The 56,219-nt window shown below is 63.0% G+C and carries 57 protein-coding genes (1 of these 57 running past the window's edge); 44 read left to right on the top strand and 13 right to left on the bottom strand.

The genetic code is table 11. The features are described 5' to 3' along the window. Positions 1 to 146: 146 nt before the first annotated feature. Positions 147 to 1,127, bottom strand: coding sequence for an IS5 family transposase (locus RHOOR87_RS0112375; RefSeq protein WP_007509076.1), 981 nt, complete (start codon positions 1,125 to 1,127; stop codon positions 147 to 149). A gap of 78 nt (positions 1,128 to 1,205) precedes the next feature. Here RHOOR87_RS0112375 and RHOOR87_RS0112380 point away from each other — a divergent pair, with 78 nt between their 5' ends. Then, entirely contained in the window at positions 1,206 to 2,840 is a 1,635-nt protein-coding gene (locus RHOOR87_RS0112380; RefSeq protein WP_027485181.1) for a glycosyltransferase family 39 protein, read from the top strand. Positions 2,841 to 2,897: 57 nt separating this feature from the next. Here RHOOR87_RS0112380 and RHOOR87_RS19215 read toward each other — a convergent pair whose 3' ends face one another. Next, positions 2,898 to 3,206, bottom strand: a complete 309-nt coding sequence (locus RHOOR87_RS19215; RefSeq protein ID WP_043795550.1) for a hypothetical protein — start codon at positions 3,204 to 3,206, stop codon at positions 2,898 to 2,900. Continuing rightward, positions 3,203 to 4,366 (bottom strand): site-specific integrase, encoded by a 1,164-nt coding sequence (locus RHOOR87_RS0112385; protein ID WP_027485182.1) that lies wholly within the window; start codon positions 4,364 to 4,366, stop codon positions 3,203 to 3,205. The genes RHOOR87_RS19215 and RHOOR87_RS0112385 overlap by 4 nt, the downstream gene beginning before the upstream one ends. A gap of 167 nt (positions 4,367 to 4,533) precedes the next feature. Here RHOOR87_RS0112385 and RHOOR87_RS19220 point away from each other — a divergent pair, with 167 nt between their 5' ends. The 3 genes from RHOOR87_RS19220 (at position 4,534) to RHOOR87_RS0112400 (ending at position 8,718) form a co-directional block, all read left to right on the top strand. Next, positions 4,534 to 4,968, top strand: a complete 435-nt coding sequence (locus RHOOR87_RS19220; protein ID WP_231381786.1) for a DNA-binding protein — start codon at positions 4,534 to 4,536, stop codon at positions 4,966 to 4,968. Between the two features lie 141 nt (positions 4,969 to 5,109). Then, positions 5,110 to 8,043, top strand: a complete 2,934-nt coding sequence (locus tag RHOOR87_RS0112395; RefSeq protein ID WP_008209282.1) for a Tn3 family transposase — start codon at positions 5,110 to 5,112, stop codon at positions 8,041 to 8,043. 39 nt (positions 8,044 to 8,082) lie between these two features. Beyond that, positions 8,083 to 8,718 carry a hypothetical protein gene (locus RHOOR87_RS0112400; protein WP_008209284.1) on the top strand — a complete coding sequence of 212 codons (636 nt, stop codon included), beginning with the start codon at positions 8,083 to 8,085 and terminating at the stop codon, positions 8,716 to 8,718. 80 nt (positions 8,719 to 8,798) lie between these two features. On the opposite strand, the gene merR is transcribed toward RHOOR87_RS0112400, so the two are convergent. Beyond that, entirely contained in the window at positions 8,799 to 9,206 is a 408-nt protein-coding gene (gene merR / locus RHOOR87_RS0112405; protein ID WP_008209286.1) for an Hg(II)-responsive transcriptional regulator, read from the bottom strand. A gap of 65 nt (positions 9,207 to 9,271) precedes the next feature. Between merR and RHOOR87_RS0112410 the strand changes: the two genes are divergently transcribed. The 14 genes from RHOOR87_RS0112410 (at position 9,272) to RHOOR87_RS19230 (ending at position 19,027) form a co-directional block, all read left to right on the top strand. Then, the gene (locus RHOOR87_RS0112410; protein WP_153021737.1) at positions 9,272 to 9,865 is read left to right on the top strand and encodes a hypothetical protein; all 594 of its coding nucleotides are present in this window, start codon (positions 9,272 to 9,274) and stop codon (positions 9,863 to 9,865) included. 111 nt (positions 9,866 to 9,976) lie between these two features. After that, entirely contained in the window at positions 9,977 to 10,198 is a 222-nt protein-coding gene (locus RHOOR87_RS0112415) for a (2Fe-2S)-binding protein (RefSeq protein WP_015447712.1), read from the top strand. A 216-nt stretch (positions 10,199 to 10,414) separates the two neighbouring features. Continuing rightward, a complete protein-coding gene (locus RHOOR87_RS0112420) occupies positions 10,415 to 10,699 on the top strand; it encodes a DUF2282 domain-containing protein (protein WP_015447711.1) in 285 nt (94 codons plus the stop codon). 11 nt (positions 10,700 to 10,710) lie between these two features. Further along, the gene (locus RHOOR87_RS0112425) at positions 10,711 to 11,583 is read left to right on the top strand and encodes a DUF692 domain-containing protein (RefSeq protein WP_015447710.1); all 873 of its coding nucleotides are present in this window, start codon (positions 10,711 to 10,713) and stop codon (positions 11,581 to 11,583) included. After that, positions 11,558 to 12,307 (top strand): DNA-binding domain-containing protein, encoded by a 750-nt coding sequence (locus RHOOR87_RS0112430; RefSeq protein ID WP_015447709.1) that lies wholly within the window; start codon positions 11,558 to 11,560, stop codon positions 12,305 to 12,307. Before RHOOR87_RS0112425 ends, RHOOR87_RS0112430 begins: the two co-directional genes overlap by 26 nt. A gap of 85 nt (positions 12,308 to 12,392) precedes the next feature. Then, positions 12,393 to 12,755, top strand: a complete 363-nt coding sequence (merT, locus tag RHOOR87_RS0112435; protein ID WP_015447708.1) for a mercuric ion transporter MerT — start codon at positions 12,393 to 12,395, stop codon at positions 12,753 to 12,755. A gap of 19 nt (positions 12,756 to 12,774) precedes the next feature. Next, a complete protein-coding gene (gene merP / locus RHOOR87_RS0112440) occupies positions 12,775 to 13,053 on the top strand; it encodes a mercury resistance system periplasmic binding protein MerP (protein ID WP_015447707.1) in 279 nt (92 codons plus the stop codon). Positions 13,054 to 13,072: 19 nt separating this feature from the next. Beyond that, positions 13,073 to 13,480, top strand: coding sequence for an organomercurial transporter MerC (gene merC, locus RHOOR87_RS19225; protein WP_015447706.1), 408 nt, complete (start codon positions 13,073 to 13,075; stop codon positions 13,478 to 13,480). A gap of 298 nt (positions 13,481 to 13,778) precedes the next feature. Then, on the top strand, positions 13,779 to 15,503 hold the full coding sequence (gene merA, locus RHOOR87_RS0112455; RefSeq protein WP_015447704.1) for a mercury(II) reductase: 1,725 nt from the start codon (positions 13,779 to 13,781) through the stop codon (positions 15,501 to 15,503). Between the two features lie 16 nt (positions 15,504 to 15,519). Then, positions 15,520 to 15,885, top strand: a complete 366-nt coding sequence (gene merD, locus RHOOR87_RS0112460) for a mercuric resistance transcriptional repressor MerD (RefSeq protein ID WP_008214502.1) — start codon at positions 15,520 to 15,522, stop codon at positions 15,883 to 15,885. Continuing rightward, complete coding sequence (merE, locus tag RHOOR87_RS0112465) at positions 15,882 to 16,100, top strand: broad-spectrum mercury transporter MerE (protein ID WP_008214504.1); 219 nt, start codon at positions 15,882 to 15,884, stop codon at positions 16,098 to 16,100. Before merD ends, merE begins: the two co-directional genes overlap by 4 nt. A gap of 72 nt (positions 16,101 to 16,172) precedes the next feature. Then, positions 16,173 to 16,565, top strand: a complete 393-nt coding sequence (locus RHOOR87_RS0112470) for a group III truncated hemoglobin (protein WP_231381787.1) — start codon at positions 16,173 to 16,175, stop codon at positions 16,563 to 16,565. A gap of 11 nt (positions 16,566 to 16,576) precedes the next feature. Continuing rightward, on the top strand, positions 16,577 to 17,932 hold the full coding sequence (locus tag RHOOR87_RS0112475) for an NAD(P)/FAD-dependent oxidoreductase (protein WP_008214509.1): 1,356 nt from the start codon (positions 16,577 to 16,579) through the stop codon (positions 17,930 to 17,932). A 216-nt stretch (positions 17,933 to 18,148) separates the two neighbouring features. Beyond that, positions 18,149 to 19,027 (top strand): CBASS cGAMP-activated phospholipase, encoded by an 879-nt coding sequence (locus RHOOR87_RS19230; protein WP_231381788.1) that lies wholly within the window; start codon positions 18,149 to 18,151, stop codon positions 19,025 to 19,027. 42 nt (positions 19,028 to 19,069) lie between these two features. Here RHOOR87_RS19230 and RHOOR87_RS0112485 read toward each other — a convergent pair whose 3' ends face one another. Then, positions 19,070 to 20,077, bottom strand: a complete 1,008-nt coding sequence (locus tag RHOOR87_RS0112485; RefSeq protein ID WP_027485184.1) for a DNA-binding protein — start codon at positions 20,075 to 20,077, stop codon at positions 19,070 to 19,072. A gap of 168 nt (positions 20,078 to 20,245) precedes the next feature. On the opposite strand from RHOOR87_RS0112485, the gene RHOOR87_RS0112490 reads away from it, so the two are divergent. The 15 genes from RHOOR87_RS0112490 to RHOOR87_RS19240 all read left to right on the top strand — a co-directional run bounded on the left by RHOOR87_RS0112490 (position 20,246) and on the right by RHOOR87_RS19240 (position 38,069). Further along, on the top strand, positions 20,246 to 21,409 hold the full coding sequence (locus tag RHOOR87_RS0112490; RefSeq protein ID WP_027485185.1) for a site-specific integrase: 1,164 nt from the start codon (positions 20,246 to 20,248) through the stop codon (positions 21,407 to 21,409). Then, on the top strand, positions 21,406 to 21,714 hold the full coding sequence (locus RHOOR87_RS0112495) for a hypothetical protein (RefSeq protein WP_027485186.1): 309 nt from the start codon (positions 21,406 to 21,408) through the stop codon (positions 21,712 to 21,714). The genes RHOOR87_RS0112490 and RHOOR87_RS0112495 overlap by 4 nt, the downstream gene beginning before the upstream one ends. A gap of 112 nt (positions 21,715 to 21,826) precedes the next feature. Continuing rightward, positions 21,827 to 22,156 (top strand): hypothetical protein, encoded by a 330-nt coding sequence (locus RHOOR87_RS0112500; RefSeq protein WP_027485187.1) that lies wholly within the window; start codon positions 21,827 to 21,829, stop codon positions 22,154 to 22,156. Between the two features lie 577 nt (positions 22,157 to 22,733). Then, on the top strand, positions 22,734 to 24,521 hold the full coding sequence (locus tag RHOOR87_RS0112505; protein ID WP_027485188.1) for a copper resistance system multicopper oxidase: 1,788 nt from the start codon (positions 22,734 to 22,736) through the stop codon (positions 24,519 to 24,521). After that, positions 24,518 to 25,801 (top strand): copper resistance protein B, encoded by a 1,284-nt coding sequence (locus RHOOR87_RS20795; RefSeq protein ID WP_027485189.1) that lies wholly within the window; start codon positions 24,518 to 24,520, stop codon positions 25,799 to 25,801. Before RHOOR87_RS0112505 ends, RHOOR87_RS20795 begins: the two co-directional genes overlap by 4 nt. Before the next feature lie 11 nt (positions 25,802 to 25,812). Further along, entirely contained in the window at positions 25,813 to 26,922 is a 1,110-nt protein-coding gene (locus RHOOR87_RS0112515; protein ID WP_027485190.1) for a c-type cytochrome, read from the top strand. A gap of 182 nt (positions 26,923 to 27,104) precedes the next feature. Then, positions 27,105 to 27,476 carry a DUF411 domain-containing protein gene (locus RHOOR87_RS0112520; RefSeq protein ID WP_027485191.1) on the top strand — a complete coding sequence of 124 codons (372 nt, stop codon included), beginning with the start codon at positions 27,105 to 27,107 and terminating at the stop codon, positions 27,474 to 27,476. A gap of 45 nt (positions 27,477 to 27,521) precedes the next feature. Beyond that, entirely contained in the window at positions 27,522 to 29,870 is a 2,349-nt protein-coding gene (locus tag RHOOR87_RS0112525; RefSeq protein WP_081700006.1) for a heavy metal translocating P-type ATPase, read from the top strand. Between the two features lie 245 nt (positions 29,871 to 30,115). Beyond that, the gene (locus tag RHOOR87_RS0112530) at positions 30,116 to 30,529 is read left to right on the top strand and encodes a hypothetical protein (RefSeq protein ID WP_027485193.1); all 414 of its coding nucleotides are present in this window, start codon (positions 30,116 to 30,118) and stop codon (positions 30,527 to 30,529) included. 82 nt (positions 30,530 to 30,611) lie between these two features. Beyond that, positions 30,612 to 31,886, top strand: a complete 1,275-nt coding sequence (locus RHOOR87_RS0112535; RefSeq protein ID WP_027485194.1) for a TolC family protein — start codon at positions 30,612 to 30,614, stop codon at positions 31,884 to 31,886. An 11-nt stretch (positions 31,887 to 31,897) separates the two neighbouring features. Continuing rightward, positions 31,898 to 33,190: an efflux RND transporter periplasmic adaptor subunit gene (locus RHOOR87_RS0112540; protein WP_027485195.1), complete on the top strand. Its 1,293-nt coding sequence runs from the start codon at positions 31,898 to 31,900 to the stop codon at positions 33,188 to 33,190. Continuing rightward, positions 33,187 to 36,363 carry an efflux RND transporter permease subunit gene (locus tag RHOOR87_RS0112545; protein ID WP_027485196.1) on the top strand — a complete coding sequence of 1,059 codons (3,177 nt, stop codon included), beginning with the start codon at positions 33,187 to 33,189 and terminating at the stop codon, positions 36,361 to 36,363. Before RHOOR87_RS0112540 ends, RHOOR87_RS0112545 begins: the two co-directional genes overlap by 4 nt. 3 nt (positions 36,364 to 36,366) lie before the next feature. Continuing rightward, positions 36,367 to 36,717, top strand: coding sequence for a copper-binding protein (locus RHOOR87_RS0112550; protein WP_027485197.1), 351 nt, complete (start codon positions 36,367 to 36,369; stop codon positions 36,715 to 36,717). A 126-nt stretch (positions 36,718 to 36,843) separates the two neighbouring features. Continuing rightward, positions 36,844 to 37,185, top strand: coding sequence for a hypothetical protein (locus RHOOR87_RS20800; protein WP_168149676.1), 342 nt, complete (start codon positions 36,844 to 36,846; stop codon positions 37,183 to 37,185). Further along, on the top strand, positions 37,119 to 38,069 hold the full coding sequence (locus tag RHOOR87_RS19240; RefSeq protein WP_231381789.1) for an MFS transporter: 951 nt from the start codon (positions 37,119 to 37,121) through the stop codon (positions 38,067 to 38,069). Before RHOOR87_RS20800 ends, RHOOR87_RS19240 begins: the two co-directional genes overlap by 67 nt. Before the next feature lie 265 nt (positions 38,070 to 38,334). Here the strand turns inward: RHOOR87_RS19240 and RHOOR87_RS0112560 are convergent, their stop codons facing one another. Next, entirely contained in the window at positions 38,335 to 38,733 is a 399-nt protein-coding gene (locus RHOOR87_RS0112560) for a MerR family DNA-binding protein (protein ID WP_027485198.1), read from the bottom strand. Positions 38,734 to 38,773: 40 nt separating this feature from the next. Between RHOOR87_RS0112560 and RHOOR87_RS0112565 the strand changes: the two genes are divergently transcribed. From RHOOR87_RS0112565 to RHOOR87_RS19250, 10 genes are all read left to right on the top strand, one after another. After that, complete coding sequence (locus RHOOR87_RS0112565) at positions 38,774 to 39,130, top strand: mercuric transporter MerT family protein (RefSeq protein WP_027485199.1); 357 nt, start codon at positions 38,774 to 38,776, stop codon at positions 39,128 to 39,130. A gap of 10 nt (positions 39,131 to 39,140) precedes the next feature. Then, complete coding sequence (locus RHOOR87_RS0112570; RefSeq protein WP_027485200.1) at positions 39,141 to 39,428, top strand: heavy-metal-associated domain-containing protein; 288 nt, start codon at positions 39,141 to 39,143, stop codon at positions 39,426 to 39,428. Further along, positions 39,418 to 39,633 carry a GDCCVxC domain-containing (seleno)protein gene (locus RHOOR87_RS0112575; RefSeq protein WP_027485201.1) on the top strand — a complete coding sequence of 72 codons (216 nt, stop codon included), beginning with the start codon at positions 39,418 to 39,420 and terminating at the stop codon, positions 39,631 to 39,633. Before RHOOR87_RS0112570 ends, RHOOR87_RS0112575 begins: the two co-directional genes overlap by 11 nt. Positions 39,634 to 39,809: 176 nt before the next feature. Then, the gene (locus RHOOR87_RS19245; RefSeq protein ID WP_223250752.1) at positions 39,810 to 40,133 is read left to right on the top strand and encodes a hypothetical protein; all 324 of its coding nucleotides are present in this window, start codon (positions 39,810 to 39,812) and stop codon (positions 40,131 to 40,133) included. Between the two features lie 212 nt (positions 40,134 to 40,345). After that, positions 40,346 to 41,524 (top strand): TolC family protein, encoded by a 1,179-nt coding sequence (locus RHOOR87_RS0112585; RefSeq protein ID WP_043795569.1) that lies wholly within the window; start codon positions 40,346 to 40,348, stop codon positions 41,522 to 41,524. Then, on the top strand, positions 41,521 to 42,618 hold the full coding sequence (locus RHOOR87_RS0112590; RefSeq protein WP_027485203.1) for an efflux RND transporter periplasmic adaptor subunit: 1,098 nt from the start codon (positions 41,521 to 41,523) through the stop codon (positions 42,616 to 42,618). The genes RHOOR87_RS0112585 and RHOOR87_RS0112590 overlap by 4 nt, the downstream gene beginning before the upstream one ends. Continuing rightward, positions 42,618 to 45,752: a CusA/CzcA family heavy metal efflux RND transporter gene (locus RHOOR87_RS0112595; RefSeq protein WP_027485204.1), complete on the top strand. Its 3,135-nt coding sequence runs from the start codon at positions 42,618 to 42,620 to the stop codon at positions 45,750 to 45,752. The genes RHOOR87_RS0112590 and RHOOR87_RS0112595 overlap by 1 nt, the downstream gene beginning before the upstream one ends. Further along, positions 45,749 to 46,078 carry a P-II family nitrogen regulator gene (locus RHOOR87_RS0112600; protein WP_027485205.1) on the top strand — a complete coding sequence of 110 codons (330 nt, stop codon included), beginning with the start codon at positions 45,749 to 45,751 and terminating at the stop codon, positions 46,076 to 46,078. Before RHOOR87_RS0112595 ends, RHOOR87_RS0112600 begins: the two co-directional genes overlap by 4 nt. Before the next feature lie 133 nt (positions 46,079 to 46,211). Next, entirely contained in the window at positions 46,212 to 46,832 is a 621-nt protein-coding gene (locus tag RHOOR87_RS0112605) for a cation transporter (protein WP_027485206.1), read from the top strand. Beyond that, a complete protein-coding gene (locus RHOOR87_RS19250) occupies positions 46,832 to 47,737 on the top strand; it encodes a cation diffusion facilitator family transporter (protein WP_043795557.1) in 906 nt (301 codons plus the stop codon). The genes RHOOR87_RS0112605 and RHOOR87_RS19250 overlap by 1 nt, the downstream gene beginning before the upstream one ends. A gap of 210 nt (positions 47,738 to 47,947) precedes the next feature. Here the strand turns inward: RHOOR87_RS19250 and RHOOR87_RS19255 are convergent, their stop codons facing one another. From RHOOR87_RS19255 to RHOOR87_RS0112630, 4 genes are all read right to left on the bottom strand, one after another. After that, positions 47,948 to 48,517 carry a phosphatase PAP2 family protein gene (locus RHOOR87_RS19255; protein ID WP_027485207.1) on the bottom strand — a complete coding sequence of 190 codons (570 nt, stop codon included), beginning with the start codon at positions 48,515 to 48,517 and terminating at the stop codon, positions 47,948 to 47,950. After that, the gene (locus RHOOR87_RS0112620; RefSeq protein ID WP_027485208.1) at positions 48,514 to 49,137 is read right to left on the bottom strand and encodes a cation transporter; all 624 of its coding nucleotides are present in this window, start codon (positions 49,135 to 49,137) and stop codon (positions 48,514 to 48,516) included. Before RHOOR87_RS0112620 ends, RHOOR87_RS19255 begins: the two co-directional genes overlap by 4 nt. A gap of 12 nt (positions 49,138 to 49,149) precedes the next feature. Further along, positions 49,150 to 51,108, bottom strand: coding sequence for a cytochrome c/FTR1 family iron permease (locus RHOOR87_RS0112625; protein ID WP_240954413.1), 1,959 nt, complete (start codon positions 51,106 to 51,108; stop codon positions 49,150 to 49,152). A gap of 70 nt (positions 51,109 to 51,178) precedes the next feature. Further along, positions 51,179 to 51,808, bottom strand: a complete 630-nt coding sequence (locus RHOOR87_RS0112630; protein ID WP_027485210.1) for a cation transporter — start codon at positions 51,806 to 51,808, stop codon at positions 51,179 to 51,181. 65 nt (positions 51,809 to 51,873) lie between these two features. On the opposite strand from RHOOR87_RS0112630, the gene RHOOR87_RS0112635 reads away from it, so the two are divergent. Continuing rightward, positions 51,874 to 52,260: a helix-turn-helix domain-containing protein gene (locus RHOOR87_RS0112635; protein ID WP_027485211.1), complete on the top strand. Its 387-nt coding sequence runs from the start codon at positions 51,874 to 51,876 to the stop codon at positions 52,258 to 52,260. An 18-nt stretch (positions 52,261 to 52,278) separates the two neighbouring features. Here RHOOR87_RS0112635 and tnpC read toward each other — a convergent pair whose 3' ends face one another. The 3 genes from tnpC to RHOOR87_RS0112650 all read right to left on the bottom strand — a co-directional run. Then, on the bottom strand, positions 52,279 to 52,647 hold the full coding sequence (gene tnpC, locus RHOOR87_RS0112640) for a Tn3 family transposase post-transcriptional regulator TnpC (RefSeq protein WP_068205447.1): 369 nt from the start codon (positions 52,645 to 52,647) through the stop codon (positions 52,279 to 52,281). Further along, complete coding sequence (locus RHOOR87_RS0112645) at positions 52,628 to 55,648, bottom strand: Tn3 family transposase (RefSeq protein WP_027485213.1); 3,021 nt, start codon at positions 55,646 to 55,648, stop codon at positions 52,628 to 52,630. Before RHOOR87_RS0112645 ends, tnpC begins: the two co-directional genes overlap by 20 nt. Before the next feature lie 165 nt (positions 55,649 to 55,813). Next, positions 55,814 to 56,219: the 3' portion of a pirin family protein gene (locus RHOOR87_RS0112650; RefSeq protein ID WP_015447667.1), read on the bottom strand. Its footprint extends 296 nt past the window's final position; only the last 406 of its 702 coding nucleotides appear in the window; the start codon falls outside the window, past its right edge; the stop codon is at positions 55,814 to 55,816.

Genomic DNA, 56,219 nt, shown 5'->3' on the forward strand with positions numbered 1-56,219 from the left:
AGGGATGCTCTGATCAATGAAGTTCGAAACAGCCGTCCAGACGGCCGTGCCAAAACTTCCGGTCTTGTTACATAGAAAGATGACTTTTGAGCAGTTCCAGCACTGTCACGGTGCCGTTTTGCGCCGAATCACCATGATTGGGTGCCTCACGGGCGCACCTCCCCTACGGAAGTCAGCAACGTTCGCCGTGCCATCCAAAGATTTGAGAGTGCGAACAACGTCAGTACCTGCGCGGTGTTCTTGAATAGTCCCTTGAAACGCACTTTTTGATAGCCGAACTGGCGCTTCACCACCCGGAACGGGTGCTCTACCTTGGAACGAACCGCTGCCTTCATGTGTTCGGTGTGCTTCACCGCTTCCTTCAACTCACCTTCGGGCATCGCCTTGACGCTGCCGCGTTTGGCAGCGATGTACCAAGTGCGACCGCGCTTGGCTGCTCGCTTCTCGGCACCCTGGTAACCGGCATCGGCGTACACCGTCTTCTCTTTGCCGTGCAGCAGCTTGTCTACTTCCGTCACGTCACCCACGTTTGCTGGTGTGGTGGTCACCGTGTGCACCAAGCCCGATTCAACGTCCACTCCGATGTGCGCTTTCATGCCGAAGTACCACTGCTGGCCTTTCTTCGTCTGATGCATTTCGGGGTCGCGCTGCTTGTCGCGGTTCTTCGTCGACGACGGAGCCTGGATGATCGTGGCATCCACGATAGTGCCCTGACGCAAGAGCAAGCCCTGTTTACCGAGGTAGGAGTTCACCGTTTCGAGAATCCGAACCGCCAAGCCGTGCTGTTCCAGAAACCGGCGGAATTTGAGAATCGTTGTCTCATCCGGGATCGCCTCCTCGTTCAACTCCAACCCAGCGAAGCGCCGCATTGACTCGATCTCATACAGCGCGTCTTCCATCGCAGGATCGCTCAGCGCATACCATTGCTGCATGAAGTGGATGCGCAGCATGGTCGCTGCTGGCATGGGCGGTCGGCCACGTCGGCCAGACGTCGGATAGGCGGGTGCGATCAACGCCAACAGCGCTTCCCACGGCACCACCTTGTCCATCTCTCCAAGAAATTTCTCCCGCCGCGTCGGCTTCTTCTTGGACTCGAAACTGAGCGAGGCAAAGGAACGTTGCTTCATCGACGGGTGCTTCCTGAGGTCTGTCGCTATGATGCCGCAGATCGGGAATAAATCAGAGCATCCTTAGCTGGTTGTCTTATGTCATTCCGTTCAAACCGTTTCGACGCGCTGCGCATGCTGTGGCCCTGGCTCCCCCTGTGGATGGCTGTCGCGTTGGTCGCGATCTTCATGCACGGCCCGATGCCGATGTATTCCACCCGTACGCTCGCGGTGGCGTGGGACATGTGGCATCGGCACAGCTTCATCGTGCCATCCCTCAACGGCGCGCCTTACAGCGACAAACCGCCCATGCTGTTCTGGCTGATTCATGTGGGATGGGCTGTCGGAGGCGTGGGCGACGTCTGGCCCCGTGTGCTCGAAGTTTTGATGGGGGCTGTCGAGTTGGTGCTTGCCACCGTGCTCGCACATCGTTTGTTCCCCGAACGCGCGGCGGTCGCGCGAACGACTCCATGGGTGTTATTCGCCTTCAGCTATGCGTTCTTGTTCGGCCTGCAAACCATGTACGAAGTGCTGCTTGCCGCCAGTGTTCTTGGTGCCTTGGTCAGTCTTGCCCCGAGCTCGCGTCGTGAAGCGCCTTGTTTCATCGGATTCGCACTGGCGATCGGCGTGGGGTTGCTTACCAAAGGCCCGGTGATGCTGTTGCACGTCGCCTTTCCCTGGTTACTGGGTCCACTGTGGAATGACTGGGCGCGGCGTGAATCACGGCGGTGGTACGCCGGCGGTCTGCTCGCTGTACTGACCGGATGCGGCATGCTGCTAGCGTGGGCGCTCACGGCCGCCTCGATCGGTGGCCCCACCTATCGCGAGCAATTGCTGTTCCACCAGACGGCAGGGCGCGTGGTGGAAGCGTTCGCGCATGCGAAACCGCTCTGGTGGTACCTGCCGCTACTGCCGCTGTTGGTGTTTCCGTTCGCGCTATGGCCGAGGCTGTGGTTCGCACTAGGGGCCCTGCGGCGTCCGTTCGAACCAGGACTGCGTTTCGTGTTCGCTTGGCTGGGTCCGGTGTTACTGGTGTTCTCGCTGATCAGCGGCAAGCAGCCGTATTACCTGTTGCCGGAATGTGCGGGTTTCGCCTTGCTGTTCGCCGCCGCCGTGGCTCGGAAACATGCTCCTCCGGGAAGGAGCCGTTGGCTCGGTCCGTGGCCGTTGGCATTCTTGTCCGTGGGAGCTGGTCTGTCCCTGTTTGCACTTCCGCAGCTCATTGCGCGCGGGGTAGTCCGTGATCCGCAGCTCGCCACGCTGGGGGCTTTCAGCAGCGCGTTCGGCGTGTTCTATATTTTGCTCGGTGGCCTGCTTCTGCCAAGAAGGGGCGAGTTGCACCGCATTGCTTTGGTGGGCCTTGTGGGTGCCGTCGCCGCCAACGGTCTATTCACGCTCACCTGGTGGCCGGCTTTCGATCTCAAGCCGGCGGCGGTGTTACTGGCACGTGCCGAAGCTCAGGGCAGACCCATCGCCAATGTGGAAACGTACGACGGTCAGTTCGACTTTCTGGGCCGATTGACACGGCCCATGACGCAGCTGTCCGAAGGCGAGTCGGTGCAAGTGTGGGCAAAGGCACATCCCCGAGGATGGATCGTGAGCTACCCAGCCACGGTGACATCTCTCGATCGACGTATAGCTCTTTATGTACAGCCGTTTCGTGGCGTGTGGTTGACCATATGGCCAGCCAGCGAATTGGCCGCCGGCCGCGAAGGCCTGCCGAAGGCGAACTAAACAACCGCACCCTTTGGACGAATTTTCCAACTGAACCCGGTTGAAAAAAGCACGCTATCAAATTTTCAAATAATCATCACACGCGGTGATGAGTTCTCGCAGTGTCGGCTCATCCGCATCAGGACGGGCCGCCAGCAGGGCGCGAAGTTCCCCAATCTGTTTATTGTCTGGAATCAGTTCGGACGGACTTTCCCACATCCAGTCGATCACGATCGGCAAAAGTTGGGTGGCAGACAACGTGGCCACTTCATGCCGGGTGGGTACATACATGCCCGCCCGAAAAACGGGGCTATCCAGCCCATGACTTTCCCTGGCCGCCTTGAAAGCACTGGCGGGCATGCCGAAACGATCGTCGGGGTCAGTCATGGCAGGTCTCCTTCTCTTTGCTGCGAGGCGTCGGCTCGCGTTCTCGTTGTGCTTGCATGCCGTGAATCTTCTTCTGCGTGGAGGTAAATCGATGTCGTGCCGATCGAGCTGTGGCGAAGATTCTGCTGGATGTGGTGGATCGGTGTTCCGTCTTCGGCCTGATGCGTGGCGGCCGTATGCCGTAGCCAATGAGTCGACGCCCGCCGCACTCGGGAGGCTTTGGCGGCATCTTCCTTTTGGAGCGTATCCGCAACATGCCGGAAGGTGGCCTTGACGATCTGATAGATCGCCGTGGGAGTGAGCGCAGAAGCGCGGCCGGCGATCCCCAGAATGGCCGGTATCTTGCCATTGTCGGCCGGCGCGGGCGGCAACCCATGGAAGCCGCGATAGCGCGCGAAATCCTCCATGAGATGGTCGCTGAGGGGGATCTGACCCTCGACGCCGCCTTTGCCCACGACATGGAGCCACCACCGACCACGAACGCGCTGGAAATCGCTCTCGCAGGCCGCGGCGGCCTCGGAAGCCCGTAAAGCCGTTTCGTACAGGAAACGCAGTACCCAACGAGCGCGTTCGTAGCGTTGGCAATCCCGGTTCGTCGACCGTGGCCAACCGTCGATGCTGTGAAGCACGTCGTCCCAAAGGGATCGGTCCAGATAGCGCTCGATAGCACGGGGCATCCCGCGACGCGCCCGTCGCCGCTGCAGCACAAACGGACTGCCGGCGAGATAGCCGGCGCGTACGAGATAGTTGAACAGCCCTGCGAGGATGCCCAAGGCCTGACGTCGGCTGCGCTCGGCCAATGGTCCCGTGAACAGGCGCCGATGCTCACCACGACGGGCCAGACTGTCGTCGCACCAAGTGGCGGGCGGATGGCAGAGAAATGCTTCGTAGGCGATCACATCCTCGCGGGTGAGGCTCGACACCGGCTTGCCACGTATTTGCGTGGCCCAGAGCAGCAGCCGTTCTGCCTCCTTGCGGTAGCTGCGAAAGGTATGGGGCGAGTCGTGATATTCCGCCAGCCACAGGCCGATCGCCGCCACGTCGTCATTGGCCGCAATCTGTCGGGCCACGTTCGCCGGAGCACGGTTGGTTCCGGCGCATCCCGACAGGACAGGAGGCAGGGCCTGGGGTACGGCGAGGCTCAAAGGATGTTCAGTCATGCTTTCCGATGTCCAATGCCGCGGGACCACCAGCGTACTGCTGAATTACTTTCGATTATAGGGATTATCATAACTTTCTTGATTTAATCATTACACATATAACGTAATACTATGATATACATGATTCATATCCTGCGAAATTGACCCGCCAGCAACTGAGAATGCCCATGAGCCGTGTCAGTGATACCCGCCAACGTACCCGCGAAGCCGCTGCCCAGCTCGTTGTCGGCGGCAAACGACCCCACGAAATCACGGTCGACCAGATCTATACGGCCATCCAGCAGGGCAGCCGCACGACGATCAATGACGAGTTGAAGCTGTGGAAGGACGAACGTACAAAAGCGGACGCCCTCGGCGCCGATCTCCCGGCCGCTGTGGCCGATGCGATGCGCACCCTGTGGGTGTCCGCTGTCGAGCAGGGCGAAGCGGTATTTGCCGAACAGCGGGGCGCCTTGGAGACCGCTTTGGCGGAGGCCGAGCAGCAGCGGAATGCAGCCCTGCAAACGCGCGCCGATGCCATGGAGATGGCGACAGCACTGACCGAACAGTGCGAAACACTTCGACATGAAGTTGCCGCGCAGCAAGGTGTCACCTTGTTTTAGGTGCAAATAGTAACGCTTAGCCTCGTCAAGCAACTCTTTGATTTGACGGGGAATAATGTAGGCGCCCGGGAAGCAATCTTCATAAAATCAACAGTTTGCTGTTAGCCTCAGATCTTCTCCACGGAAAGGCCGGAGGTAGGCATGCAGTACTGGCAGGCGCCGTATCTTGGGCTGCGCACCATTCCCAAGGAGCTCAATCAGTTCGAGCTCCATGCCTTCTTCACTTACTCGGCCAAGGAACGGCGCGTCATTCTCGCCAAGCGCGACGCGCTGCACCGGCTGGGCCTGGCGTTGCAGATCGGCTTCATCCGGATGACTGGCAGCGTGCTTGCGGCCGTCAAAGTAGTCCCTGCCGAGCTATGGGCACATCTAGGCAAAACGCTGGAGATCACGACGCCGGATATTGCCTCGCTCCGCTCGCTATATCGCCGCCGGCCGACCTTGTTCGCGCACCAGAACGCCGCCATGGAAACGTTGGGTTTTGGTCGCATGTCCGAACACCAGCGCCGTGCCCTGGTGCGCTACCTGCGTGTCGAGGTGCTGTCCGAGTTCGATCGTCATCGTTTGAAAACACACGTCAAAACGTGGCTGTACGAGCACGGCATCCTCATTGAGGGCGAGCGCCCACTGAAGAGCGCCATCGATGTCGCGCTAAAGCTGGCCGAGGATGAACTCGGCACCGTGCTGCAGAAGGACGCCCCTTTCACTGTCCTCGATGCGTGGGTGCGGGCCTGCGACGAACCCCATCGCTCTGGTCTTTCCTTTCAGGAATGGCTTGCGCAAGCACCACGCCGGCAGTCGCTCCCCCAGATTCGCGAACAGTTCGAGCGGATCCAATACCTGACCCAACTCGGTGTGGCCGCACACCCCATGCCTTCCGTGTCGGATCACATCAAGCGCCATTACGCCCAGGCGATGGCAGATCGGCCACCCGCGGCGAGTAAGCGTATTGCGGCAACGCGCCGGACCATCGAGGTCGCCTGTTACCTGCAGACGGCGCTGTGCACCGCCACGGACCGGGTGCTGGCCATGACGCGCCAACACGTAGCCGATCTTTGGGGCAACGGGATGCGCGCCGTGGTCCAATCCGCCGAGGCGCGTGCGCGCACGCTGACCACCTTTGCGAAGGAAGTCCGCGAGCTGGCCCTCGATCGCTCCCTTCGCGAAGAGGATCTGCGTGCGGCGATTCTGCGTGCGGTGGAACAGGTCGGCGGCGGCAAGAAACTCAGCCGAGCGCACCTGACCCGTGAACAACTCCTCCTCAAAAACAACCGCCACTCGCGCTCGCTGTTGAAAATGCTGTGTGCGCTTCCCTTTGAGAGCGTGGCGCCGCACCCGGTTCGTCAGGCGCTGGACGCCTTGCGCGAGATCTATCTGCAGCGCAAACCAGCACTGCCCGAGGCGATACCGGTTCACCTCGGCAAAGTGTGGGACGACATGCTGGCAAATCCCGACCGGCAACGTGCCCTGCAGGCCTTCGAGGTGGCGACGCTGCTGGCGTTACGCCGTGCCCTGAAGAACGGCAGCGTGTATGTCGCGCACAGTTTCAGCTTCCGCAGTCGCGAAAGCATGCTGATTCCGTCCGCGGAATGGACCAAGAGCAAGACGCATCATTACGCGCGCTTGAAGCTGCCCCGCGACGCGAAGGAATTCACCGGTCCGCTGGTCGAGGAAGTGTCCAAGCAGCTCCAGCACCTGAGTGAAGCCGCGCAGGCTGGCGACGTCACCGTGGACAGAGACGGTGTGCACTTGCCCAAACTCCCGGCGGAGGACGTGCCGGAAGCCGTGATGGTGCTTCGGGATGCCCTGATGGAGCGCATGGGAGCGGAAGAGCTGCCGGGCGTCATGATGGAAGTGGACAGCCACACCCGCTTCAGCTGGACGCTGCTGGGCCGCGAGCCGCGCTCGATCGATGAGTTGCGCTTGGTGTATGCCGGTCTTCTTGCGCACGGCACGGCATTGTCCGCCGCCGATACGGCGCGCATGATGCCGGGCCTCTCCGCGGATGCCGTCAATCAGAGCATGCGTTGGATCGCCCAAGAAAAGCGCTTACGGGAAGCCAATACCGCCGTCTTCGAGTACATGCACAGCCACCCCATTGCCGAATCCTGGGGACGCGCCGATCTGGCGTCCGCGGACATGATGAGTCGTGAAACCGTCAAGAGCAGCCCCCTGGCACGTCGCGACCCGCGCACGAAGAAGAAGTCGATTGGCATCTACACGCACATCCATGACCGCTGGGGCATCTTTCACGACCAGCCCGTCGTGCTCGGCGAACGGCAACAGGGTGTGGCCTTGGAAGGGGTCCTTCGCCAAAGCACGGTCACGATCAACCAATTGGCGGTGGATACGCACGGTCAAACCGAATTCGGCATGTTCTTGGCGAAAACGGTGGGAAAGGATATGTGCCCACGGCTGCGTGATGCCAGCGCACACAAGCTGTATGTGACCCCGGCGATGACGGTGCCCGAGGGGCTGCGCAGCGTGATCGCCAAGAACCGAGCGCATCCTGAGAAGGTGGAGCCCGTATGGGATGAATGGGTCCGCATGGCGGCCTCCACCCATGTCGGCAAAGCGAGCGCGGTCGACATCCTGTCCCGCTTCGGCTCCGCCGCGGCCGGTGAGCAGTTGTACGACGCGGGCGTCCAGATCGGCCGATTGCTACTCACGCTCTATCTGTGCCGCTGGTTCACGCTACCCGACTTCCGCCGGGAAATCCTGCGCACCCTCAATCACGGGGAACGTGTCCATGTGCTGGAGCATGCGCTGGAAACGGGCAAGGTGCCGCGGCATCAGATGAGCCACAACGCGCGCCTCCGAAGTGTCTCCTCCGCCATCACGCTGTTGAGCAACATCGTCATGGCGTGGACCACGGCGCGCATGCAGCAATCGCTCGCGACCTTGCCCGCCGACATCGCAGCCCTCGCGGTGCCCGAGAACCTGCGCCATATCGCGCCGATCCAGGAGCGTCTCGTGAATTTTCGCGGGCTGTTCCTGTTCCCGGTCGAGCGGTACATGGCGCGGTTGCTGCCCACCCTGCAGCCGGTCAGGCCGGTGCTGCGGAACATGCGTTAACGTCGTTGGAAGCCGCCACGCGTTCGCACGGAATCCCGCATGACCTCCCAACGCAAATCGCCCGCCGAAGCGGCTGCCGGATTAAAGCTGCCACCGGATGTGTCCTTTCACCGCGACCCTTTGCCGGACGGTATCGCCTACGTCTTTCGGCACGCCGAACTGGGGGAGTTGGGACGCCTGCGCGTCACAGGTACCGCGTCCGGCGAAACCTGCGTGGTCACCGACATCGCCGGCGACGAACGGGAGGCGATGTTTGCCCAGCGGCGCGCGATATTGGAACCCCTGTCGCACCAGATCGTGACGGCGCTGGAGTCCATTCGCGGTCCGAGCAGTACGCCACCACCACCCTTGGCGGCAAAGCACTCGCTGCCCGGCGGCACCATCCCCGTCGAAGAAGTGCGTTGCGACCGCTGCGGTGCATGGGTGGCTTTGCTGGTGTTTGCCGAAGGCGCCACCGATCATGGTCGGTTCGAAGACGTCGCGCGGCAGATGTACCCGCACTACGCGGTCACCACGGTGCCGACCTACATCATTGGTCCCGAGCAAGGCAGCACGCCCGCCAATTTCCGAGCCGCCATCCTGAAGGTATGGCCGCAGCGCGAACCGATCACGACGTTGACCCCTGACCAGTTTCGGTCGCGCATCACGCGGCTGCTGACGGGGCATTGCCGATAAGCCGGCGAACAGCTTGCCTTCATGTCCGGCTGATCCACCAAAGAGTGCGCCAGGCTGTCAGGCGTCGCCGGCAGGACGTCTCAACGGCCATGCAGGGAGGCGATGAGGGGGCAGGTAATGGTGCCGCGATGCGAATGACATTGCGCGACCAATCGAGCCAGTACGGTTTCCATGCGCTTGAGGTCTTTCAGGCGTCCCCGCACGTCGGCCAGGTGCTGCGCGGCGAATTGTGCCGCCTCACTGCAATGGGTGCCGTCCTCCAGGGCGAGCAACTGTGCGACTTCGTCGAGGCTGAAGCCCAAACGCTGCGCTGACTTGATGAATTTCACACGAGCGACATCGGTATCACCATAGCGGCGGATGCTGCCATAGGGTTTGTCCGGTTCCGGAAGCAGCCCCTTGCGCTGATAAAACCGGATGGTTTCCAGGTTGACCCCCGCGGCTTTGGCAAACGCACCGATGGTCAGTTGTTCCGATGGCTTCCCCATACCCATTGACTCCGTACATGACTACGGACATAGCGTACACCCACCTCACCCCCTGGGAGACGTTCGTGTTCATTCACTTCTACACGGTGCCGCTCGTGTGCGAGGCGGTGCCGCAGATCGGTTGCGGGTGCCTTGCCAAACCCGTTTTGGCACGCCTGGAGGTTCATCCTGATATTGCAGAGGTTTGGCTGCACCATCGCGGTGACGTGATCGCGATCAAATGGCTGCGTGAGCTTCGGGTCGACCAGCAGGTCGGCCTCCTGCGTGCTGCCCTCGGCGGTGACAGCCAGGTTGCTTTGGTAGCTGCCACGACGGCGTCGGCGTTGCTTGCCACATTTCCGAACCCTTCATACTGGTACCGGCGCGAGACGGTCGATCAGCTCAGTCAGGAGGAGGCGCACACCATGGCCGCCCGTCTCGTCCAGCGGCTGTCGCAAGCACGCGTTCCGTTGCCCGATGGGGCCGCGCTGCAATGCGATCTCGCGTGTGCGCTGCTAGAGGTTCTTGTGGCAGACGAGGCCTTGCCTATCGAAGCTCGACTTGCCCGGCTACTCGGGGTGGCGCGAAACACATTCCAGCAGCATCTCGGACCGAACGCGCTGCCGCAGCTGGAGGCGTGGTTGACGCCCGCTGCGCTCCTGCCCGAGGCCGCGGGTTGACGTGCCGACTTCGCGTCAGATCGTGGGTACGACTCCGTGCTTCAGGACCGACATCTGCGATCCGCCGCGTCTCAGGCTACGACAGGACGGCTCCGCCACGCGAGTTGGATCATGACTGACGTTTGCGTGTGCCACAGCGTGACCGAGGAGGACATTCGCCACGCGGTGGTGGCCGGGGTGCGCAGTTTCGAAGCATTGCAGTGGCTCACCGGCTGCTCGGGTGGCTGCGGAGGCTGCGAGCAGGAAGCACGCCAGCTGCTAAGCGACATCATCACGGAAATCGCATGCGCACATCCGACCTTCCATCTCAGGCCGAGCCACGATGGGCAGTAGGACGTCGGTCAAGGCTCCCGCGGTCTTGGCAATCCACGCTTGATGTCGTACCGAAGTACGGCAGTAGGCTCTGCGCCATGGGCGGAGATTGACCGGACGCGCGGTTCGAAGATGAGGATGGCTGCTGGTCGACACGGGAAAGTTTCTGCATGGGTTACCGATTGTCATTTTCAAAGAAGGCCAGAGTGTTTCTGGCCACGTACTGGAGAGTTGAGAATGAATACCGCATCGATTCTGAAATCCGTTCTGGCGGGAGGACTCACGTTGGGTCTGACCACAGTCGCAGCGGCCGCAGGCATGCAGAGCAAACCGATGTCAATGAGTCATATGGAGAAGTGTTACGGCATCAACGCTGCGCAGAAGAACGACTGCAAAGCAGCAGGCCACTCCTGCGCCAGCCAGGACACCAAGGCCCGCGATCCAAACTCTTTCGTCGCGGTGCCCAAGGGCTTGTGCGAGAAGATCGACGGCGGCAAACTCGAACCGGCACAGAAGGGCTGAGCAACACCACGATGCACGACGCGAGCACGCTCGCGGCGCCACCGATCTCGGCTCCTTCTGGAGTCGGGATCGGTCTGCGTGCGCCACACATGCAGCGGGTGTTGAGCGAACGTCCGCGCGTGGCGTGGTTCGAGGTGCACAGTGAGAATTTGTTTGCCGACGGCGGAGCACTGCATGCGGCGATCGAGCATGTGCGCGCCGACTATCCGCTGAGCCTGCACGGTGTCGGCCTCTCGCTGGGATCAGCCGACACATTCGACGACGAGCATCTGGCGACGCTGTGTGCGCTGGTGCAACGCTTCGAACCGGGGCTGGTCTCCGATCACATTTGCTGGGGCGCGATCGGCGGCATCCACCTCAACGACCTGCTGCCGCTACCGTTCACCCGGGAGGCGCTGGACCTGATAGTGACGCGCGTGCAGCAGGTGCAGGACGCGCTGGGCCGCGAGTTCCTGGTCGAGAACGTTTCCAGCTATCTCACGTTCCAACACGCCGAGATGAGCGAGTGGGAGTTCGTCGCCGAATTGATACGTCGCAGTGGCTGCGGCCTGTTGCTCGACGTCAACAATGTCTACGTCAACAGCGTCAATCACGGCTTCGACGCGCATGCCTATCTGCGTGCGATGCCGCGCGCGGCGGTGCGCGAGATCCACTTGGGTGGATTTATTCGCAAGACCGATCTCGCGGTACCGCTATTGATCGACAGCCACAGCCGGCCGGTGGATGCCGAAGTCTGGGCGCTTTATGCCGGGGCACTGGATCTGTTCGGCCCCGTACCCACCCTGATTGAGTGGGATCAGGACATCCCCGAACTTGAGGTGTTGCTGGCGGAAGCCGGCCGCGCGGAGGCCCTGCTCAATGGTCACCGCACCCACATTGCTTGAGTTGCAACGCGGTTTCGCCAACGCCGTGCTCGATCGCGGCAGTGACCTCGCGCAGTGGGTTGTCGGTGCCGGCCTCGCCCCCGCTGCACGGTTGCAGGTGTACGGCAACGCCATCGCCAGTACGCAGATCGAAACGCTGCGCGCCACGTACCCCGCGGTGCAAGCGCTGGTCGGCGAGGCCTTCTTCGAGGCCGCAGCGACGCGCTATCGCCTGCATCATCCGTCGACGCGCGGCAACCTGCAGGCGTTCGGCGGCGCCTTCGCCGCGTTTCTGGCCACGATGCCCGAAGCGGCAGCACTTGCCTATTTGCCTGATGTGGCGCAGTTGGAGTGGCTACGCCAGCAGTCCGCACTGGCCGCTGAAGCATCGCCACTGGCTCCGGCCACGCTCGATGACACGACATCGTTGTCCTGGCGGTTGCATCCCAGCGTGCGCCTGCTGGGCAGTACGCATCCGGTGCTGACGATCTGGCGTTACGCCACCGCCCCCGAAGGCGAGCGGCTGCAGCTGGATGGTCGCGGCGAACAGGTCGTGTTGTGGCGTGACGGCGGCGAGGTGGCGATGACCGTGCTGGACGCAGCGAGCTTCGCCTGCATCGCCGCGCTGATCGATACGCGTGATCTGGAGGCCGCGTATGCGGCGGCTCGGGCCATCGACGGAGCATTCGATCTCGCGGTTTGTCTGCGCAGTCTGCTGAAGCACCAACTGATTGCAGCGGGTTGACGCTAAAAATTCTTGCGCTTGACTCTGTACCTAAGTACGCGAATAGAGTGCTCCCATAGTCGCCCCCATCCACGCAGAGCCCTCCATGAAAAATACCCAAGTCGTCAAGAAAACAGGTTCCGGCGCTCTTCTGGCCGGGGGTATCACCGCACTACTGGCGTCGACCTGTTGCCTTGGTCCCCTGGTCTTGGTCGCCCTTGGGTTCAGTGGCGCCTGGATCGGCAACCTGACTGTGCTTGAGCCGTACCGCCCGTACTTTATCGGTGCAGCGCTGATCGCGATGGTCTTCGCCTGGCGACGCATCTACCGGCCTGCTACGGCGTGCGCGCCTGGTGACGTCTGCGCTGTGCCGCAGGTCAGGACCACCTACAAAGTCTTGTTCTGGATCGTCGCAGCCCTGGTGCTCGTGGCGCTGACCTTTCCCTATCTCGCCACGCTGTTTTACTGACCCGTCGGAGGATCCACCCATGAAGAAACTTGCCGCTCTCATCGTCCTTGCCACCGCCATTTCCGCGCCTGCCTGGGCGGCTACGAAGACCGCCACCCTGTCGGTGTCCGGTATGACGTGTGCCGCATGTCCCATCACCGTCAAGAAAGCGCTGTCCCAGGTTCCCGGTGTCGAAAAGACCGAGATCCTGTTCGACAAGAAGGAAGCCGTTGTGACCTTCGATGATGCCAAGACCAGCACCCGGGCACTCGTCAGCGCCACGACGGATGCGGGCTACCCCTCCACCGTTAAGAATTGAAGCGCCCGAGGTCATTCCCATGTCTCTCACTCCACTCACACGCACCGCCGACAAAGCGGGCGTAATCGGGGCCATCGTCACAGCGATGGGATGCGCTGCTTGCTTTCCTGCACTCGCCAGCCTGGGCGCCGCGATCGGATTGGGCTTTCTGAGCCAGTACGAGGGCGTATTCATCCATTACTTGCTGCCACTGTTTGCGATGGTCGCCTTGCTTGCCAACGGGATCGCCGGCTTCCGTCATCGGCAGTGGTTACGCATGGCCCTTGGCGTGATCGGACCGGTCTTGGTGCTGATCGGGGCCTTGCGCATGGCGGCGTGGCTGCTCTATCCCGGGCTGGTCTTGATGGTCGCGGTATCCATCTGGGATCTGGTATCGCCGCCGGGAAAGGGGCACCGCGGTGCGAAGCGAGACGACGCCTGCTGTTGAACACTCACCCCACCTTCCGCGGGTGGAGATGTGGGATCAAACCCCGTGGAGTACCGGCGTTCGTTGGATCACCCTATCGGAGATGACACCCATGAAAGCATGGCTGAGTGCCAAGAAAACCGACCTCATCACGGCCGCGATCGTCATCGGCATCGTGCTTTTGTTGATCGTCGTGGTGCCCTATTGCTGCTAACGGAAGGTGCCGTCACTGCGATGGTTGATGGGGCCCTCTATTGATTCAACGGTGTGCCGCTCTGCTTCGAACCGAAGCGACACGCGTTCATTTGCCAGGAACATCATGAACGAACAAACCCTCTCTGTGATCGGCATGACGTGCGCCGATTGCGCCCGACATGTTGAAAAAGCGCTCCGGGCGTTGCCTGACGTCGTCGCCGCTGACGTCGCCTACCCGCAAAATGTGGCGCACGTCCGTAGTACCCAGCCATTGACGGTGGAGCAACTCAACGCGGGTCTGCCGCAAAACTACCGGATCGCCGCCGCCTCGGCACCGCAAGCCGACACACTCGCGCGCAAGTCCTCCATGCTCGACCAGGCCTTGGGCTCGCTGGGTGGTTGGTTCAAGCCGCGTGGCGATGTCGACCGCACGCCCACCGCTTCGGAGCAGCGACTGCACGTTGCTGTCATCGGCACGGGCGGCGGGGCCATGGCGGCAGCGCTGAAGGCCGTTGAACTCGGCGCCCGGGTGACCGTCATCGAGCGCGGAACCGTCGGTGGTACCTGCGTCAATATCGGCTGCGTGCCGTCGAAGATCATGATCCGCGCCGCGCACGTGGCCCACCTGCGTCGAAGCAGTCCGTTCGATGACGGCATCTCCAGTACGGGGCCGGTGGTTCGGCGTGACCGACTGCTCGCCCAACAGCAAGGTCGTGTCGACGAACTGCGTCACGCCAAGTACGAGGGGATTCTCGATACCAACCCCAACATCCAGCTGCTGCGTGGCGAAGCGCGTTTCAAGGACGCACACACGCTCGTCGTCACGTCGACGACGGGGCGTGGTGAATCGGAGGTGTCTTTCGATCGCTGCCTGATCGCCACGGGTGCCCACGCGGCGGTGCCGCCCATCCCCGGCTTGAAGGACACCCCGTATTGGACGTCCACCGAGGCATTAGCCAGTGACGCGATTCCGCCGCGGCTCGCCGTCATCGGCTCGTCAGTGGTTGCGGTGGAATTGGCGCAAGCCTTCGCGCGGTTGGGCAGTCACGTCACCATCTTGGCGCGCAGCAGCTTGTTCTTTCGCGAAGATCCGGCCATCGGCGAGGCGATCACGGCGGCGTTCCGTGCCGAAGGCATCGAGGTGTTGGAGCACACCCAGGCCAGCCAAGTTGCCCATGCCAACGGTGAATTCGTGCTCACCACCGGGCACGGCGAAGTGCGTGCCGATCGGTTGCTGGTGGCCACGGGCCGGACCGCCAACACGCGTGACCTCGCGCTGGAGGCGGCGGGTGTTGCGGTGAATGCTCAAAACGCCATCGTGGTCGATCGCGGTATGCGAACCAGTGCGCCGCACATCTATGCTGCGGGCGATTGCACCGACCAGCCGCAGTTCGTCTACGTGGCGGCCGCCGCCGGTACACGTGCCGCCATCAACCTGATGGGGGGCGAGGCGACCTTGGATCTCACCACCATGCCGGCGGTGGTGTTCACGGAGCCCCAAGTCGCGACCGTAGGCCTTAGCGAGGCGGAAGCGCACCTGCAGGGTATCGAGACGGATAGCCGCACACTTTCACTCGATAACGTGCCGCGGGCGCTCGTCAATTTCGACACCCATGGCTTTATCAAGCTGGTGGCCGAAGCGGGTAGCGGCCGGCTCATCGGGGTGCAGGCGGTGACGCCGGAAGCCGGCGAGATCATCCAGGCGGCCGCACTGGCGATCCGGGCGCGCATGACCGTGCAGGAGCTTGCCGATCAGTTGTTCCCGTACCTGACGATGGTCGAGGGCCTGAAACTGGCGGCACAGACCTTCACCAAGGACGTCAAGCAACTTTCCTGCTGTGCCGGATGAGGAGACGGGGTGTTCGATGAACGCCTACACCGTGTCACAGCTGGCTAAAGACGCCGGCGTGAGCGTGCATATCGTGCGTGACTACCTGGTGCGCGGGCTGCTGCATCCGGCCGCGCGCACCGATGGAGGTTATGGCGTGTTCGACGCGAACGCCCTGCACCGGCTTTGTTTCGTGCGGTCCGCGGTCGAGGCAGGGGTCGGCCTGGACGTCGTGACGCGACTGTGCCGGTCGCTGGATGCATCGAATGCCGATAAGACGGTGATGTGCCTGGCAGAGGTAGGCGGAATCGTCGATGAGCGGCGGCAGGCATTGGTGGGGTTGGAGGCGCAATTGAGCGCGCTGCGGGCAGAGGTTGGTCGACACGAAGAGGCACGGCGATGAACGGTCACGAGCGCAAATCCATCACGGGTTACCTGTGGGCCGGGCTGGCTGTGCTGACGTGCCCGTGTCACCTCCCGATCCTGGCCGCGCTCTTGGCGGGTACGACGGCCGGCGCCTTTTTCAGTGCGCACTGGGTCATCGCGGCACTGGGGTTGATCAGCTTGTTCGGGCTATCCGTGTGGCGGGCGATACGTGCGTTTGGAGGACGCGTATGAGCGGTTTGATGCACGGCCGGCTTGAATTCGTCGAGGGCCGATCGGACGCATCCGCATGCCCTTGAGCGCCAGGTGAAAACGATCGCCATGGATTCGCGTGAACTGAACTCACCGGAGGCCATTGCCGACTTCGTGGACGCCTTTTACGCCAAGGTGAGGGTTGATGCCGCGCTTGGACCGATCTTCAAAGACGTTGACCTGCAGCAACATATACCAAAGATTCGCGCGTATTGGCGCAAGATGCTGCTCGGTGACCATGAGGGCTATCGACGCAACATGATTGCCCAGCACATGGCGCTGCACACGCGACATTCCTTGCACCACCACCACTTTCAGCGGTGGTTGGCGTTATTTGTGGCAACCGTGGACGAGCAATTCCGCGGGCACGCCGCCATCCAGGCCAAGCGCCTTGCGTCCACGATCGCTGTCAACCTCGAAGCGCTGCTCGACGTCCGTCGGAAGTAAAGGAGCATGGCATGAACCCAAATGAGAGTTTCGACCTGATCGTGATCGGGGCCGGTACCGGCGGTACGGGCGTCGCCCGCATGGCTGCGGCGGCAGGCTGGAAGGTCGCCGTGGTCGATAGCTTGCCTTATGGCGGTACGTGCGCCTTACGCGGGTGTGACCCCAAAAAAATGCTGATCGCCGTGACCGAGGGCGTCGACTGGGCGCGCAACTTGAAAGGCAAGGGGCTTCGGGCGCAAACCGCTGTCGATTGGCCCGACATGATCGCTTTCAAGCGCAGCTTTACCGACCTCATGTCAGGTCGGATCGAAGCCGGGATGCAGCGGGCCGGTGTCGTTCCCCTGCATGGCCAGGCCCGCTTCACCGGACCAAACACGATTGAAGTGAATGGCGAACTCCTGACCGCTCGGCATTTTCACCTTGCCACCGGCGCCCGGCCGATGACCTTGAATATCCCGGGCGAAAACCTGCTGATCACCAGCACCGACTTCCTCGAATTGCCGGAGCGGCCGGACAGGGTCGTCTTCGTCGGCGGCGGATTCATCGCGATGGAATTTGCCCACATCTGCAAACGCGCCGGCTCAAGGGACGTCACGGTACTAGAAATGATGAAGCGCCCGTTGGGCAATTTCGACCCCGACATGGTCGGCATGCTTTCCGAAGCGACCGCCGATCTGGGCATCGACCTGCGGACCGAGGCCAGGGTGTTGACGATCGAGCAGGACGGCGCCGGGTTCATCGTGACCTATGAAACGCCGCAAGGCACCCAGACCATTGCCTGCGACAGGGTGGTGCATGCCACCGGGCGCGTGCCCAACATCGAGCATCTCAACCTGGACGCCGCGGGCGTGGCCTACGGCCGTAAGGGCATCCAAGTCAGTCCCTTCATGCGCACGACCAACCCGGCGATCTTCGCGGCCGGCGACTGCGCGGACAGCGGCCCCAATCTCACCCCGGTCTCGGCCAACGAGGGCCGGATCGCGGGCAAGAACCTGCTCGCCGGAAAAGACGAGCGCGCGATCCACTACCCGCCGATCCCCAGCGTCGTCTTCACGCTTCCGCCCGTGGCGTCCGTCGGGCTGTCCGAAGACGCGGCACGCGAGCAGGGGCTGGACTTTGACGCGCATTTCGAGATAACCGCGCAGTGGTATTCCTCCCTGCGCGTGGGCGCGCGACACAGCGCCTACAAGGTGTTGGTCGAGAAAGGCAGCGGGAACATCCTGGGCGCGCATCTGATCGGCCCCGGCGCCGAGGAACAGATCAATCTGCTCGCCATGGCCATGGGCGCTGGACTGACGGCGAACAAGCTCAAGGGCATCATCTTTGCCTATCCCAGCTATGCCTCGGACATCAGTTCGATGGTGTAGCAGGCGCGCCAAGCAAAAAGTCCGCACGGCGTGTAGCTTTCCTGACGTGACCTAGTGCAGCACCTCAACCCACGCGAGGCGCATAACGAACTCGTCAAGACAAGGGCAGCCTTCGCGTTTCCTCTCATGCATCGAAGAGTCCAAGCCAGCACACCCTCTGCCATGCATTTAGCGCAACCCCCATCGCCTCGTGCCGGTACCGCCCGGTTGTTTTCGGTGCTCACCCTGGATGGGGACGGCGCCCGCGGTTATTTGACACTCAAGATTCTCGAATGCGTCGAAGCGTATTTGAATACGCTGACTGATAACGCGCTGCCGCTGGGGGCGCGTTTCGACCTCATCTGTGGTACGTCGACGGGCGGGATCATCGCACTGGCGCTGGCACTGGGCCGACCGGTGAGCGAGATATCCGCCCTGTATGAAAGACACGTGCCGCGCATCTTCGGTTCAACGATGCGGCGCTTCGGGTGGATGAGAAATTTCCGCCCCCGTTACCGCAGCGACGCCTTACGCGAGGCGATGCATGCGTTCTTCGGCGACCTCACCTTAGGCGCGGTGCAGACGGATGTCTGCGTCACCGCGGCCTCGCTGACCAATGCACGACCCCATCTCTTCCGCAGCGATTACGCGAAGCCAGGCCCATGGCGTGGCGAAGATCGTCTCGCCGATCTGGCATTAGCCACCTCGGCGGCGCCAACCTTCTTCGCCGCCCACGCGACGGAACGCCTGAGCGATCTCGTCGATGGTGGGCTCTACGCCAACAACCCCGCGCTACTCGGTGTGGTGGAGGCGTTCCAGTTCAGCCGCCCGAGTCGGCGCGGTATCGCGCCGCCTCACGACCTTGGTGCCACGTGCCTGGCACAACTGGCCGTATTGTCGATAGGCACCGGTGAGCAATGTGCCATGCCCTATACCCCAGAACGCTTGCGTAACGGCGGTTTGCTGGCCTGGGGTGCGCACTTCCACAACGTCATCGACGAAAGCCAGTCGCAGTACACCAATCTGTTGGCGGCGGGCCTGCTGGGTACCGCCTACCACCGCATCAACCCGCGTCTGGATTTTCCGATGGCCATGGATGGGGTCGTGCCCGGATAAGGGTAAAATTGGGTCATAAGCCTCAAACAAGGCTTACGCGTCTCACTTCTTGCCCTGTTTCTTCCGAGGCGTTGCTGGCGACTTCCGTTCGTCCAGCAGCGTACTGATACGCGACTCGGCGGTGATAGCCCGAGTTTCGAGCGACTGCATCGCCGTTCCCAAACCTTCCAATTGCCCGCGAGCTGCGGCCAGTTCGATGGCCATGCGATCGCGATCCGCGACAGCCGCGGCCAATGCCCCCAAGCGGGTATCACGCTCGGCCAGTTCACGACGGTGATGTCCTGCTTCGGTGCGCAGCTCCGCCAAACTGGCTTGTTGTCGCTCCAGTCGTTCTCGCGTTTTGACCATCTGCTGTTCTGCGCGCCGCTGGCCTTCGCGAGCTGTATCGATCTCCTGCAGCATGCGGGCTTGGGCGGCCTCCAGCCGCTCGTTCGCTGTATCACGTTCGACCTGAAAAGCCGCATCCCGGCTCGCAATCACGGCTTGGAATTCTTCGGCCTGGTCAGTTTGCGCTTGACGGATGCGTTCGATCTGTTCGGCGGTGTCGGTCTGGAGTGCGATGAGTTTCTGCTGCAGTGCCTGGCCATCCTGAAGCGCTTGATTCTTCGCGGTGGCCTCGAACTCCACTCGCGTTTGCAGCGTGGTGATCTGCTGTCGAAGTGTTTCGCACTGTTCGGTCAGTGTCGTTGAGGTCGCCAATGCGTCGTCGCGCGCCTGCGTAACCGTAGCGTGCTGCTGCTCCGCATCTGCCACGGCAGCTTCCAAAGTGCTCCGCTGTTCGGCGAACACCACCTCGCCCTGTTCGACGGCCACCACCCACAGGGCACGCATGGCGTCGGCCACAGCAGCCGGGAGATCAGCACCGAGCGCATCGGCCTTCGTACGTTCGTCCTTCCACTGCTTCAGCTCGTCATTGATCGTCGTACGGCTGCCTTGCTGGATGACGGCGTAGATCTGGTCGACGGTGATTTCGTGCGGCCGCTTCGCACCGGCAACGAGTTGGGCGGCGGCTTCACGGGTACGCTGACGGGTATCGCTGACACGGCTCATGGCAAATTCCCAGTCGCTCGGAGGGTCAATTTCGAAGGATAAGAGAATGTATATCATAGTATTACGTTATATACGTAATGATTAAATCAAGAAATTTACGATAACTCCTATAATCGAAAGTCTTTTGGCAGTACGCTGTGTTTTCCGTGGCGTCGGACATCGGAAAGCATGACTGAGCCTGCAGTGACCCTTTTGGCGTTGCCCCAAGCCTTGCCGCCCGCCCTGTCGGGAGGTGTCGGCACCAACCGCGCACCGGCCAGTGTGGCGCGGCAGATCGCCGCCAACGACGACGTGGCCGCGATCGGCCTGTGGCTGGCGGAATATCACGACTCGCCGCATACCTTCCGCAGCTACCGCAAGGAGGCCGAGCGATTGCTGCTTTGGGCCACCCAAGTGCGTGGCAAGCCGGTGTCCAGTCTCACCCGCGAGGATGTCATCGCCTATGAGGCGTTTCTTGCCCAGCCACCGGCGACCTGGTGCGACGCCGGTCTCGCCCGTCGCGGTGAGCATCGGCGACTGTTCATCGGGCCGCTGGCCGAGCGCAGTCGCCGGCAGGCCTTGGGCATCCTGGCGGGGCTGTTCAATTACCTCGTGCGCGCTGGCTATCTCGCGGGCAGTCCGTTTGTGCTGCAGCGCCGACGGGCACGCCGCGGCCCCCGCCGCACGATCGAACGCTACCTGGACCGTGCCCTCTGGGACCAGGTGCTACGCGTCGTCGACGGCTGGCCACAGACAACTGCGCGGGAACGGCAGCGCTACGAACGCGTTCGCTGGATCCTTCGCTTTCTCTATGAAACCGCCTTGCGGGCCGCCGAAGCCGCGGCCGCCAGCGAGGGCGATTTTCAGCCTATTCGTGGCCGGTGGTGGCTGCATACCGTGGGGAAAGGCGGCGTCGAGGGCACGATTCCCCTAAGCGACGGTCTCATGGAAGACTTTGCACGCTATCGGCGCTTCCATGGACTGCCGGCGTTGCCTTCGGGCGACGGCACAGCCCCGGCCATTCTGGGCATCGCCGGACGGTCTTCCCCGCTGACACCCACGGCGGTCTACCAGATCGTCAAGGACACCTTCCGGCGCGTGGCCGACGAGCTGCAAAAGCACGATGGTGCCCAAGCCGCGCGGGTGCGGCGGGCCTCGACCCATTGGCTGCGGCATACGGCCGCCACGCACCAGGCCGAGGACGGCACCCCGATCCACCACATCCAGCAGAATCTGCGTCACAGCTCCATTGGTACGACCTCGATCTATATTCATGCGGAAGAGGATGCGCGACATGCCAGCACCACGAAGCCACGCATCGAGCCATCGGTGTCCCACGGAGACGTGCCATGACTGACCCCGACGACCGCTTTGGCATGCCAGACAGTGCGTTCAAGGCCGCCCGGAAAAGCCACGGCGTGAATAGCCCGGTTTTTCGGGCGGGCATGTATGTCCCGACTCGGCAGGAAGTAGCTACCCTTTCTGCCGCCAAACTCCTCCCGATCGTGGTCGACTGGATGTGGGAAAGCCCGTCGGAGTTGATCCCGAACAACGACCAGATTTCGCAGCTTCGCGCGATACTTCTGGCGCGTACCGATGCCGGCGAACCCGAGGTACGCGAACTCATTGTGGCCTGTGAGGATTATTTAAAGGTGTAACCACATTGCCCGTAGCAAAGTGGACAATCGGCCGGAATTTCAACTTGCGTACACACAAATGGGCACACGCTCGACACTGTTGCGTTTGGCAACTCATCGTTGGGACAGCCATATGACTACTTCACGCAAATCACTACTTTCGACGCTTGGCTCTCTGGCGCTCGCATTGGCCCTCAGTGGCGTCGCCGTGGCCCAAGACAGCACGCCCACAAGCGGCATGGACAAGATGGGTGCGATGCACTCGGACATGAAGGGCATGCACGACAACATGATGGGCATGCACATGATGCCGGCGACGGTGACGGCGGCCGATACGAAGACCGGCGTGGTTGATGTGACGACTGAGGGCATGGCCTTGAAGGTGCATTTCCCACCGTCCGCCATGGCCAGCCTGAAGGCCGGCGACAAAATCACCTTGCATATGGGTTTCAGCAAGCCGTGAATCCCCTGAACCCACCTCCAGAGTTGAGGGTGTCAGGTCACACGGGTAAGCTCCCCCTATGACCTTCTCGCTACGTCTGCTTGCTCGTTCACGTCGCCTTCGGGCGATGGGCGTGTTGGCGTGGCTGATGCTGGTCATCAACTCATTGGCCGCTGCACCGATGGGCATGACGGGAGGTCCTCACTCCCATCCCATGCACGCAACGGTCGCGGCGGTCAGTGAACACTGTCACCACCATGTGGCCGTCAAGGCATCCCGATCCTGTTGCGACGATCAGGCCGGTTGCTGCGGTGGCATGACGGGACACACCTGCAATTGTGCCGCGATGTGCAGTACCACGTTGCCACCCGGACCAGCAGTTGCCCTGATCTCGACTGCGATCACCGCCCGCTACGCCTTGCCGCTGCCCAGCAGCGCGCCTTCGTTGAATACCGCCCCTCCGTTGCGACCACCGGCGGTCTGACTCTCCCTCGTTGCTAATGAGCTTTGCGTTCGATCGTCGCGTGTCGGCGATCGCAAGCAATCGGCTGTGATCGGTATCGGTAATGTTCGATATCACCTGCCTTGGAGAGATCCCATGAACTTGTTTTCCCCGCCCCCGGCGGATCTGTCGCGGCGTCGTTTCGTGCAAGGCGTGGCCATCGGCGGTGCCGTAGCCGGCCTGGGCCTGCTGCGTCCTTCGAATGCCTGGGCGCTGACCAGCCCCGGCCAGCCCACCGTGCTGAGCGGCACCGATTTCGCACTCGATATTGCCGAAACACCGGTCAACTACACCGGCGCCACGCGTCTGGCGACCACCGTCAATGGCGGCATCCCGGGTCCAATTCTGCGCTGGAAGGAAGGCACTACGGTGAACCTTCGAGTGACCAACCGGTTACGCGTGCCGACCTCGATCCATTGGCACGGCATCATCCTGCCGTTCCAGGAAGATGGGGTGCCGGGTATCAGCTTCGACGGCATCGCTCCCGGCGAAACCTTTCTCTACCAGTTCAAGGTGCGCCAGAGCGGTACCTATTGGTACCACTCGCACTCGGGCTTCCAGGAACAGACGGGTTTGTATGGCCCGTTGGTGATCGAACCGGCCAGCCCGGATCGCCATCCGACCGATCGCGATTACGTGGTGATGCTCAACGACTGGACCGATGAAAATCCCGAGCGCATCTACGCCAAGCTAAAGAAGCAGAGCGACTACTACAACTTCGCCCAGCCCACGGTGCCGGATTTCTTTCGCGATGTGCGCGAGAAGGGGCTGGGCCAGGCCTTGGCCATGCGCAAGATGTGGAACGAGATGCGCATGAACCCGACCGATTTCGGCGACGTCTCCGGCTACACCTACACCTACCTGATGAACGGTGCGGCGCCGGCGGGCAACTGGACCGGCATCTTCAAACCCGGCGAGAAGATCCGGTTGCGCTTCATCAACGGATCGGCGCAGACGATCTTCGACGTGCGCATTCCGGGCCTGAAGATGACGGTGATCTCGGCCGATGGCCAGGACGTCGAGCCGGTGTCGGTCGACGAATTTCGCATCTCGGTGGCCGAAACCTACGACGTGATGGTCGAGCCGCAGGACGAGCGCGCGTACACGCTGTTCGCCCAGTCGATCGATCGCAGCGGCTACGCTCGCGGCACGCTGGCGCCGCGCGCCGGCATGGAAGCAGACGTGCCCAAGCCCGATCCCATTCAGTGGCTGGCCATGCAGGACATGATGGGTGCGATGGCGATGGGTGATGCCGGTCACGGGAACATGCAAGGCATGTCGGGCATGAGCGGCATGCAGGGCATGCAGGGCATGGCCGGCATGGATCACGGTGCGATGCCGGGCATGGCACCTGCGCCAGCGCCTGTGGTGCGCCACGCCCGCACCGAATACGGCCCCGGCGTGGACATGCATGTGGACATGCCGCGTACCAACCTCGACGACCCGGGCATCGGCCTGCGCGACAACGGTCGACGCGTGCTGACCTACGCCGACCTGCACACCATCGGCGGACCGATCGACGCGCGCGAACCCAGCCGGGAGATCGAGCTGCACTTGACCGGCAATATGGATCGCTTCATCTGGTCGTTCGATGGCGTGAAGTTTTCCGACGCCAAGCCGGTGCATTTCAACAGCGGCGAACGGCTGCGCATCGTGCTGGTCAACGACACCATGATGAACCATCCGATCCACCTGCACGGCATGTGGAGCGAGCTGGAGAATCCCGAAGGCCAGTTCCAGGTACGCAAGCACACCATCAACGTGCAGCCGGCGCAGCGCATCACCTATGCGGTGTCGGCCGACAACCCCGGTCGGTGGGCCTACCACTGCCACCTGCTGTATCACATGGAAGCGGGCATGTTCCGCGAAGTGGTGGTGTCATGAAAATGAATCGCCGCAGCACCTCAGTCGTCCCGCTGCGTTCCGCGTTGCTGGCCGCAATATTGCTGGCGTTGCCACCGGTGGTCACGGCGCAGAGTGCACCCGCGTCCAGCAGCACATCGTCGATGGACATGAGCTCCATGCCAGGCATGGATCACGGCAGCATGTCCGGTATGGCCATGCCGGCTGCTGCGAGCAGCACGGCGAAGCCGGCAACGAAACCGCCTGCCAAGAAAGCCAGGAAGAAACCCGTCGCAGCCCCGCCGACGCCGGCTTCCCACAACATGGATGGCATGAAGGGCATGGATCACAGCAGCATGCCTGGCATGGATCACCGCGCGATGTCGGACATGCCCACGCCCGCCAAACCTGCCGCATCGGCAGCACCCGCCGGCGACATGTCGGGGATGGATCACTCGTCGATGCCCGGCATGAGCCCGGAAGCGATGCAGGGGATGGACCACAGCGGCATGGCCGGTATGGATCACGGCGCGATGCCGAAGAAGGATCAAGGCGACATGACCGGCATGGGTGCGATGCCGGGCATGACGATGGGCCCGATGCAGGGCGGGAGTCCGCCAGCGAATGCGCGCAGCTCCGACTACTCCGACGGCGTCGGCTACGGCTCCATGAAAGGCATGGACATGGCCGACAACGCACCGCTGGGCAGGCTGTTGATCGACCAGTTGGAAGCCTTCCACGGCCGCGATGCCAACGGCCAGAGTTGGGAAGCCGAAGGCTGGTACGGCAACGACGAGAACAAGCTGTGGGTACGCACTGAAGGCGAGCGCAGCCGCGGCAAGCTGGAAGACGGCGACCTCGAAGCGTTTTGGAACCACAACATCGCCACGTTCTGGAGCACTCAGCTCGGCGGTCGCCAGGACGTGGGCGAAGGCCCCAAGCGCACGTGGGCGGCCTTTGGCGTGCAGGGCCTGGCACCGTACTGGTTCGAGGTGGAAGCGACGGGTTACGTCGGGGCTTCCGGTCGTACAGCCGCGCGTCTGCGCGCCGAATACGAAATGCTCTTCACCCAGCGCCTGATCCTGCAGCCGGAAGCGGAGATCAACCTGTACGGCAAGAACGATCCGCAACGCCGGATCGGTAGCGGCGTGTCCGACATTCAGTTCGGCTTGCGTCTGCGCTACGAGATCCGTCGTCAGTTCGCGCCGTACATCGGCGTGAACTGGGTGCGTCGCATCGGCACCACCGCCGACTACGCGCGGCAGGATCATCAACCCGTTCTCGACCGGCAGATCGTGGCCGGCGTTCGCATCTGGTTTTAAGGGGAAACATCATGAAACAGCACATCAAGCATCACAGCATCACCGTCGCCGTTGTTCTTGGCGTCCTTGCCATCGGTGCAGGCGCGTTCGTGTACTCCGGCATCTACAACATCGGCGCCGACGACCATCACACCAAGCCGGTGTTCGCGGTCATGCAGACCCTGCGCGAGCGCTCCATTCATGTCCGCTCGGAAGACCTCACGGTTCCGGATCTCAACGATCCCCAGCTGATCCTGAAAGGGGCCGGCCAGTACGCGGCTATGTGTACCCAGTGCCACCTCAAGCCGGGCATGAAGGACTCGGAGCTTCGCCCCGGACTGTACCCGCAGCCACCGAATCTGTCACAGACGCGGGTCGATCCGAAGGACGCGTTCTGGATCATCAAGCACGGCATCAAGATGAGCGCGATGCCGGCATGGGGTGGCAGTCACGACGATCCCACCATCTGGAGCATGGTCGCGTTCCTGCAGAAGCTGCCGGCCATGACGCCGGAGCAATACAAGGACATGGTGGCGAAGGCGCCGCCGGATGAAGACATGGACATGGGCGACGAAGGCGGCCATAGCCACGGTGGGGCTGCTGACGAGGACGCTCACGGTGCTGCCGACATGAAAGACATGGTCATGTCCGGCGAGGCCGGTCACAGCCATGGCGCCGCTCCAGAGGATAGCCATGATCATGCGTCGACCACCGCGCCTGCAGCCGAAACCCCGCTGTCGCTGGATGGAATGAAGCCAAAGGCGGCACCAGAGGCCGAAGCTGTGGCACAGGCGTTCCACACGGCCTTGCAGCATGGCGATCGAACGGCGGTGCTTGCCCTGCTGGCACCTGATGTCACCATCAGCGAAGGCGGGCATACCCAGACGCGTGACGACTACGCGAACGGCCATCTCGGCGAGGACATCGCGTTCCTGAAGAGCGCGAGGATCACACCCGTCTCGCTCGGTTCGATGCCGATGGGCGACACCGCGATGGTCGGCAGCGAGAGCGACATCCAAGCCATGGTCAAGGGCAAGCCGACCATGTTGCGCAGCCGCGAACTGCTCAATCTCAAGAAGGACGGCAAAGACTGGAAGATCGTCTCGATCCAGTGGCAATCCGCACCGGTATCGGGAGAATGACCGTGAAGCGAATGAGCATCTCAGCCATGAATGCAAGAAACGTTTTGTTCGCAGCCATCTCCGTTGTTTCCTTCAGCGCGCTTGGTGCCTGCACCTACCCCGTCGATGCGCAGTCCAGCCAGCCATCCTCCGCGACAATCCATGCCGCAACAGCAAGCTCACCGGCCGCATCGCTTCCAGTCATGCTGGTGCACAAAAGCGCTACGTGTGGATGTTGCGGCGCGTGGGTCGACCATATGCGTGCCGCGGGCTTCAACGTCGACGTGCGCGATGTCGACGACCTCGATTCGGTGAAGAGTCAGGTCGGCATTCCGTTCGGCAAAGGGTCATGCCATACCGCCGAAGTGGGCGGCTATTTTGTCGAAGGCCATGTGCCGGCGCCGGACATCAAGCGGCTCCTGGCTGAAAAGCCCGATGCCAAGGGCCTCGTCGTGCCGGGCATGCCGGCCGGTTCGCCGGGCATGGAGATGCCCGATGGCCGCGTCCAGCCTTACGTGGTTGAGCTGGTCGGCCGCGACGGCACGACGTCCGACTTCGCCCGCCACGGACACTGACACGTCGATCAACGTCAAGCCATTGCCATCGTCATGGGAGGATGCATGAACACCCATCATCACCACACGGGCGCCGACAACCACGGACGTCACACCCAACCCGGCGCAGTGACAACCGCGATCGATCCGGTTTGTGGCATGCAGGTCGATCCACACCAGACCGCCCATCACGCCGAACATGATGGAGTAACGCATCATTTTTGTTCGGCGCGCTGCCTGGAAAGTTTCACGAGGGATCCGGCCAAATATCTGACCCGGCGACCCGATGGTGCCCCCGTGCAGGCACCGACGGGAACGATGTATGTCTGTCCGATGCATCCGCAAGTGCGCCAGGACGGTCCCGGCATCTGCCCGATCTGCGGCATGGCACTGGAGCCGGAAATGCCAGGACTGAACGATGAGGACCATCCCGAACTGCGTGATTTCAGCCACCGCTTCTGGTGGACCTTGCCGGCAACGCTGGTGGTGCTCGTACTGGCGATGTTCGGCCACCACTTCCCCCGATTGCCGGTGGACGCCCGGACCTGGATCGAGCTGGTACTGACCACGCCGGTGGTGTTGTGGGCAGGCTGGCCCTTCTTCGTTCGATGCGTGCAGTCGGTCCGCAACCTCAGTCCCAACATGTGGACCCTGATCGGCATCGGCGTCGGCGCGGCGTTCGGCTACAGCATCGTCGCCACCCTTGTACCGGACCTGTTCCCGGAGTCATTCCACGAACACGGCCGCGTGGGCGTCTACTTCGAAGCCGCCGCGGTGATCGTCTCGCTGACCTTGCTCGGCCAGCTACTCGAACTGCGTGCCCGCTCGAAGACCTCGACTGCCCTGAAAGCCCTGCTAGGGCTGGCCCCCAAAACCGCACGCCGCCTGCGCGACGATGGCGGCGAGGAGGATGTCGAACTCAGCCGCGTTCACGTCGGTGATCGCCTGCGCGTACGCCCCGGCGAAAAGGTGCCGGTGGACGGCGAAGTCATCGAGGGACACTCCCATGTCGACGAGTCGATGCTGACCGGGGAGCCCGTCCCGGTCGAAAAGGCCATCGGCTCCAGCGTGATCGGCGCGACCCTCAACGGCACCGGCAGCCTGGTGATCCGGGCGGAGAAAGTCGGCTCGGCGACCGTGCTGTCGCAGATCGTGCAACTGGTCGCACAGGCGCAACGCTCGCGCGCACCGATGCAGCGCATGGCCGACAAGGTAGCTTTCTGGTTCGTGCTCGCGGTCCTCGCGATCGCCGTCGCGACCTTCTTCGTGTGGGGACTGTTCGGCCCGGACCCGTCGTGGACGTTCGCAGTGCTCAACGCGATCTCGGTCTTGATCATTGCCTGCCCTTGCGCGCTGGGATTGGCCACGCCGATGTCGATCATGGTGGCGACCGGCCGCGCCGCCGGGGAAGGCGTGTTGTTCCGTGATGCCGAGGCGATCGAGAACCTGCGCAAGATTGACACCCTGATCGTGGACAAGACGGGAACCTTGACCGAGGGACGTCCGGCGTTCCACACCGCGCTCGCGGCCGAAGGGTTCACCGAGCAGGAGGTGCTGCGCCTGGCGGCCAGCCTCGATCAGGGCAGCGAGCACCCACTGGCCGACGCGATCGTCGCGGAAGCCCGCCATCGTAACCTGACGCTAGAAACGCCGGAGAGCTTCGAGTCGTCCACCGGCATCGGGGTACGCGGCAAAGTGGGAGGCGCCATCCTGGCGATCGGCAATACCGCGCTGATGCACGAGGTCGGGGTCGATGCCTCCGTTCTTTCCATCCCGTCCGAAGAGCTGCGCCGGGCCGGTGCCAGCGTGATGTATCTGGCGGTCGATGGCGTCCTGGCCGGCCTGCTCGCGGTGGCCGATCCGATCAAGGCCACCACCGAAGATGCCATCGTGGCACTGCACGATGCGGGCCTGAACATCGTGATGGCCACCGGTGACGGCGTCACCACCGCCCATGCGGTCGCGCGTACCCTGGGCATCGACGAAGTACATGGCGAGGTCCGCCCGAAGGACAAAATCGAACTTGTACAACAGCTGCAAGCCGAGGGACACCGGGTCGCGATGGCTGGCGACGGGATCAACGACGCACCCGCGCTTGCCGGCGCCGATGTCGGCATCGCCATGGGCACCGGCACCGACGTGGCAATGTCGAGCGCGCAGGTGACGCTGGTGAAGGGCGACTTGCGCGGCATCGTGCGGGCACGGTCGATTTCCAACGACACCGTCGCCAACATGAAGCAGAACCTGGGCTTTGCGTTCCTCTACAACGCGCTGGGTGTACCGATTGCGGCCGGCGTGCTGTACCCCGTGACGGGCCTGTTGCTCAGCCCGATGATCGCCGCTTTGGCGATGAGCCTGAGCTCCGTGTCGGTGGTTGCCAACGCATTGCGACTGGGCCGAAAACGGCATGGCTGAGATGACCAACGCCGGCGAATGAAGCGAAGCGAATCCAGCGCGATGCCTTCGCCGGCACGCGGGAGTACGCCACCATGTGTTTCCTTCCTCACGCCCAGCACACCTTGGTATCGGGCTTGGCGACCACCCCGTTCTCCAGGAGGGCCGGGGTTGGCCGGCAAGAACAGCGAAGGAGACCGGGCCGACAATCTGTAGTTGATTCAGGTCAATGAAATTCTTGGTATTTTGGAGATATAGTGTTGCCTATGGCCCGTCCTTTCCGCATGCATCGCGCCACACGTCGCCGCCTTATCTGGCTGGTGACGCTGCTGCTGCTTTGGCAGCAGACGGCACTGGCTGCCTACGTTTGTCCGACGGTCCCCGAAGCGACACCGGCGGCTGCGCTGATGACTTCGATGTCGGGCATGGACGGCGGCTGTGCGCAGAATCAGGATGCCCCCGCCAGCCCGCTGTGCCAAAAGCATTGCACGCCCGATCACGCGACGCAGGTTGAAGCGCATACGACGGCGGTGCCATTAAGCGTGTTGCCGGCAATGCCATCGATGCTGATGGCGCCCGCCGTCGTTGCGCTGCCATCGAATCGCGCGCTCCAACGGGCCGGGCATCTGCGCGCGCCGCCACCTCCGCCCATGTTGTTGTTCTGCTCACTCCTGATCTGATCTGACACGTTGCGGCATTGACGTATGTGGCGTCGCGCCTGCATGGCGCGACGCAGATCGCAGACCAGCGGAGTATTCACCCATGTTGTCCCATCACTTTGCCCGGCGCCTGATGGTGCCGGGTCTGGCCGCGCTCCTGTGGGGAGCCTTGGCCACGGCGGCCGGTGCCATCGAGCCACCGCTGACGCTTGAGGCGGCCGTTCGGCAAGGCCTGGCGCGGGCGCCGCAACTTGAAGCGCGTACCGCCGATACGGCGGCAGCCCGCGAGGAAGGTGCGCGCGCCGGACAGTTGCCGGATCCCACCCTGACGCTCGGACTTTCCAATTTCCCCGTCACCAGCCCAGGGGCTTTCAGCCTGCGCTCGGACAGTATGACCATGCGCACCGTCGGCGTGATGCAGACGATTCCATCGCGAGCGGCGCGCGACGCCGAGCGCGGTTTGGCCGCTGCGCAGATTGACGCAGCCGAAGCCGATTACGTCGGCGCCGCGCAAACGGTGCGCGAACGCATTGCCGATGCGTGGATCGAGGTATGGGCCACACAACAGAAACGTGCGCTGCTGGGCGAGTTGCGCGGCGAAAGCGCATTAGCCGTGCTGATTGCGCAGGCGCGGCTGCGCGGTGGCGACGGCAGCGCCACCGACGCGCTGGCGGCGCGCACGGATGCGGCCACACTGGACAACCGACTGGAGGCCGTTGACGCCGATCTCGCCGCAGCACATACGGGGTTGCAGCGTTGGCTTGGTGAGGACGCGGCCACCGTGGCCGACACGCCTGATTTCCAGGTGCTGCCGGTAGCGCCTGCTCGACTTGAGCAAGCCATTGATCAGCAGGCACCCATGCAGGCGTGGCAAGCACGCGAACAGGTAGCTGAGGCCGCACTCGCCCAGGCACGGGCTGCCAAACACCCGGATTGGAACGTGTCGGTGGAGTATGGCCGGCGCGCGCCGTATCTCTCGGACATGGTGACCTTGCAGGTGGGTGTGAGCCTGCCGCTGTTCACCCGCAACCGGCAGGATCGGGGAATCAGCGCCAAGCAGGCGCAATGGGATGCAGTGCAGGCCGATCACGAAGATGCGCGTCGCGCCCAGCGCGAAGCGGTGGCGCGTGCGGTGGTGAATTGGCAGGGTTGGGGACGACAAGTCCAGCGCTATCAGGACACGTTGCTGCCACTCGCACGGGATCGTGCACGCACGGCGCTGGCCAGCTACCGCGGTGGTGGTGCGCTGCAGCCATGGCTCGATGCTCGTCGCGATGAAATCGAACAGCGGCTGGCCTACGCCGAGGCACTGGCGACCCATGCGCGCCTGTGGGCCGCGCTGGCCTATCTGCTACCCAATTCGGAGACGACGCCATGAAGCGCGCACACTTGAAACCTGCCCTGATGATTTTCGCCGGCGTCTTGCTCGCGGCGGTACTGCTGGTGGTTGGCTATCTCGGCGGTCGCCGGCATGCACCGTCGGCATCGGCGTCGACTGGCAACGCGGCATCAGCAACGGATGCCGGTGAGCGAAAAGTCCTGTACTGGTACGACACGATGGTGCCGCAGCAGCATTTCGACAAGCCGGGCCTGTCGCCGATGGGCATGCAGATGGTGCCCAAGTATGCCGATGATGGTGGACCCAAGGATGTCATCCAAATCGATCCCACCACCGTGCAAAACCTCGGCGTGCGCACGGCACTAGTCGAGCGGCGGGTGCTGGCTTCGGCCATCAGGGTGCCCGGTACGATTACCTGGGACTTGCGCCAGGCCAGCACGATCAGCGCGCGGGTTGATGCGGTAATCAGCAAGCTTGATGTGCGCGCGCCGTATACCGTGGTCGCTGCCGGCGCACCGCTGGCGCAGTTGCTGGCGCCGCAATGGAACAGTGCGTTGGCGGAATATCGCGCGCTGGAGCAGGCGCGGTCCGCCGACGCGCGCGAGCTGCGCTCCGCAGCGCGGCAACGGCTGCAGGTGTTGGGGCTGACAGCGGCGGATATTCAGTCGTCGCGTCATGGCGCGGATGCGGCGATCACACTGCACGCCCCGCAAGCGGGCGTCGTCACGACACTGGATGTGCGTGAAGGCCAGCGCGTCACTGCAGGCCAGACCCTGATGACCTTGAACGGTCTGTCCACCGTGTGGGTCGAGGCGGCACTCCCGCAGGCGGTGGCCGGCACGGTGCGCAGCGGCACGCCGGTGGGGGTCACGGTCGATGCCCTGCCGGGTCGGTCGTTCCACGGCACCGTGGAAACCTTGCTGTCGGACGTGGATGCGGTGACGCGCACCCAGCGCGCCCGCATCGTGCTCGACAATCCCGACGGTGCCTTGAGTCCGGGCATGTTCGCTACCGTGCAACTCAACCCGACTCCGGACGTGGCCGTACCGGTGGTACCGGACGACGCGCTGATCGCGACGGGCACCCACACGCGAGTCATTCTCGCCGAGGGAGATGGCCACTTTCGTGCCGTATCGGTGCGCATCGGGCGGGCGGCCGGCGGCTATACGGAAATTCTCGATGGCCTCGCGGGTGGTGAGAAAGTCGTGGTCTCCGGCCAGTTTCTGATCGATTCCGAAGCGAGCCTGTCCGGTGCGCTGGAGCGTCTGAATGACGCCCCCACCAAACCGGCGCCGGCCACGAGCGTGCCCATGCCGGGCATGCCGATGGGAGACCGACCATGATCGCCGCCCTGATTCGCGCGGCGATTGCGCATCGCGTGTTCGTGCTGTTGGCTGCACTGGCCTTGGCCCTGATGGGCATGTTCTCGGTGACGCGCACGCCGGTCGACGCGCTGCCCGACCTGTCTGACACCCAGGTGATCATCCGCACCAGTTACCCGGGCCAATCGCCGCAGGTGGTCGAGGATCAGGTCACCTATCCATTGGCCACCACCATGCTCTCGGTACCTGGCGCGACGACGGTGCGCGCCTTTTCGTTCTTCGGCGACTCCTACGTCGATGTGTTGTTCGATGACAGCACTGACTTGTACTGGGCACGTTCGCGTGTGCTGGAGTACCTGAGCCAGGCGCGGGATCGCCTGCCGGCCGGAGTCACGCCTGCCCTCGGCCCTGATGCCACGGGACTCGGCTGGATCTACGAATACGCGCTGGTGGATCGTACCGGTCAGCACGATCTTGGCCAGTTGCGTGCGCTACAGGACTGGTTCCTGCGCTATCAGCTCAAAACCGTGCCGAATGTCGCCGAGGTCGCCACTTTGGGCGGCATGGAGCGCGCCTGGCAGATCGTGCCCGATCCGCAGGCGCTGGCGGCGCGCGGCGTCACCGTGGCGCAGCTGGTCGATGCGGTACGCAGCGCGAACGGCGCCAACGGTGGCTCGGTGATCGAACAGGGCGAAGCGGAACTGATGGTACGCAGCGAAGGCTATCTGAAGAGCCGCGCGGACTTCGAGAACGTGCCGATCACCACCAACGCCGGCGGTGTGCCGGTGCTGCTGCGCGATGTGGCGACGGTGCGGCGGGGCCCGACGTTTCGCCGTGGCATTGCCGAGCTGGACGGGCAAGGTGAAGTGGTCGGCGGCATTATCGTGATGCGCACGGGCAAGAACGCGAAGGCCACCATTGCCGCCGTGAAAGCACGGCTAGCGGAACTGCAGCGCAGCCTGCCGGCCGGCGTCGAGATCGTGCCTACCTACGACCGCTCGCAGCTGATCGACGCCGCGGTGGAGAACCTGTGGAGCAAGTTGTTCGAAGAATTCCTGGTGGTGACGCTGGTCTGCGTGTTGTTTCTGGGGCACCTGCGCTCGGCGCTGGTGGCCGTGATCACGCTGCCGCTGGGCGTGTTGGTCGCCTTCATTGCACTGCATCTGCAAGGCGTCACGGCGAACCTGATGTCGCTCAGCGGTATCGCCATTGCGATCGGCGCGATGGTGGATGCGGCGATCGTGATGATCGAGAACGCGCACAAACATCTGGAACATTGGCGTGACGCGAACGACGGACGTGAACCGCAAGGTGCGCAGCGGTGGTCGCTGATTGCCGAGGCCGCCGCCGAGGTGGGGCCCGCGTTGTTCGTCAGCCTGTTGATCATCGCGCTGTCGTTCGTGCCGGTCTTCGCGCTGCAGGGGCAAGAAGGCAAGCTGTTCAAGCCGCTGGCCTTCACCAAGACCTACGCGATGGCGGCAGCGGCTGGGCTGGCGGTGACGCTGGTGCCGGTGCTGATGGGTTATTTGATCCGCGGGCGCATCCGTGCCGAGCGCGACAATCCGCTCAACCGGGGTTTGATCCATGGCTATCGGCCTCTCCTCGAAGCCGTGCTGCGCTATCCGAAAGCAACCCTGGTGCTGGCCGGTGTGCTGCTGCTCACCGCGGTCATTCCGATGACCAAGCTCGGCAGCGAGTTCATGCCCGCGATGGACGAAGGCACATTGCTGTACATGCCCACTGCACTGCCGGGGCTGTCCGCCGGCAAGGCCTCGCAGTTGCTGCAGTTGACCGATCGCATGATCAAGACCGTGCCCGAGGTTGATCATGTGTTTGGCAAGGCCGGGCGCGCCGAAACGGCCACCGATCCGGCGCCGCTGGAAATGTTCGAGACCGCGATCACCTTCAAGCCGAAGGACCAGTGGCGGCCCGGCATGACGATGGACAAGATCAAGGCGGAACTGGACAAGGCGGTGCACGTGCCGGGGCTGACCAACCTGTTCGTGCCGCCGATCCGCAACCGCATCGACATGCTCTCCACCGGCATCAAGAGCCCAATCGGCATCAAGGTGCTGGGTACCGACCTGGCTACGCTGCAGACTGTGGCCGATCGGATCGAGACGGTGGCGAAGACCGTGCCCGGTGTCAGCTCAGCGATTGCCGAGCGCCCGACCAGCGGCCGCTACGTCGACGTGCACATCCGCCGTGATGTCGCCGCGCGCTACGGGTTGACCCAGGAGCGCGTGCAGCAACTGATCGCAACCGTGGTCGGTGGCGATCCAATCGGTCAGACCGTCGAAGGGCGCGAACGTTATCCCATCGTGGTGCGCTACCCGCGTGCCGAGCGCGATTCCATTGGAGCGCTGCGGCAGTTGCCGATCGTCGCAGCCAACGGTGCGCAGATTACACTTGGCCAGATCGCTGACATTGCCGTTGAAGCAGGACCGTCCATGCTGAAAAGCGAGGGCGGGCAGCTGGCCACGTATGTCTACGTCGATACGGCCGGCAGCGATTTGGGCACGGTGGTGGCCAACCTGCAACGCGCGGTGGCGCAGCAAGTCAAATTGCCGCCGGGTACGACCGTGGCGTGGTCCGGTCAGTTCGAATACCTGGCCAGTGCCATGGAAAGACTCAAGGTGGTGGTGCCGATTGCGCTGGTGATCATTTTTCTATTGATCTATGCCGTTTTCCGACGCGTGAGCGAAGCGGCGCTGATCATGGCCAGCGTGCCGCTGGCACTGGTCGGCGGTCTGTGGTTGATCTGGTTGCTTGGTCATGCGGTGTCGGTGGCCACGATCATCGGCTTCATCGCGCTGGCCGGAGTCGCCGCTGAATTCGGCGTGGTGATGCTGCTGTATCTGCACCATGCCTGGGAGCACCAACTTGCGCTCGATCCCCACGCCGGCCCAGAAGCGCTGGACGAAGCGATTCGCGAGGGTGCCGTGCAGCGCGTGCGCCCGAAGGCAATGACTGTCGCGGTCATTCTCGCCGGTCTGTTTCCCATCCTGCTCGGCCATGGCGCCGGCTCGGAAGTGATGCAGCGCATAGCCGCCCCGATGATCGGCGGCATGGTCACGGCACCCTTGCTATCCATGCTCGTTATACCCGCGGCGTACCGCCTGCTGGTTCGTTATCGGCTGCGTAAAGCCAGCAAGACAAACGCCACACTTCACTCCAACCCACAAGGAAACTGACCCATGAAAAAGCCATGCATTACCCTCGCGATCACCGCTGCGCTGTTCACGGCTCCGGTGTTTGCCAACCCTCAGCAGATGGATCCCAACATGCCGGGCATGGCTGGGATGCATGAAGCCACACCCGCCGATGTGCAGGGCGTGGGCGTGGTCAAGGCGGTCGACACCACCAAGGGCACCCTCACGCTGCAGCATGAGGCGATTGCCGCCATCGGCTGGCCGGCCATGACGATGCCGTTCAAGGTGGCTTCGCCGGAGCTGCTGACGCACGTGAAGGTGGGCGATAAGGTGCAATTCACCTTCCATCAGGCCAGCACGGGTAGCACGGTGACGGCGATCCGTCCGGCACGTTGACAGACCACGTCGCCGGCTGGCCCCAACTGTCGAGGGTCAGCCGGCGGTCGTGAAAGCAGTACCGCCACGCACGTTATGCGTGCGCCTGGCGGTGTTTGTTGTGGTTGTCATTTTTGGAGAACGACCATGAAATCGTTTACTGCTTGTCTCAGCCTCCCGCTGCTGCTCGCGGGCCTTACCATTGGCCGCATCGCGTACGCGACCGATTCCTACACTGATGGCTGGGTTGGCCATGTGGATGGCCCGCGTTTGGATGTCTGTTATCGAGTCACGCCACTGCCAGCGGTTGGTGCGCGACTGGAGGTCCTGCGGACATCCTTCGTGGTTCCAAACAAAGGGCAGCCCCGCCAACAGTTCGCGGTGGCGGGGTATGCCACGGTAACGTCGATCATCGACGCGCATTGCGTACGTGCCGAGCTGACCCAGGGCACGGCGAAGCGGACCGATCACGCGCGGCGCGCGGACTGAGCGGACGCGACGACAAGGCCGCCAAGGCATGCTCCGCGACGGCCCAAAGCGGCATCGGCAGCCTGTATCCGTACGAACAACGTGGACGGCCCCTCGGCTGGCTGTTCGGAGCAATGGCCGGTGGCATGGCTTTCGGCTCGACTTTCGGTGCCGTGCTGGAGCCTCTGCTTGGTTGGCGCGGCCTCTTTGTTTTGGTCGCCTTGGCCGCCGTGGGTGTGTTCGTGGTGCTGCTGCTCCGCCGTTCACTTATTTCGTCGAGGAGGAAGGCTGTTCCCGAGACGATGGGAGAGCTATTCCTCGGATATCGCGATCTCATCGGCACTCCGCGGGGGCAGCGCACTTATGGCTATGTTTTCGTCAATTCGATTTTTCACTCTGGCGTCTTCACGTGGCTCGGTGTCTATTTCGAGCAGCGTTACGGTCTTGGCCCGGTAGGGATTGGTGTAGCCCTGCTCGGCTACGGGATTCCTGGTTTCTTGTTCGGCCCGCTGATCGGCCGGGCCGCCGACCGCTGGGGGCGCGCCAGGTTGTTGCCCATCGGGCTTGGGTTGGGTGCCCTAGGTGCAGCTACCCTGATTTTCAACGGTCCCCTGATACTCGCGATTGTGGCCGTGACCGTCCTTTCTCTCGGCTACGACATGACGCAGCCCCTCTTCGGGGGCATCGTCACCGCGCTTGGAGGAAAGCGCCCGGGACAGGCGATGGGCTTGAACGTCTTCGCACTATTCGCTGGATTCGGCGTGGGTAGCCTCCTGTTCGGCGAGGCGCTTCGGCTTGGGTTCGGGATGGCGCTTGGCATCTTCGTCATGGTTCAAGCGCTGGCGACCGCGCTGTCCATCGGATGGTTCAGCGCGGAGGTTCCAGTCAACAGAGTCAACAGCTAGCCCGCCAGCGCAAAACCCACGGATATGGATCGAATACATATCCTTGATCACTGGTCTGTTGGCGGGGCCGCGTCGCTTAAACGGCTGCTCCAGCGGGGGAGTAGAGATTGGGAAGCCACGGTTCGGTGCCATCTGGCTCGTAACAGAGTGCCAAGATACTTTCTTCTTCGCTTTTCTATTCCTCATCGGCCCACTGGCACGTGTCCGAAGTTTCATTTCAGAGGTTCGCACCACGCCGTACGCAGACGTCACAGGCCGATAAGCGCTACGTCTGATGCAAAAAATTCAAGGTCGGGCAATGCTCCCCACGCGGCGCATGCGCGCAGTCGTCGGCGAGCTGCATAAGTTCCGTTTCCAGCCGCTTCAGATCCTCCAGCTTGCGGCGCACATCGAGGAGTTTGTGTTCGGTCATTCGACGCGTCTGCTCGCAGGCTCGTTTGCCCTTGAGGTGGAGAAGTCCGGCAATCTCGTCCAGCGTGAAACCCATGGTCTTGGCGCGTCGAATGAACTGAAGACGCGCCAGATCCTGGTGTTCATAGCGACGCACACCGCCCAACGGGCGCTCGGGCTCACGCAGCAGGCCCACCCGCTGGTAGTAGCGCACGGTCTCGATGTGGACGTCGGCGGCCAGGGCCAGCCGGCCGATGGTGAGGGCGGAAGTCATGCTTGACTCCGTAGTTGGGTACGGAAGTTAGTATGCGCTCATGAATACGTTACCAGCCAAATCGTCGCTACCCGCCGTGATCGTCGCGCTGCTCGCGGCGATCGGGGCATCCGTGTGTTGCGTGGTACCGCTGGTGCTGGTGTTGCTGGGCATCAGCGGGGCGTGGATCGCCTATCTCACGGCGCTCGATCCCTGGCGTCCATGGTTCATCGCGGCCACTTTGCTTAGCCTTGGTCTCGCGTTCTGGACGCTGTATGGGCCATGGTCGCGTTGCCGCACCGAGGGCACCTGCGTCGAGCCGACGGTCTTGCGGCGGCGGCGGTTTTGGCTGTGGACAGCCACCGTGCTGACCGTGCCGTTGTTGCTGTTTCCCTATTTCATTGGCTGGTTTTTGTAGGAGACGAACGATGCGTCAGTGGCTATTCGTAATGGTCGCCATCTTGGGGCTGGGCATGGCTCATGCGGCAACACCCACCACGGCCGTGCTGCATGCGGCGAACATGACGTGCCCGAGCTGCAGTGTGACGATCAAGAAAGCCTTGAGCCGCATAGCGGGTGTCACGAGCTCGAAGGTCGATCTCAAGGCCGAGACTGTCACTGTGACGTTCGATGCCGATCGCACGACGGAGTCGACACTGGCGCGCACGGTTACCGAGGCGGGTTTTCCGGCTACGGCGCAAAACCATGGCGGTTGAGCCCATCCTGCAGAGCACGCTGACGTGCCCGCATTGCGACCATCAGGCCACCGAGACCATGCCGACCGACGCCTGCCAGTTCTTCTACGACTGTGAGGGCTGCGGCGAATTGCTCCGGCCCAAGGCGGGCGACTGCTGCGTGTTCTGCTCGTACGGCAGCGTGCCGTGTCCGCCGATCCAGCAACAGAAGTCGTGCTGCGGGTAGACCATCCTTCATAGGGGTCAAACGGTGCCGGTAGGGGGTTGTCTGAATTCATCACGACCGGCGCCCAAGTGAAATTGTCTAACAGCGTGGCTGTCGTATAGGATCATGGGATGTATCGGTCTGCGCCATCACTGCTGACTCGCCTGCGCCGCCACCGCGGATTGTGGGTGTTGGCCGTGGCCGTGTTGCTGATCAAACTGGTCAGCGGATCGATCTGCGTGGCCGATGGACCGGGAGCGCGATTCGCGTCGGCGACCGCTGCTGCCCCGACCACCCTGTTGGCGGACACCGCCGTCAGTTCGGTATCGGCTGACGATGCGAACTCCTGTCTTCTGGGTGAAGGGCGCAGTTGCCACTGTGCCTGTGCCCATTCGGTGACGTTCCCCGTCAGCGCATCGCTTCCCATCGCCATGATGGAAGCACGCTTCGCACCGCTCACCCTCCATTCGGGATTCACGCCGGCCACGACCGGCTCGCTGCTGCGCCCTCCGATCGCCTGAAACCGCTCCGTTACGCGACGCCACCGCCGGTGCAGTTCGTCGCTTCGTGACCGTTTTCAGGAGATCGCTTCATGTCTGTTTTTCGTTCGGTGCCCATCGGCGCCGTGTGTCTGTTGTACGCGGCGATGCTCAGTGCCGCGCCCGTATCCCCTTTCTCCCCACCGGTAGCTCCCCTGCCGACATCGTTGTCGACGTCGCCCTTGCAGGATGCGGTGCGCCGTATCTGGCAAGCCAGTCCCGAGGTGCAGGCCGCGCGCGCGGATCTGGATGCTGCCCAGGCCCGTGCGCGTGCCGCTGCGCAGCCGCTGTACAACCCCTCGCTGTCGCTTGATGCGGAGAATGCCGACGCCAATCGGCGCACGGCCGGCATCAGCCTGCCGCTGGATCTGTCCGGCAAACGCCGCGCTCGCGCCAGCCAGGGCGAGGCCGACCTGCTGGCGGCCGAAGCTGGCTACAACCTGCTGCGTCGCGATGTGGCCACCCGCTGGCTGAAAGCCTGGTCGACGGCCGCACTCGCAGCCCGACAGAGCGAACTGGGGCAACGCCGCCTGGCGCTGATGAAGCGCTTCGATGACTTGGCCGCACAGCGGTTGAAGGTGGGCGACATCAGCAGTCCGGAACGCGACTTGGCCGGCTTGGCGCTCGGTGAGGCGCAGGTGCAACAAGCCACACTCGCGGGCAATGAAGCGGCAGCTCGTGCGGCGTTGCTGGCCATCAGTGGCGATCAACTGACCGCGTTGCCACCGTTGCCCAACGGTATGTCACCGGCGGCGGGCAGTGTTACGCCGTTGCCCGTCGATGAACTGCCCGAACTGCGCCAGGCCCGCGCCCAGCAAGCGAGTGCCGAGGCCGGGGTGCAAGTCGCCCGCCGGGCACGTATCCCCGATCCCACGCTGAGCTTGACCGGCGGACAGGTACGCAGCGGGCCGCGCACCGATCAGGTGATCGGTCTGAGCGTGTCCATTCCGTTGCCGGTGCTCAACACCGGACGTGCCGAAGTGGATGCCGCCCGTGCGGAAGCCGATGCAGCGGCGGCCGGTGTGCGCTCACGCCAGTTTGTGCTGCGCGCCGGACTGCAGGAAGCGCAAGCCCGTTACGCCGCCTTGCGCAGTGCGACCGAAGCCTTTCGCAGCGGCCGGGCCGCTGCATTCGAGGATCGCACCGCGTTGCTGGAGAAGCTCTGGCGTGCCGGCGAAATCAGCACGTCCGATTACCTCGTGCAGCTCAAACAGAGCCTGGACACCGCGCTGTCCGGCCAGGAACTGGAAAGCCAAACCTGGCAGACCTGGTTCGACTACCTCACCGCTGCGGGCCGTCTGACCGACTGGCTCGATGGCCGCACTCAGGACGGTCCTACTCAGGACGGCCTTAATCAGGATATCCCCCGATGAATCTCTCTCTTTTGAAACGCAGCCTGCTGGGCATGGCGCTGCTGGCCGCGTTGGCCGGCCCTGTCATGGCGCAGGAACCCGCACCCGCCAATCCGCTCGCGCTGGATGCCAAGGCGATCAAGGACGCCGGCATCGTGCTCGACAAGGCCGCCACGCGCGCCCTGACCGATGAACTGAAAGCCCCCGGCGAAGTGAAAGCCGATGCGTATTCCACCGTGCTGGTGTCGCCGCGCGTCGAATCGCAGGTGCTGGCCCGCAAGGCCAAGCTCGGCGACGTGGTGAAAACCGGTGCGCCGTTGGTGGTGCTCTCCAGCGTGCAGGTCGCCGAGACGCAAGGCGCGTTGATCGTGGCCGAACAGGACTGGCAACGGATCGCGTCGCTGGGACCGCAGGCGGTGTCGGCACGACGCTACAACGAAGCGAAGGTGCAGCGCGATCAGGCGCGTGCCAAGCTGCGTGCCTACGGGCTATCCGACGGCCAGATCCGCGGCATGCTGCGCGCGGGTTCCGCCAAGGCGGATGGCAGCTATGCATTGCTGGCGCCGACCGCCGGGCGCATCGCCAGTGACGAGTTCCTCATCGGCGAACGCGTCGAGCCCGGCCGTACCCTGTTTACCTTGGTCAACGACGACGCGGTCTGGGTCGAGGCGCAACTCGCGCCGGGCGATGCGGCCCGCGCGCAACCCGGCATGGACGCGCGCGTGCTGGCGCACGACCAGACGCTGACGGGGAAGGTCATCCTGAGTTCGTCGCAGACGAACGAACGCACCCGCACCGTGCCGGTGCGCATCGAAGTTGCCAACCCGAACAACCTCCTGCGCCCGGGCGAATTGGTCGAAGCGCGCATCGCGGTCGGTGAGGCGGTGCCGAAGCTGGCGGTACCGGCCGAAGCGATCGTGTTGCTGCAAAACCAGCCGACCGTGTTCCTGGCCAAAGGCAACGGCACGTTCGAGCCGGCGCCGGTGATGGTCGGCGACACCCGTGATGGCTGGACGATGGTCACCCAGGGCCTCAAGGCCGGCGACACCTACGTGCGCAAGGGCGCCTTCGCCTTGAAGGCCCGTTTGCTGCGCTCGCAGTTGGGAGAAGAATGATGCTGGAACGTCTGGTTGAATTCTCCCTGCGCTACAAGGTGCTGGTGCTGATCGTTTTCGTGGTGATCGGCTTCCTTGGTTTTCAGGCGGTGCGTCAGCTGCCCATCGATGCCTTCCCGGACGTCACACCGGTGCAGGTCAATGTGTACACCGAAGCCTCGGGACTTGCGGCAGAGGACGTGGAACAACTGCTGACCACGCCGGTGGAGTCGGCACTGGCCGGCTTGCCCAAGGTCGAGCAGATCCGTTCGGTGAGCCTGTTCGGCTTGTCCTATGTGTCGGTGTATTTCGACGACAGCATGGACATCTACTTCGCCCGTCAGCTGGTCAACGAGCGGCTGCAGCAGGTGGGCGATCGCCTGCCGGCGGGTTATGGCAAGCCGGAGATGGGGCCGAACACCTCCGGCTTGGGTCAGGTGTTCTGGTACACCGTCGAACGCGCCGACGACAAGCTCAAAGGTGCCACGGCCGGCACGGCACCGAACGATATGGACTTGCGCACGCTGCAGGACTGGACCATCCGGTTGATCCTGCGCACCGCGCCCGGCGTCGACGACGTCAGTTCGTGGGGCGGGCAGGAAAAGCAGTTCCAGGTGCGCATCGATCCGATGAAACTGATCGCGCACAAACTCGGCTTCAAGCAGGTGATCGAGGCGTTGCAGGCGAACAACGCCCAGGTCGGCGGCAACTTCGTCGACGTGGGACGCGAGCAGTATCTGGTACGCGGACTGGGCTTGATCCAGAACGCGAAGGATCTGGGCAACATCGTCCTCAAGACCGAAGACGGCACGCCGATCTACGTGCGGGACGTGGCCACCATTACCGAGGCTGGGGCACCGCGCACCGGGGCGGTGACGCGAGATGGCAAGGAAGTCGTGCTGGGCATGGCGCTGGCGCGTATCGGTGAAAACGCCAAGAGCGTGGTCGATGCGGTCAAAGCCAAGCTCGATACGGTGAAGCAATCTTTGCCGCCGGGTGTGGTCGTGAAACCGGTGTATGAGCGCACCGAACTGGTCAATGCCGCGGTGGGCACCGCGGTGCGCGCGCTGGTGGAAGGTTCGATCCTGGTGGCGCTGGTGCTGTTCCTGTTCCTGGGCGAATTCCGCAGCGCGCTGGTGGTGGTCGTGGCGTTGCCACTGGCGATGCTGATTGCCTTCATCTGCATGAATCAGGTGGGGCTGTCGGCCAATCTGATGTCGCTGGCGGGGCTGGCGATCGGTATCGGCATGATGGTGGATGGCGCAGTGGTGATGGTGGAGAACGCCTACCGCATCATGGCCGAACGCAAGGCGCACGGCGGTCCGGTGGATCGTACCGCCGCCGTGCTGGCAGCCGCTCGCGAAGTGGCCAATCCGATGGCGTTTGCGATCCTGATCATCATCGTGGTGTTCCTGCCGCTGTTCAGTTTGCAAGGACTGGAAGGCAAGATGTTCAAGCCGATGGCGTTCAACATCAGCTTCGCGATGGCGGGATCGCTGATTCTCGCCTTGACGTTGATCCCGGTACTCGCCGCGCTGGTGCTGAAACCGAAGGAAGAGAAGGACACCTGGTTGGTGGCGTTCCTGAAACGCCATTACGCCACGGTGCTCGCCTGGGCGTTGGCACGTCGCAAACTGGTGTTGGGCATCGCCGCCGGTGCCTTGCTCGGCAGCCTCGCGCTGTTCCCGTTCCTCGGCAAGGAGTTCATGCCCAACCTGAAGGAAGGCGCCATCATGTGGCGGATCACCTCGATCCCGTCGGCATCGCTCGACGAGTCGATCGCCATCTCCAAACAGGTGTCGACGCTGATCAAACAGAAGTTTCCGGAAGTGGAAACCACGCTGGCAATGATCGGTCGCGCCGAGAAAGGCGAGACAGCCGACGTGAATTACATGGAGGTGTACACCCCGCTGAAGCCTAAGGATCAATGGCGCAAGGGCGAGACGCTGGAGAGCATCGAGGAGGCCATGCAGAAAGAACTGTCGGCGGCCTTGCCCACCGCGGTGGTGAGTTACACCCAGCCGATCCAGATGCGTATCGAGGAACTGATCTCCGGTGTGCGCGCCACGTTGGCGCTGAAGATCTACGGCGATGATCTGGGCGAGCTGGATCGCCTGAGCGGCCGCATCAAAAACGCGCTGGCCGGGGTGCCCGGCGTGGCCGATCTCGCGCTGGAGGCAAACATCGGCAAGCCACAGATCCGCATCAAGGTGGATCGCGATGCACTGGCCCGCTATGGCTTGAACGCCGACGACGTGTTGACCGTGGTGAAGAACGGCATCGGTGGCGAACCGGTGACGACCCTGCTCGATGGCGTGAAACGCTTCGACATCGCGGTGCGGCTGGACGATGCGGACAAGGCGTCCTTGCCGGCGATCCAGCGCATCCCGATCCGCACGGCCAGTGGCGCGCTGGTGCAGTTGTCGCAAGTGGCCGAGGTCAGTGATGCGGAAGGCTATTCGTTCATCCGTCGGGAACAGCTGCAGCGTTATGCGGTGATCCAAATGGACGTGCGTGGTCGCGACATCGACGGCTTCGTCAAGGAGGCCAATGCCGCCATCGCGCAGCAGGTGAAGCTGCCGACCGGCTACTACAGCGAATGGGGCGGCGCATTCGAGAACCAGCAGCGGGCGTTGAAGCGGTTGTCGCTGATCGTGCCGGCGACGATTTTCTTCATCTTCGTCTTGCTCTACACCGCGTTCAACTCGGTAAAGCACGCCACGCTGATCCTGGCCAACGTGCCGTTCGCCACTATTGGCGGCATCGTCGGGCTGGCGATTACCGGGCAGTACCTGTCGGTGCCCTCGGCGATCGGCTTCATCGCGGTGTTCGGCGTGGCGATGTTGAACGGCATCGTGTTGGTGAGTTTCTTGAACGAGCAACGTGAGAAAGGCTTGCCCGTGCGCGAGGCGGTGATCCGCGGCACCGCGCTACGCATGCGCCCGGTGATGATGACCGCCAGCGTGGCGATCCTGGGCCTGGTGCCGATGCTGTTGTCCAGCGGCGTCGGTGCCGAAACCCAGCGTCCGCTCGCCACCGTGGTGGTGGGCGGGCTGATCACCTCGACGTTGCTGACGCTGGTGCTGCTGCCGGTGCTCTACGACTGGATCGAAGAACGCGCCGCCCGGCGCCTCGCCAAGGAGAACACCCCATGAAAGAAGTAAAGGCATTCATCCATCGCGGCCGCGTGGTCGACGTCATCCATGCCCTGGAGGACGGTGGGTTCCGCTATCTCTCGGTGAGCGACGTCAAAGGGTTGTTGACCGCGCTCAGTGCCCAGGAACAGATCTATTCGATGGAACTGGGCGAACGGGTGACCAAGCAGATCAAGCTCGAAGTGTTTTGCGAGGACGACCAAGCCGAACGGGCCGTGCAGCTGATCCGTTTGCACGGACGCACCGGCCAGAGTGTTGCGGGCTGGGTCTACCAGAGCACGGTGGATCGGGCGTGGCCGATCGACGGGCGTGTGGATAACGACTAATCGGGGCAGCGGGAGTACTCACGTCGCTGCATCGGTGTCATTTCATAACACGGCGGCGGCCGCGTAGAGTGGTCGCCGCCATGAGGGATTCCAATACCTGAAGCATGCATCCAATCCATCGGGTTACCGGCTCATGTCTGATACGTGTTGTGCCACCACCATCGATATTGCCGCGTTGCAGGCGCGGCAGCGTCGGGTGTTGATGATCGTTCTGGCGATCAACCTCGCTACTTTCACGATGATGCTGGCCGCGGCGATCTACAGCGGTTCGTCGTCGCTGCTGTCCGGCGGGTTGGACAATCTTGGGGATGCGCTCACCTACCTCTTGAGCCTTGCGGTTGTTGGTGCCAGTGACCGCGCGAAGGCCCGGGTGGCGCTGTTCAAGGGCGCACTGATTCTTGGTGCGGCGCTTGCAGTCGCCATCCAGATTGGCTGGCGTCTCCTGCATCCTGGCGTGCCGATCTTCGAGGCGATCGGTATCGCCGCCTTGCTGAACCTGGTCGCCAATGCCGCATGCCTGCGCCTGCTGCTGCCTTACCGCAAAGGCGACGTCAACATGGCCTCGGCCTGGGAATGCTCGCGCAATGACGTGTTCGAAGGTGTCGCCGTGCTGGCAGCGGCCGCCGGCGTCGGCTTCTTCGGCGCCGGCTGGCCCGATCTGCTGGTTGCGTCGGCGTTGTTGTTGATGTTTCTGCGCTCGGCATGGCGGGTGTTCCGCATGGCGTGGCGAAGCTACGTGAGTGGAGACAACTGATGAATGCCGGGCACGATCATGTGGGTACGGAGATCAGGCACGAGACGCCGCTGTGGTGGGCACTCGGCCTGACCAGTATGTTTCTTGTCGCCGAGATCATCGGCGGTCTGCTTACCAACAGCTTGGCCTTGTTGTCGGACGCGGCACACATGGCGACCGATGTGATCGCGCTGACGATCTCGCTGACCGCCGTGCGCCTGGCACGACGTCCCCCCGATGCGAAACGCACCTATGGTTACGCGCGCATGGAAGCCATCGGCGCACTCGTCAATGGTGGCTTGCTGTTCCTCGTCGCCGGCTACATCTTGTGGGAGGCGGTGCGGCGTTTCAGCGAACCGCCGTCGGTGGCCTCCACCGGCATGCTGGTGATCGCGGTGCTCGGGCTGGTGATCAACCTCATCTCGATGCGATTGCTCAAGGCCGGCAGCGGTGAAAACCTCAACGTGAAAGGCGCCTATCTGGAAGTTTGGGCCGACATGATCGGTTCGGTCGGCGTAATCATCGGCGCGTTGATCATCAAGTTCACCGGCTTTTACATTGCCGATCCAATCATCGCCGTGTTGATTGGTCTGTGGGTGCTGCCGCGGACATGGACATTGCTGCGAGAGGCCGGGAATGTCCTGATGGAGGGGACGCCTCGTGGCGTCGATACTGAACGGGTCCGCGCCGAAATGCTGGCCACTCCGGGCGTGGCTGCGCTGCACGATGTGCACGTATGGGCGCTCAGCAGCACGCGTTCGGCGATGGCGGCGCATGTGATCATGGATGGCGACGCATCAGACGCAGAAGCGCTGCGGCTCCGGCTGGCGCAGATGCTGGAGGCGCGCTTTGACATCCATCACGTGACGCTGCAGGTCGAAACAACGTCGTGCGGGCTGGGGTGCGAGGAGCCGCAAAAGGTTTGACCTCACACAGTCGCTTTGCCAAACCGCGAGCCCGGTGCCGCTTCCACGCGATGACTCCCCGTCGGCGTGGCGTGGCTGCGACGGGAACCGTCGTCCTGTCTCAAGCCTGCGCACGTCATTGTGCGTGCGATGCCGATGAACCTGGGCGATCGCGTGCCCGCTGGCGACGCTGGCCACGGTGGAAGGCCGACAGTATGCGCGGCTACGTGGTCACCGCCGTTGGACGGCGTGGGGCTGGCTCGCAACCCCAGCCCAGCCACTCAGCATGGCCAGCCCACCTATCGCGAGGGCTCCCAGCATATCGCCGGGATAATGCACGCCCAGGTAGATGCGTGCCCATGCCATGAGCAGACCAAGCAGTGCGATCCCGATGCCCCAAACTCGGCTGCGTTGATTCAGCAACAGTATGCCGGCGACGACCCACTGCACGGTCAGGTGGTCGCTGGGAAAGCTGCCGGTCGCCGCATGGGAGACCCATGCTTGGCCGACACCGGCCACGAAGGGGCGCGCTCGATCCCAGACAGCGCCGATGACCAGATTCAGGAGTAGTGCCACGGCAGCGACACCCACCGCTTTCAGGGCGATCGAGCGCATCGACCACCGAGGAAACATCAGCATCGTCCCAAGGAGAGCAGCGGTCAGGATCAACGGCCCATCGGCCAGACCGCGCGCCAGATGCAGCATCGCGGGCGACGGCGGTGTAGACGGATGGATGGCGTGGAACAGTCGAAGGTCAACGGCATACACCACCGGGCCAAGCCCCAATGCCGGAGCGGTCATGGTTTGACGATCGATTCGCTGGCGGCAACCCGCGCTTCCTTCGCTTCGCGCAGAATGCCCAGCGCCTCCTTCAGTACATAGCAGGCGATGGCCGTACCGATCACCAGATCAGGCACCGCGCTGTGCCATAGAAGCACCAGCACACCGGAGACGATGACCGCCAAGTTCGCGAGGACATCGACCCGGGTAAATAGCCAAGTCGCTCGCAAATGCACCTCACCATGACGAAAGCGTTCCAGCAAGCGCAGCACCGTGGTGTTGACGACGAGAGCCACCAAGGCGATGCCCGTCATCCATAAGCCCTCGGGGTGGCTTCCCATCACAAGGCGCCACACGACACCGAGCAAGACGCCTAGCCCCAGCACCAAAAGCAGTGTTCCGCTCAGTTGTGCCGCCGAGGCCTTGAAGCTCGCGCTGCGCGCCCACGCCAGCAGGGCGATGCCGTAGGCACTCGCATCGGCCAGCATATCCAGCGAGTCGGCGATCAATCCCATCGACTGGGCGATCAGCCCCGCGACGATGCCGACCACGAACATCGTGGCATTGAGCCCCAAGGCGACGCGCAGAATTCGGCGTTCCGCTTCATTGGTCGCTTGCACGTGGCAGCCGCAGTCGCTCATGTCTTGTCGCCTTCAGTCTGCATCGGGGAGCACTTCCCGAGTCGTTGGAGGTGACGGGAGTCGTTGACGGCCACGACGGATATTGAACACGAATCCGACAGCCAGCAGCACCAAAATCGCCAACTGGGCCAACAAGGATTGCCAGGTCGGATAGATGCCCAGCAATTCGATATGCGGCACTGGCGCCACGCTCACCGCGACCCAGCCGGCCTCCTGCAGGGCGGCGATACCTTTGCCAGTCAGCACGATGGCGAGCACGGCGATCAGCGCCGAACTGGCGGAGAAGAATGTGCCGATCGGCAGCCGCCGGCTGGTGCGCAGCAGCACCCAGGCGATTAGCCCCAGCACCGCGGCACCGGCGGCGATGCCGCTGAGCAGCCACACTTCCTGGCCGTCGTTCCACAACGCAGCGTAGAACAGGATGCTCTCGAACACCTCGCGGTACACCGAGATGAAGGCCAGTCCGAACAGGAACCACGCCGAACGTCGGTTGAGCGCGGCCGCCATCTTTTCCTTTAGATACGCCTGCCAGCGACCACCGATGCTCTTCTGGTGCATCCACAGACCGACCCCGAGCAACACGAACGCCGCAAACAGCGACGACAGTCCCTCGGTCAATTCACGACCGGCACCGCTGATGGAGATCGCATAGCTGGCGATCGCCCAGGTGATGCCACCGGCCACGAGCGCAAGGATCCAGCCCGCATGCACGTAGCGCAGCGCTTCGGGTCGCGCGGCCTTGCGTAGAAAAGCGAGCAGTGCGACCACGACCAGCAGGGCTTCCAGACCCTCGCGAACCAGGATGGTGAAGGCACCCAAGAAGATGGCGGCCGCATCGCTCGCCGCATCGGCGGTGACTTCCTGTGCGCGTACCAACAGACCATCAATGGCATCGGCCTGTTTCACCACCGACTCCACGGGAGTGTTACCCGACAATGCGCTGCGATAGGCACCCATCGACGTTTCGAGCTGGGCGCGCAGCGCGCTGTCACGTGCATTGAGTTGCGGTTCGACCGGTTCCACGCCATCGAGGTAGGCGGATAGCGCCAGCTGGGTGGCTTGCGTCTTCGCACCAGCACGGTAAGCCGTCAGGCTCGCCGCCAGTCGCGCCCGTGCCAGGGGGATGCCGGCCAAGGCCTGCTGCTGGATGACGTCAGGGTGAGCTCGCAAGTAACCCACGATCGTCCGAGCACGCTCTGCACCAAGAGTAGGTGTCAGCTGCGCAACACGCGCACGCGACAGCTCCTTCAGATCCGCGATCTGCGCTCGCGCGGCAGTGTCGTGTTGCCAGGTATCGGCACCGGCGACCGCTTCCTTGGCGTAAGCCAGCGAACCCACGTAGTACGCCAGCGCCCAGCGGTCATCGGAAGAGAGTTGCTGCGCGTAGCTCGCCATCGGCGTGCCTGCCACGCCCTGGCTGATCACCTCATACAACGACAGCGCGCTGCGTTGATCGGCCCGCGTCTGATCGGTGAAGTTCACCGGTCGGGGCGATAGCAGCAGGCCAGCGGGCCCGTCACCGTGTCCGGTGGCGCCATGACAAGCGGCGCACTGGTTTTGATAGAGCGTTGCCCCGCGCGCCAGATCGGGAGCGCGTTCCGGTGCGGTCGGCACCGGGTACGCCTGCAGCAACGCATCGGCCAGTGCATGCGCCTGCGTCGCCACCTGCGCGGGTGTCGCCTTGGCCTCGACCGAGGCCACCAACGTATCGGCTTGTTGCAATAGTGCCGGTGTGGCGACGGTCGGTGGCAACGCGGCGATACGCGATCGCGCTGTCGCCGTGAACTCCCGCATCTCGGCGTACTCGGACGTGCTGATCACAGCGCCATCCTTCACCGCGCCCGCGTAATCGGTCGCCAGGTAGTCGAGCATCTGCCAGGTCTGCGGGACGGCGGAAGGGATGTCCTCGGCCTGTGCCGGCAGCGCGCCTATGCCCCACACCAGAAGGGCGGCCACGGCGACGTGGTGCAAGATATTGCGAATGCGTGTCGTTATCATTGTTGAAGTATAGCCAGAGAGGGATTCGGTGGCAGCATGGCGTTCACTGGACGTGCGAGGGGTGCAAACGAAACTGCGGCCACGCGGATCTCAGGACCTCGACACCGGTTCGCGCGAAAAGCAACGCCAGCAAGGCGCCAAAAGCCAGATCGAGCCATGTCCAGCCGCTCCAGGCCATGAGTGCCGTGGTCAGCAAAACGCCGGCATTGCCGATGACGTCATTGCGCGAGCACAGCCAGACCGAGCGCATGTTGATGTCGTGCGAACGAAATCGGGTCAGCAACGCGAGGCAGGTGAGATTGGCGATGAGCGCGACACCGGCGGCGATCGCCATCACACCCGTCAAGGGCTCGGCACCCGTCACCAGCTTGCGGCCGACTTCGGCGATCACGATCCCCGCGAACAGCAGCTGGATGCCGCCTTTCACCAGAGCGGACCCCGCCCGCCACCGCAGGGCCTGTCCCACGGCCCAGAGACTGAGCGCATACACCAACGCATCGCCGAGACTGTCCAGGGAGTCTCCCTGCAGCGCGGTCGAATCAGCCCAAAGCCCCGCGCCGAATTCGCCCACGAAGATCGCCACGTTGATGAATAAGACCGTCCATAACACGCGACGCTGGGCCGCAGAGCGAGCCAACGCTTGACCGGTTGATTCACAGTCGCAACATGCCATCACTTGAACTCTTATGCGGTGTGCGGCGTAGACTAAAGTCCGTAGCTACTACGGAGTCAACCACCGTGCGCATTAGCGATCTGGCGAAAGCCACCGGCTGTCATCTGGAAACCGTACGCTACTACGAGCGCATCGGGTTGCTGCCGCCGCCGGAGCGGTCGACTGCGGGATACCGCAACTATCGCGATAGCGACGTCGAGCGTTTGCAGTTCATTGTGCGCAGCCGCGCGCTGGGTTTTAGCCTCGAAGAAATCCGTAGCCTACTCACGCTTGCCTCACGCACGGAACTGTCGTGCAAGCAGGTCGATGGCGTGGCACGAACGCATCTGGCACAGGTGGAAGCCAAGCAGCGCGAATTGGCGGCGCTGGCCGCCGAGCTGCGGGGCATGATCGAAACGTGCCATCACGACACGCGAGCAACCTGCACCATCTTGCAATCGCTGGCAGGGTAGATGGTCTGCATTCCTCCATTAGCCATCGTCAGGGGTCAGCGTCAGAAGTGGCCGTATCCGTTGTCGGATGGTCAGGAGCAAGGCGCTCATGCTCTCCAGCTCGGCCTCAATGTCTGCCGCCAACTCGGTGATGGTTTCATCGACGCTCGTCGCGGATAAGGCTCCCCCGTTGATCAGGGTGTGCGCCATCCCATGCAACCGGAGAAGATCGGCGCGTAATTCGTCCGGATCGACCAGGACCGCGCGAACGGTGTCGAGATCATCGACCGCACGCAACAGGTGAGTCGTATCAAAGGTCGCGCGCAATTTTTGAAGTCCTATGACGTCGACACCCCCGCGGGGCGACGCGGCGTCGATCCGCCCCGTGCTATTCGATCGCTGGGTCATTCGCTTGCTCCGTTGCTAGGGTCGTCGCCCGCGCGGCTTTGGCGGCATCCTTGAACAGGCGGTCACGAATCCACGGTTCGGGCGGTCGCTTCAAGTCAAGGCGATAGTCACCAAACCGTTTGACGCCGCCGGTCAGATAGGGTGAGAAAAAGGCCACGTCGTGTCCCGACACCGCGAGACCTTCATCAGCAAGCTTTTGAAGGGCGCGCATCATGTCCACGGTGTTCTGCAAGATCACGGCCGAGGCGATCAGATCGTTATACCGAAGACGCTTCTGTTGCTCGTCTGGATCGTTCTCGGCGATCACGTCGCCGCCGAACGAAAAGAACTTCGCGAAGCCGTTGTACGACTCGATCTTATTGGTCTCGGCCGTGACCTCTTGGCGCAAGGGCAAACTACCGATCCAGTTCAACAAAAAGACGGTGCGGTGGGCGCGCCCGAGCTCCTGCGCCGCCAGAAAAAGGCGGTTGCGTTGGCTGCTCGCACCGAGCCGGCGCAGAAGCATCGGGGAGGCGATCCTGCCCGCCTGGATCGAGATAGCAATCTGCAGGAGATCCTTCCAGTGGGTCTCGATCAACGTCCAGTCGATTGCGCCATGAAAGAGCGAGTCGATGTGCTTGTAGTGGGTCTGCTTGTCGGCACGGAAGAAATCGAGATCCTTCCAGTTGCGTATCCGCGGCAACAGATTGATACCGAGCAGGTACGTGAACGCAAACACGGTGGCCGACTGGCCCTGCGTGTCCGAGTACACGGTGTCGGGTTCGACCGACAGCTTGGCTTGCATCAGGCCTTCGATGACGTAGACGGCCTCCCAGATACCCGGCGGGATAAAGTGCCGAAAGGTCGCGATGTAGTTATTCGCGACATGACGATAGGCCACCGCACCCATCTTGCGGTACCGAAAGTGATAGCCCGCCAACAAGTTCTGATCGTAGAAGTCATATTGCGTGCCATCGGCCGCGACGCTCTTGCCGTCACCCCAGAGCCGCGGAAGATCGAGGCGCAGATAGAGCTCAGCCAGTTCGCGAGTGGCGGCTTCGAGCTTTTCGACGGTGACGTGCCGGCGGTTGACCCGCGAAATCATATGCGGGCTGACCTCGCCGACGAAATGGCGCGCGGCTTGGTTGGGCCCCAGGTTGCACCCCATAGCGAAGACCGTTTGCAGATAACGCTCGGTGGCCTGTTTGATCTTCGGCTCGTGCCCCGATATCGGGCCAAAATGCCGCGTGAAGTGCGTCCAGTGCTCGATGTTGGCCAGAATATCCAGGAGGTTCCGCGTGGGGAGTTCACGGCCGAGTGCACTCTGCAGGGCAATCACCGACGCCGGGATATCCCGCGCCTGGACGCGACGCAGCACCGGCTCGCCATCGGCACCGATCGCCACATCTCCCTTGAGTTCGGGAAACGCGGCGTCGATGCGTGCCGCCGTGTCGGTCAACCGTTGTTTCAGCTCGCTGACGCATGCCGCCGCTGAGGGTGGAATATCGACCTTGGCGCAAAAATCGGCGAGGCGCGCTTCGCACTCCGCCCATGGCAGCAAGTGCTCTCGGACGTCGGCGAAGGCCTCCGATCCCACCACACAGGTATCACCGGATTTGAGCTCGCTGGCCAGGTGCGAGAAAACACACATTTCGAGGTAGCGACGATTGACGGACGGGCCATCGTCAGAGCGCATGATGAGCTTGCGCCACCGTTCCGAGCAAAATTGCAGATTCACCGCGTCGGAAACCCATTCGGCTTTGCGACCTTCGTTGGCCAGCACGATGGCCAACGCTTCCATGAGCGATTGGTTCTGCGTCGACGAGACGAAATCAAGCGTGCGCGCAAGCCGCATCAACACTGCACGATGACTGCTGAAGAAACGCCAGAGCAATGGCAGGTGATTGCTACCGCCCGATAGACGAATCGCCGCACAGTCTTCGCGTAACCCCTCCAAATTGCCGTCCGGCGTCAGCAGTGCGCGGATGCGACGTCCGGCAGCAGGGTCTTCCTTTTCCTCCGCGAGGATCGCCAGGACATCGTCCAGTTTCGCGACGAGCTGTTCGGCCATCGCACGTTGGTGCATCTGAATCGCGGTGAGTTCTTCCTTGGCGCGTTTGTGCAGCGTACTCACGCGGCGAATGAACATTTCCGCGAGATCGTCGCGTGCGCGAACCCGCATGCGGTGAATCAGTGCGAGCATCAGGGCGTATCGCCGGCTAGGTACTGTGCGTTTGAGGTCATCCGCATCGAGCAAAGCGGCTTGGTGGGCGAGGTGCCGGATCTTGTTCACGGGGGCATCGCGGAGTGAATCATCCACGTCGCCCAGTGTCTTCAGCCACGCCAACTGATCGAGAACGGCTTCGAGGTGCTTTTTGGTCGCCCGCTTGGGGATGGCCTTGATCGCCTGGAAAGCCGACTGCCGCTGGGCGAAGTCGGTGGCCAACAGACTGTCCAAAAAATCCCGACGTTCGGTCGTCAGACCCGCGCTGACGCTGTCATACAGGCGCTCTTGCGCAGTCACGGCCGCGGCTTCGGCGATCCTGTCCAGCGTGGAGAACGCCGGCAGCTCGTACCGGCGATAGATCAGCTCTTCGATCGTTGCATTGATGACGTCAACACGCTGGTCCATGACTTCGGACGCTTCATACGCTGCACGCACGGCAATGCGTTGTGCTTCCTTGCCGTAGTAGCGTTGGATGTCGAGATAGGTACGGACGGCCGCGAAATGCCGATAGAGGGTCTTGGAGCCCCGATAGTCAGCCGCCGTGGCTGGCTTCAGGTTCAACACCGTCCGAATGTGGCCGATGATCTCAGCCGGCACGCTCTCCAAGGCAGGAAAGTAATGCAACTGCTGAAACGTCTTGAGCAGCACGATCAAGCCCAAGCGGCCCGCATCGCTACGAGCAAAGCCCGAAGCCCATTCCACTTCGTCCGCATCGGGGGTGTAATACCGGAGCAGGTCGCGTGTCGTGATCACACGAGGAAACCGCGGGTACGCGGTGCGCTCAAGATTCGCCATGGCCACCATCCGAGAGAGAGGGTGGCTTTGAGCTTAACGAACGATGGTGACCAAGACCAACCGCGAACACGATTTTGTTGCAGTGTCACACAGTTGCAGCACGCTATGACCCAATTTTACCCGTATCCGGGCACGACCCCCCGCACGCGCCCGCATGCGCGCAGCTCAGGGCGCGGTATCGACCAGCACCAGCTCGGCGTCTTCCAGCGCAGTGACCTTCAGCGTCGACTCCTGGCGGATCGCGGCGCCGTCGCGGGCGTCCAGTTGCACGCCATTGAGGTCCACCTTGCCGGTGGCCGGCACCAGGTAGGCGTAGCGGCCGGGGGCCAGCATGTACTCCGTGCTTTCGCCGGCCTTCAGCGTGGCGCCCAGCACGCGCGCATCGGTGCGCAGCGGCAGCGCCTCGACGTCATCCTTGAAGCCGCTGGCCAGCGCCACGAAACGCCCGGAACGATCGCCCCTGGGAAACGGCCGCGCACCCCACGACGGCGGCTGGCCGTTCTCGTCGGGGATGATCCAGATCTGGAAGATGCGCGTGGTCACGTCCTCCCGGTTGTACTCGCTGTGGGTG

Origin of the sequence: Rhodanobacter sp. OR87 (assembly GCF_000473345.1) — a bacterium.
GTDB lineage: Bacteria > Pseudomonadota > Gammaproteobacteria > Xanthomonadales > Rhodanobacteraceae > Rhodanobacter > Rhodanobacter denitrificans.

Bases quoted from the DNA above. Each gene is read 5' to 3' on its own strand.
- merP (WP_015447707.1), top strand. From the start codon at position 12,775: ATGAAGAAACTTGCCGCTCTCATCGTCCTTGCCACCGCCATTTCCGCG.
- RHOOR87_RS0112545 (WP_027485196.1), top strand. From the start codon at position 33,187: ATGATCGCCGCCCTGATTCGCGCGGCGATTGCGCATCGCGTGTTCGTG.
- RHOOR87_RS0112495 (WP_027485186.1), top strand. From the start codon at position 21,406: ATGACTGACCCCGACGACCGCTTTGGCATGCCAGACAGTGCGTTCAAG.
- RHOOR87_RS0112400 (WP_008209284.1), top strand. From the start codon at position 8,083: ATGACCTCCCAACGCAAATCGCCCGCCGAAGCGGCTGCCGGATTAAAG.
- RHOOR87_RS0112485 (WP_027485184.1), bottom strand. From the start codon at position 20,077: ATGAGCCGTGTCAGCGATACCCGTCAGCGTACCCGTGAAGCCGCCGCC.
- RHOOR87_RS0112380 (WP_027485181.1), top strand. From the start codon at position 1,206: ATGTCATTCCGTTCAAACCGTTTCGACGCGCTGCGCATGCTGTGGCCC.
- RHOOR87_RS20800 (WP_168149676.1), top strand. From the start codon at position 36,844: ATGAAATCGTTTACTGCTTGTCTCAGCCTCCCGCTGCTGCTCGCGGGC.
- RHOOR87_RS0112475 (WP_008214509.1), top strand. From the start codon at position 16,577: ATGAACCCAAATGAGAGTTTCGACCTGATCGTGATCGGGGCCGGTACC.
- merR (WP_008209286.1), bottom strand. From the start codon at position 9,206: ATGGGGAAGCCATCGGAACAACTGACCATCGGTGCGTTTGCCAAAGCC.
- RHOOR87_RS19215 (WP_043795550.1), bottom strand. From the start codon at position 3,206: ATGACTGACCCCGACGATCGTTTCGGCATGCCCGCCAGTGCTTTCAAG.
- RHOOR87_RS0112415 (WP_015447712.1), top strand. From the start codon at position 9,977: ATGACTGACGTTTGCGTGTGCCACAGCGTGACCGAGGAGGACATTCGC.
- RHOOR87_RS0112575 (WP_027485201.1), top strand. From the start codon at position 39,418: ATGGCGGTTGAGCCCATCCTGCAGAGCACGCTGACGTGCCCGCATTGC.
- merE (WP_008214504.1), top strand. From the start codon at position 15,882: ATGAACGGTCACGAGCGCAAATCCATCACGGGTTACCTGTGGGCCGGG.
- RHOOR87_RS0112505 (WP_027485188.1), top strand. From the start codon at position 22,734: ATGAACTTGTTTTCCCCGCCCCCGGCGGATCTGTCGCGGCGTCGTTTC.
- RHOOR87_RS0112490 (WP_027485185.1), top strand. From the start codon at position 20,246: ATGACTGAGCCTGCAGTGACCCTTTTGGCGTTGCCCCAAGCCTTGCCG.
- RHOOR87_RS19250 (WP_043795557.1), top strand. From the start codon at position 46,832: ATGAATGCCGGGCACGATCATGTGGGTACGGAGATCAGGCACGAGACG.
- RHOOR87_RS0112385 (WP_027485182.1), bottom strand. From the start codon at position 4,366: ATGACTGAACATCCTTTGAGCCTCGCCGTACCCCAGGCCCTGCCTCCT.
- RHOOR87_RS0112520 (WP_027485191.1), top strand. From the start codon at position 27,105: ATGCTGGTGCACAAAAGCGCTACGTGTGGATGTTGCGGCGCGTGGGTC.
- RHOOR87_RS20795 (WP_027485189.1), top strand. From the start codon at position 24,518: ATGAAAATGAATCGCCGCAGCACCTCAGTCGTCCCGCTGCGTTCCGCG.
- RHOOR87_RS0112430 (WP_015447709.1), top strand. From the start codon at position 11,558: ATGGTCACCGCACCCACATTGCTTGAGTTGCAACGCGGTTTCGCCAAC.
- RHOOR87_RS0112500 (WP_027485187.1), top strand. From the start codon at position 21,827: ATGACTACTTCACGCAAATCACTACTTTCGACGCTTGGCTCTCTGGCG.
- RHOOR87_RS0112620 (WP_027485208.1), bottom strand. From the start codon at position 49,137: ATGAGCGACTGCGGCTGCCACGTGCAAGCGACCAATGAAGCGGAACGC.
- RHOOR87_RS0112375 (WP_007509076.1), bottom strand. From the start codon at position 1,127: ATGAAGCAACGTTCCTTTGCCTCGCTCAGTTTCGAGTCCAAGAAGAAG.
- RHOOR87_RS0112535 (WP_027485194.1), top strand. From the start codon at position 30,612: ATGTTGTCCCATCACTTTGCCCGGCGCCTGATGGTGCCGGGTCTGGCC.
- RHOOR87_RS19255 (WP_027485207.1), bottom strand. From the start codon at position 48,517: ATGACCGCTCCGGCATTGGGGCTTGGCCCGGTGGTGTATGCCGTTGAC.
- merD (WP_008214502.1), top strand. From the start codon at position 15,520: ATGAACGCCTACACCGTGTCACAGCTGGCTAAAGACGCCGGCGTGAGC.
- RHOOR87_RS0112560 (WP_027485198.1), bottom strand. From the start codon at position 38,733: ATGACTTCCGCCCTCACCATCGGCCGGCTGGCCCTGGCCGCCGACGTC.
- tnpC (WP_068205447.1), bottom strand. From the start codon at position 52,647: ATGACCCAGCGATCGAATAGCACGGGGCGGATCGACGCCGCGTCGCCC.
- RHOOR87_RS0112645 (WP_027485213.1), bottom strand. From the start codon at position 55,648: ATGGCGAATCTTGAGCGCACCGCGTACCCGCGGTTTCCTCGTGTGATC.
- merA (WP_015447704.1), top strand. From the start codon at position 13,779: ATGAACGAACAAACCCTCTCTGTGATCGGCATGACGTGCGCCGATTGC.
- RHOOR87_RS0112420 (WP_015447711.1), top strand. From the start codon at position 10,415: ATGAATACCGCATCGATTCTGAAATCCGTTCTGGCGGGAGGACTCACG.
- RHOOR87_RS0112605 (WP_027485206.1), top strand. From the start codon at position 46,212: ATGTCTGATACGTGTTGTGCCACCACCATCGATATTGCCGCGTTGCAG.
- merC (WP_015447706.1), top strand. From the start codon at position 13,073: ATGTCTCTCACTCCACTCACACGCACCGCCGACAAAGCGGGCGTAATC.
- RHOOR87_RS19220 (WP_231381786.1), top strand. From the start codon at position 4,534: ATGAGCCGTGTCAGTGATACCCGCCAACGTACCCGCGAAGCCGCTGCC.
- RHOOR87_RS0112600 (WP_027485205.1), top strand. From the start codon at position 45,749: ATGAAAGAAGTAAAGGCATTCATCCATCGCGGCCGCGTGGTCGACGTC.
- RHOOR87_RS0112425 (WP_015447710.1), top strand. From the start codon at position 10,711: ATGCACGACGCGAGCACGCTCGCGGCGCCACCGATCTCGGCTCCTTCT.
- RHOOR87_RS0112595 (WP_027485204.1), top strand. From the start codon at position 42,618: ATGCTGGAACGTCTGGTTGAATTCTCCCTGCGCTACAAGGTGCTGGTG.
- RHOOR87_RS0112395 (WP_008209282.1), top strand. From the start codon at position 5,110: ATGCAGTACTGGCAGGCGCCGTATCTTGGGCTGCGCACCATTCCCAAG.
- RHOOR87_RS0112630 (WP_027485210.1), bottom strand. From the start codon at position 51,808: ATGGCATGTTGCGACTGTGAATCAACCGGTCAAGCGTTGGCTCGCTCT.
- RHOOR87_RS0112550 (WP_027485197.1), top strand. From the start codon at position 36,367: ATGAAAAAGCCATGCATTACCCTCGCGATCACCGCTGCGCTGTTCACG.
- RHOOR87_RS0112570 (WP_027485200.1), top strand. From the start codon at position 39,141: ATGCGTCAGTGGCTATTCGTAATGGTCGCCATCTTGGGGCTGGGCATG.
- RHOOR87_RS0112525 (WP_081700006.1), top strand. From the start codon at position 27,522: ATGAACACCCATCATCACCACACGGGCGCCGACAACCACGGACGTCAC.
- merT (WP_015447708.1), top strand. From the start codon at position 12,393: ATGAAAAATACCCAAGTCGTCAAGAAAACAGGTTCCGGCGCTCTTCTG.
- RHOOR87_RS0112565 (WP_027485199.1), top strand. From the start codon at position 38,774: ATGAATACGTTACCAGCCAAATCGTCGCTACCCGCCGTGATCGTCGCG.
- RHOOR87_RS0112515 (WP_027485190.1), top strand. From the start codon at position 25,813: ATGAAACAGCACATCAAGCATCACAGCATCACCGTCGCCGTTGTTCTT.
- RHOOR87_RS0112590 (WP_027485203.1), top strand. From the start codon at position 41,521: ATGAATCTCTCTCTTTTGAAACGCAGCCTGCTGGGCATGGCGCTGCTG.
- RHOOR87_RS0112530 (WP_027485193.1), top strand. From the start codon at position 30,116: ATGGCCCGTCCTTTCCGCATGCATCGCGCCACACGTCGCCGCCTTATC.